Annotated in this window: 59 protein-coding genes and 1 tRNA gene (2 of these 60 cut by a window edge); 28 read left to right on the top strand and 32 right to left on the bottom strand. The window is 60.3% G+C overall.

The window, feature by feature from the left end:
• The 4 genes in view from Q3Y53_RS09310 to Q3Y53_RS09295 are tightly spaced (at most 29 nt apart) and all read right to left on the bottom strand, a layout consistent with a single transcriptional unit that may run on beyond the window.
• Positions 1–7, bottom strand: the 5' end (the start) of a protein-coding gene (locus Q3Y53_RS09310; RefSeq protein WP_226425059.1) for a TrkH family potassium uptake protein. The gene continues 1,409 nt to the left of window position 1, outside the view; the window shows 7 of its 1,416 coding nt (coding positions 1–7); it begins with the start codon at positions 5–7; its stop codon lies off the left edge, out of view.
• Positions 8–36: 29 nt separating this feature from the next.
• A complete protein-coding gene (locus Q3Y53_RS09305) occupies positions 37–1,854 on the bottom strand; it encodes an SLC13 family permease (RefSeq protein ID WP_303535304.1) in 1,818 nt (605 codons plus the stop codon).
• Entirely contained in the window at positions 1,842–3,518 is a 1,677-nt protein-coding gene (hflX, locus tag Q3Y53_RS09300; RefSeq protein ID WP_303535297.1) for a GTPase HflX, read from the bottom strand. The genes Q3Y53_RS09305 and hflX overlap by 13 nt, the downstream gene beginning before the upstream one ends.
• On the bottom strand, positions 3,515–4,660 hold the full coding sequence (locus Q3Y53_RS09295) for an NAD(P)/FAD-dependent oxidoreductase (RefSeq protein WP_303535295.1): 1,146 nt from the start codon (positions 4,658–4,660) through the stop codon (positions 3,515–3,517). Before Q3Y53_RS09295 ends, hflX begins: the two co-directional genes overlap by 4 nt.
• Before the next feature lie 67 nt (positions 4,661–4,727).
• On the opposite strand from Q3Y53_RS09295, the gene Q3Y53_RS09290 reads away from it, so the two are divergent.
• Both Q3Y53_RS09290 and Q3Y53_RS09285 read left to right on the top strand, forming a co-directional pair.
• The gene (locus tag Q3Y53_RS09290) at positions 4,728–5,495 is read left to right on the top strand and encodes a phosphoadenylyl-sulfate reductase (protein ID WP_303535293.1); all 768 of its coding nucleotides are present in this window, start codon (positions 4,728–4,730) and stop codon (positions 5,493–5,495) included.
• Positions 5,496–6,224, top strand: a complete 729-nt coding sequence (locus tag Q3Y53_RS09285) for a type III pantothenate kinase (protein ID WP_303535291.1) — start codon at positions 5,496–5,498, stop codon at positions 6,222–6,224.
• Here Q3Y53_RS09285 and bcp read toward each other — a convergent pair.
• On the bottom strand, positions 6,202–6,669 hold the full coding sequence (gene bcp / locus Q3Y53_RS09280) for a thioredoxin-dependent thiol peroxidase (protein ID WP_226425065.1): 468 nt from the start codon (positions 6,667–6,669) through the stop codon (positions 6,202–6,204). The genes Q3Y53_RS09285 and bcp overlap by 23 nt on opposite strands.
• A 92-nt stretch (positions 6,670–6,761) precedes the next feature.
• On the opposite strand from bcp, the gene Q3Y53_RS09275 reads away from it, so the two are divergent.
• Entirely contained in the window at positions 6,762–7,259 is a 498-nt protein-coding gene (locus tag Q3Y53_RS09275) for a thymidylate synthase (RefSeq protein ID WP_303535288.1), read from the top strand.
• Between the two features lie 305 nt (positions 7,260–7,564).
• Positions 7,565–8,206: an alpha/beta hydrolase gene (locus Q3Y53_RS09270; RefSeq protein WP_226425067.1), complete on the top strand. Its 642-nt coding sequence runs from the start codon at positions 7,565–7,567 to the stop codon at positions 8,204–8,206.
• A 48-nt stretch (positions 8,207–8,254) separates the two neighbouring features.
• On the opposite strand, the gene Q3Y53_RS09265 is transcribed toward Q3Y53_RS09270, so the two are convergent.
• Positions 8,255–10,420 carry an AAA family ATPase gene (locus tag Q3Y53_RS09265; protein WP_303535286.1) on the bottom strand — a complete coding sequence of 722 codons (2,166 nt, stop codon included), beginning with the start codon at positions 10,418–10,420 and terminating at the stop codon, positions 8,255–8,257.
• Positions 10,421–10,577: 157 nt separating this feature from the next.
• Here Q3Y53_RS09265 and Q3Y53_RS09260 point away from each other — a divergent pair, with 157 nt between their 5' ends.
• Genes Q3Y53_RS09260 through Q3Y53_RS09250 form a run of 3 tightly spaced genes read left to right on the top strand, consistent with a single transcriptional unit; the run spans position 10,578 to position 15,385 of the window.
• On the top strand, positions 10,578–11,651 hold the full coding sequence (locus Q3Y53_RS09260) for an efflux RND transporter periplasmic adaptor subunit (RefSeq protein WP_226425069.1): 1,074 nt from the start codon (positions 10,578–10,580) through the stop codon (positions 11,649–11,651).
• 9 nt (positions 11,652–11,660) lie between these two features.
• Complete coding sequence (locus Q3Y53_RS09255; RefSeq protein ID WP_303535283.1) at positions 11,661–15,092, top strand: efflux RND transporter permease subunit; 3,432 nt, start codon at positions 11,661–11,663, stop codon at positions 15,090–15,092.
• Complete coding sequence (locus Q3Y53_RS09250; protein ID WP_303535280.1) at positions 15,092–15,385, top strand: hypothetical protein; 294 nt, start codon at positions 15,092–15,094, stop codon at positions 15,383–15,385. The genes Q3Y53_RS09255 and Q3Y53_RS09250 overlap by 1 nt, the downstream gene beginning before the upstream one ends.
• Positions 15,386–15,583: 198 nt before the next feature.
• On the opposite strand, the gene Q3Y53_RS09245 is transcribed toward Q3Y53_RS09250, so the two are convergent.
• The 5 genes from Q3Y53_RS09245 to Q3Y53_RS09225 form a co-directional block, all read right to left on the bottom strand.
• On the bottom strand, positions 15,584–16,045 hold the full coding sequence (locus Q3Y53_RS09245; RefSeq protein WP_303535278.1) for a hypothetical protein: 462 nt from the start codon (positions 16,043–16,045) through the stop codon (positions 15,584–15,586).
• Positions 16,046–16,085: 40 nt separating this feature from the next.
• Entirely contained in the window at positions 16,086–16,946 is an 861-nt protein-coding gene (locus tag Q3Y53_RS09240; RefSeq protein ID WP_303535276.1) for a hypothetical protein, read from the bottom strand.
• A 122-nt stretch (positions 16,947–17,068) separates the two neighbouring features.
• Positions 17,069–17,536, bottom strand: coding sequence for a hypothetical protein (locus tag Q3Y53_RS09235; protein ID WP_303535274.1), 468 nt, complete (start codon positions 17,534–17,536; stop codon positions 17,069–17,071).
• Between the two features lie 3 nt (positions 17,537–17,539).
• Positions 17,540–18,025, bottom strand: coding sequence for a hypothetical protein (locus Q3Y53_RS09230; protein WP_303535272.1), 486 nt, complete (start codon positions 18,023–18,025; stop codon positions 17,540–17,542).
• A 90-nt stretch (positions 18,026–18,115) separates the two neighbouring features.
• The gene (locus Q3Y53_RS09225; RefSeq protein ID WP_303535270.1) at positions 18,116–19,774 is read right to left on the bottom strand and encodes an alpha-D-glucose phosphate-specific phosphoglucomutase; all 1,659 of its coding nucleotides are present in this window, start codon (positions 19,772–19,774) and stop codon (positions 18,116–18,118) included.
• A gap of 111 nt (positions 19,775–19,885) precedes the next feature.
• Between Q3Y53_RS09225 and Q3Y53_RS09220 the strand changes: the two genes are divergently transcribed.
• The gene (locus tag Q3Y53_RS09220) at positions 19,886–20,236 is read left to right on the top strand and encodes a hypothetical protein (protein ID WP_226425076.1); all 351 of its coding nucleotides are present in this window, start codon (positions 19,886–19,888) and stop codon (positions 20,234–20,236) included.
• Between the two features lie 56 nt (positions 20,237–20,292).
• Positions 20,293–20,430, top strand: a complete 138-nt coding sequence (locus Q3Y53_RS09215; protein ID WP_303535267.1) for a hypothetical protein — start codon at positions 20,293–20,295, stop codon at positions 20,428–20,430.
• Between the two features lie 6 nt (positions 20,431–20,436).
• Here the strand turns inward: Q3Y53_RS09215 and Q3Y53_RS09210 are convergent, their stop codons facing one another.
• The 9 genes from Q3Y53_RS09210 to Q3Y53_RS09170 all read right to left on the bottom strand — a co-directional run bounded on the left by Q3Y53_RS09210 (position 20,437) and on the right by Q3Y53_RS09170 (position 28,515).
• On the bottom strand, positions 20,437–20,808 hold the full coding sequence (locus tag Q3Y53_RS09210; RefSeq protein ID WP_303535265.1) for a hypothetical protein: 372 nt from the start codon (positions 20,806–20,808) through the stop codon (positions 20,437–20,439).
• A 212-nt stretch (positions 20,809–21,020) separates the two neighbouring features.
• Positions 21,021–23,057, bottom strand: a complete 2,037-nt coding sequence (locus tag Q3Y53_RS09205) for a tetratricopeptide repeat protein (protein ID WP_303535263.1) — start codon at positions 23,055–23,057, stop codon at positions 21,021–21,023.
• Between the two features lie 46 nt (positions 23,058–23,103).
• A complete protein-coding gene (locus Q3Y53_RS09200; protein ID WP_303535261.1) occupies positions 23,104–24,504 on the bottom strand; it encodes a phosphatidylserine/phosphatidylglycerophosphate/cardiolipin synthase family protein in 1,401 nt (466 codons plus the stop codon).
• A gap of 39 nt (positions 24,505–24,543) precedes the next feature.
• Positions 24,544–24,750 (bottom strand): hypothetical protein, encoded by a 207-nt coding sequence (locus Q3Y53_RS09195; RefSeq protein WP_226425082.1) that lies wholly within the window; start codon positions 24,748–24,750, stop codon positions 24,544–24,546.
• Complete coding sequence (locus tag Q3Y53_RS09190) at positions 24,741–25,814, bottom strand: DUF4912 domain-containing protein (protein ID WP_226425306.1); 1,074 nt, start codon at positions 25,812–25,814, stop codon at positions 24,741–24,743. The genes Q3Y53_RS09195 and Q3Y53_RS09190 overlap by 10 nt, the downstream gene beginning before the upstream one ends.
• A gap of 184 nt (positions 25,815–25,998) precedes the next feature.
• Positions 25,999–26,769 carry a phycobilisome rod-core linker polypeptide gene (locus Q3Y53_RS09185; protein WP_226425083.1) on the bottom strand — a complete coding sequence of 257 codons (771 nt, stop codon included), beginning with the start codon at positions 26,767–26,769 and terminating at the stop codon, positions 25,999–26,001.
• Between the two features lie 107 nt (positions 26,770–26,876).
• On the bottom strand, positions 26,877–27,470 hold the full coding sequence (locus Q3Y53_RS09180) for a phycobiliprotein lyase (protein WP_303535258.1): 594 nt from the start codon (positions 27,468–27,470) through the stop codon (positions 26,877–26,879).
• 62 nt (positions 27,471–27,532) lie between these two features.
• Positions 27,533–27,871: a hypothetical protein gene (locus tag Q3Y53_RS09175; RefSeq protein WP_226425085.1), complete on the bottom strand. Its 339-nt coding sequence runs from the start codon at positions 27,869–27,871 to the stop codon at positions 27,533–27,535.
• Positions 27,871–28,515: a metalloregulator ArsR/SmtB family transcription factor gene (locus tag Q3Y53_RS09170; protein WP_226425086.1), complete on the bottom strand. Its 645-nt coding sequence runs from the start codon at positions 28,513–28,515 to the stop codon at positions 27,871–27,873. The genes Q3Y53_RS09175 and Q3Y53_RS09170 overlap by 1 nt, the downstream gene beginning before the upstream one ends.
• 158 nt (positions 28,516–28,673) lie before the next feature.
• On the opposite strand from Q3Y53_RS09170, the gene Q3Y53_RS09165 reads away from it, so the two are divergent.
• From Q3Y53_RS09165 to Q3Y53_RS09145, 5 genes are read left to right on the top strand one after another with little or no spacing between them, the layout of a single operon-like run.
• Positions 28,674–29,030 carry a ferredoxin-thioredoxin reductase catalytic domain-containing protein gene (locus tag Q3Y53_RS09165; protein ID WP_038553034.1) on the top strand — a complete coding sequence of 119 codons (357 nt, stop codon included), beginning with the start codon at positions 28,674–28,676 and terminating at the stop codon, positions 29,028–29,030.
• Between the two features lie 5 nt (positions 29,031–29,035).
• On the top strand, positions 29,036–30,475 hold the full coding sequence (sufB, locus tag Q3Y53_RS09160; protein ID WP_226414485.1) for a Fe-S cluster assembly protein SufB: 1,440 nt from the start codon (positions 29,036–29,038) through the stop codon (positions 30,473–30,475).
• 43 nt (positions 30,476–30,518) lie between these two features.
• Positions 30,519–31,307 (top strand): Fe-S cluster assembly ATPase SufC, encoded by a 789-nt coding sequence (sufC, locus tag Q3Y53_RS09155; RefSeq protein WP_226425088.1) that lies wholly within the window; start codon positions 30,519–30,521, stop codon positions 31,305–31,307.
• A 2-nt stretch (positions 31,308–31,309) separates the two neighbouring features.
• Complete coding sequence (locus tag Q3Y53_RS09150) at positions 31,310–32,488, top strand: SufD family Fe-S cluster assembly protein (protein WP_226425089.1); 1,179 nt, start codon at positions 31,310–31,312, stop codon at positions 32,486–32,488.
• Positions 32,485–33,765: a SufS family cysteine desulfurase gene (locus tag Q3Y53_RS09145; protein ID WP_303535246.1), complete on the top strand. Its 1,281-nt coding sequence runs from the start codon at positions 32,485–32,487 to the stop codon at positions 33,763–33,765. The genes Q3Y53_RS09150 and Q3Y53_RS09145 overlap by 4 nt, the downstream gene beginning before the upstream one ends.
• Positions 33,766–33,771: 6 nt before the next feature.
• Here the strand turns inward: Q3Y53_RS09145 and Q3Y53_RS09140 are convergent, their stop codons facing one another.
• The 3 genes from Q3Y53_RS09140 to Q3Y53_RS09130 form a co-directional block, all read right to left on the bottom strand.
• A complete protein-coding gene (locus Q3Y53_RS09140; RefSeq protein ID WP_303535245.1) occupies positions 33,772–33,945 on the bottom strand; it encodes a hypothetical protein in 174 nt (57 codons plus the stop codon).
• 142 nt (positions 33,946–34,087) lie between these two features.
• Positions 34,088–34,426 (bottom strand): MscL family protein, encoded by a 339-nt coding sequence (locus Q3Y53_RS09135; protein WP_226425092.1) that lies wholly within the window; start codon positions 34,424–34,426, stop codon positions 34,088–34,090.
• 95 nt (positions 34,427–34,521) lie between these two features.
• Entirely contained in the window at positions 34,522–36,435 is a 1,914-nt protein-coding gene (locus tag Q3Y53_RS09130; protein ID WP_303535244.1) for a prolyl oligopeptidase family serine peptidase, read from the bottom strand.
• Between the two features lie 49 nt (positions 36,436–36,484).
• Between Q3Y53_RS09130 and def the strand changes: the two genes are divergently transcribed.
• Genes def through Q3Y53_RS09110 form a run of 4 tightly spaced genes read left to right on the top strand, consistent with a single transcriptional unit; the run spans position 36,485 to position 38,203 of the window.
• A complete protein-coding gene (def, locus tag Q3Y53_RS09125) occupies positions 36,485–37,090 on the top strand; it encodes a peptide deformylase (protein ID WP_006849977.1) in 606 nt (201 codons plus the stop codon).
• A 3-nt stretch (positions 37,091–37,093) separates the two neighbouring features.
• A complete protein-coding gene (locus Q3Y53_RS09120) occupies positions 37,094–37,291 on the top strand; it encodes a hypothetical protein (protein ID WP_006850702.1) in 198 nt (65 codons plus the stop codon).
• Positions 37,292–37,341: 50 nt separating this feature from the next.
• Complete coding sequence (locus tag Q3Y53_RS09115; protein ID WP_226425094.1) at positions 37,342–37,971, top strand: DUF3747 domain-containing protein; 630 nt, start codon at positions 37,342–37,344, stop codon at positions 37,969–37,971.
• Positions 37,972–37,999: 28 nt separating this feature from the next.
• Positions 38,000–38,203, top strand: coding sequence for a hypothetical protein (locus tag Q3Y53_RS09110; RefSeq protein ID WP_303535240.1), 204 nt, complete (start codon positions 38,000–38,002; stop codon positions 38,201–38,203).
• Here Q3Y53_RS09110 and Q3Y53_RS09105 read toward each other — a convergent pair.
• Entirely contained in the window at positions 38,197–39,744 is a 1,548-nt protein-coding gene (locus Q3Y53_RS09105; protein WP_303535238.1) for a YifB family Mg chelatase-like AAA ATPase, read from the bottom strand. The genes Q3Y53_RS09110 and Q3Y53_RS09105 overlap by 7 nt on opposite strands.
• A 75-nt stretch (positions 39,745–39,819) precedes the next feature.
• Between Q3Y53_RS09105 and Q3Y53_RS09100 the strand changes: the two genes are divergently transcribed.
• Genes Q3Y53_RS09100 through Q3Y53_RS09090 form a run of 3 tightly spaced genes read left to right on the top strand, consistent with a single transcriptional unit; the run spans position 39,820 to position 42,403 of the window.
• Complete coding sequence (locus Q3Y53_RS09100) at positions 39,820–40,161, top strand: histidine triad nucleotide-binding protein (RefSeq protein WP_303535237.1); 342 nt, start codon at positions 39,820–39,822, stop codon at positions 40,159–40,161.
• 55 nt (positions 40,162–40,216) lie between these two features.
• Positions 40,217–42,193, top strand: coding sequence for an ABC transporter ATP-binding protein/permease (locus Q3Y53_RS09095; RefSeq protein WP_226425098.1), 1,977 nt, complete (start codon positions 40,217–40,219; stop codon positions 42,191–42,193).
• Positions 42,194–42,202: 9 nt separating this feature from the next.
• Positions 42,203–42,403 (top strand): chlorophyll a/b-binding protein, encoded by a 201-nt coding sequence (locus tag Q3Y53_RS09090; RefSeq protein WP_226425099.1) that lies wholly within the window; start codon positions 42,203–42,205, stop codon positions 42,401–42,403.
• Here Q3Y53_RS09090 and Q3Y53_RS09085 read toward each other — a convergent pair whose 3' ends face one another.
• The 4 genes from Q3Y53_RS09085 to psbX are packed head-to-tail and all read right to left on the bottom strand — an operon-like array spanning position 42,404 to position 44,517.
• A complete protein-coding gene (locus Q3Y53_RS09085) occupies positions 42,404–42,880 on the bottom strand; it encodes a hypothetical protein (RefSeq protein WP_226425100.1) in 477 nt (158 codons plus the stop codon).
• Positions 42,877–43,407: a hypothetical protein gene (locus Q3Y53_RS09080; RefSeq protein ID WP_303535234.1), complete on the bottom strand. Its 531-nt coding sequence runs from the start codon at positions 43,405–43,407 to the stop codon at positions 42,877–42,879. The genes Q3Y53_RS09085 and Q3Y53_RS09080 overlap by 4 nt, the downstream gene beginning before the upstream one ends.
• Positions 43,408–43,412: 5 nt before the next feature.
• Positions 43,413–44,345 (bottom strand): Ycf66 family protein, encoded by a 933-nt coding sequence (locus tag Q3Y53_RS09075; protein WP_226425102.1) that lies wholly within the window; start codon positions 44,343–44,345, stop codon positions 43,413–43,415.
• A 49-nt stretch (positions 44,346–44,394) separates the two neighbouring features.
• Positions 44,395–44,517: a photosystem II reaction center X protein gene (gene psbX / locus Q3Y53_RS09070; RefSeq protein ID WP_006851281.1), complete on the bottom strand. Its 123-nt coding sequence runs from the start codon at positions 44,515–44,517 to the stop codon at positions 44,395–44,397.
• A gap of 89 nt (positions 44,518–44,606) precedes the next feature.
• Here psbX and Q3Y53_RS09065 point away from each other — a divergent pair, with 89 nt between their 5' ends.
• On the top strand, positions 44,607–44,927 hold the full coding sequence (locus Q3Y53_RS09065; RefSeq protein ID WP_303535349.1) for a YggT family protein: 321 nt from the start codon (positions 44,607–44,609) through the stop codon (positions 44,925–44,927).
• 2 nt (positions 44,928–44,929) lie between these two features.
• Here Q3Y53_RS09065 and accC read toward each other — a convergent pair whose 3' ends face one another.
• The gene (accC, locus tag Q3Y53_RS09060) at positions 44,930–46,276 is read right to left on the bottom strand and encodes an acetyl-CoA carboxylase biotin carboxylase subunit (protein WP_226425103.1); all 1,347 of its coding nucleotides are present in this window, start codon (positions 46,274–46,276) and stop codon (positions 44,930–44,932) included.
• Between the two features lie 119 nt (positions 46,277–46,395).
• Between accC and Q3Y53_RS09055 the strand changes: the two genes are divergently transcribed.
• The 3 genes from Q3Y53_RS09055 (at position 46,396) to msrB (ending at position 48,200) form a co-directional block, all read left to right on the top strand.
• Positions 46,396–46,477: transfer RNA gene (locus Q3Y53_RS09055), tRNA-Leu, on the top strand.
• Between the two features lie 9 nt (positions 46,478–46,486).
• Positions 46,487–47,770 carry a glycosyl transferase gene (locus tag Q3Y53_RS09050; protein ID WP_303535229.1) on the top strand — a complete coding sequence of 428 codons (1,284 nt, stop codon included), beginning with the start codon at positions 46,487–46,489 and terminating at the stop codon, positions 47,768–47,770.
• A 28-nt stretch (positions 47,771–47,798) separates the two neighbouring features.
• Positions 47,799–48,200, top strand: coding sequence for a peptide-methionine (R)-S-oxide reductase MsrB (gene msrB, locus Q3Y53_RS09045; protein WP_226425105.1), 402 nt, complete (start codon positions 47,799–47,801; stop codon positions 48,198–48,200).
• Between the two features lie 25 nt (positions 48,201–48,225).
• Here the strand turns inward: msrB and Q3Y53_RS09040 are convergent, their stop codons facing one another.
• The 3 genes from Q3Y53_RS09040 to Q3Y53_RS09030 form a co-directional block, all read right to left on the bottom strand.
• The gene (locus Q3Y53_RS09040) at positions 48,226–49,311 is read right to left on the bottom strand and encodes a PRC-barrel domain-containing protein (protein ID WP_303535226.1); all 1,086 of its coding nucleotides are present in this window, start codon (positions 49,309–49,311) and stop codon (positions 48,226–48,228) included.
• Between the two features lie 72 nt (positions 49,312–49,383).
• Positions 49,384–52,989 carry a chromosome segregation protein SMC gene (gene smc, locus Q3Y53_RS09035; RefSeq protein WP_303535224.1) on the bottom strand — a complete coding sequence of 1,202 codons (3,606 nt, stop codon included), beginning with the start codon at positions 52,987–52,989 and terminating at the stop codon, positions 49,384–49,386.
• Positions 52,990–53,039: 50 nt separating this feature from the next.
• Positions 53,040–53,396, bottom strand: coding sequence for a hypothetical protein (locus tag Q3Y53_RS09030; RefSeq protein ID WP_226425107.1), 357 nt, complete (start codon positions 53,394–53,396; stop codon positions 53,040–53,042).
• A 59-nt stretch (positions 53,397–53,455) separates the two neighbouring features.
• Here Q3Y53_RS09030 and Q3Y53_RS09025 point away from each other — a divergent pair, with 59 nt between their 5' ends.
• The 3 genes in view from Q3Y53_RS09025 to Q3Y53_RS09015 are tightly spaced (at most 60 nt apart) and all read left to right on the top strand, a layout consistent with a single transcriptional unit that may run on beyond the window.
• Positions 53,456–53,878 (top strand): YqjD family protein, encoded by a 423-nt coding sequence (locus tag Q3Y53_RS09025; protein ID WP_006850868.1) that lies wholly within the window; start codon positions 53,456–53,458, stop codon positions 53,876–53,878.
• Positions 53,878–54,264: a phage holin family protein gene (locus Q3Y53_RS09020; RefSeq protein ID WP_226425108.1), complete on the top strand. Its 387-nt coding sequence runs from the start codon at positions 53,878–53,880 to the stop codon at positions 54,262–54,264. The genes Q3Y53_RS09025 and Q3Y53_RS09020 overlap by 1 nt, the downstream gene beginning before the upstream one ends.
• A 60-nt stretch (positions 54,265–54,324) precedes the next feature.
• Positions 54,325–54,888: the 5' portion of a hypothetical protein gene (locus Q3Y53_RS09015; protein WP_226425109.1), read on the top strand. 303 nt of this gene lie beyond the right edge of the window; only the first 564 of its 867 coding nucleotides appear in the window; its start codon is at positions 54,325–54,327; its stop codon lies off the right edge, out of view.

Raw genomic sequence — 54,888 nt, 5'->3', positions numbered from 1 at the left:
TCGGCACAGGCGCGCGTGAGATCTGACCAGTGTTGTTCAGGATCCGCCGTAATGCCAGAGAATCAAGGCCGGCACGAGAATGGTCATGATCACCGTCAGGCCAAGTCCATAGCGGGTGACGTCAAGAAAGCGATAACGGCCTGGGCCGAACACCATCAAATTGGTCTGATACCCCACGGGGGTAAGAAAGGACTGACTGGCCCCGAACAGCACTGTGATCAGCAAGGCGGTGGGGGACAGCTGCAGGGACGGAGCCAGTTGCACTGCCACCGGCGCCAGCAGGGCGACTGAGGCCGCATTGCTCATCACCTGCGTCAACAGCGTGGTGCCGATGAAGACCACCATCAAAGCGGCATAGCTTGGCCAGCCCGCTAGCCCCTGTTGGAGCACCAGGGCGAGGGCATCGGCCAGGCCCGTGTTCTGCATGGCAACACTGAAACTGGTCAGGGATCCCAGCAGCAGGATCACGTCCAGCCGGATTGAGCGCTGCAGTTCACCAAGGCGAAGGCAGCCGGTGGCCACCACGCTCACCATGGCCAACAGCACCGCCGCCACCAGGGGGATAGGGGTGAGAGTCGGCAGCAGCAGCATCGCCAAGGCGATGCTGACGGCCACGGGCTTGCGCCGCACGGTGGGCAGGTCATCCTCCAGACGATCCAGCACCAAAAGGTCGTTGCTGGCCTGCAGGCCGCGGATGGAGTCGATTGGTGCCTGGAGTAGCAGCACATCGCCCTCCCTCAGGATCACCTGGCCGAGGCGTTCCTGAACGGTCTCCTGGCCGCGGCGCAGGGCGAGAACGGTGGCGTTGTGGCGCTGCCGGAACCGTAGTTCCCGCAAACTGGCACCAGCCAAGGTGGAGCCAGCAGGCAACAAAACCTCCACGGTTTTTTGTCCACTGGCCTCTTCGGTGTTCAGGCTGAAACCAGCGTTCTGCCCCTGGGTTGTGAGCTGAATTGTGTGATCCTGCTGGAGCCGCAGCAGATCAAGGCGGGTGACCCGCAACAGCAGATGATCGCCGGCCTCAAGACGACGGTCCGCCAGGGGTGGCAGGAGTCGCTCTCCACCGCGCTGTAGTTCCAGCACGTCAACGTCGAAACGACGTTGCAATCGACTGTTTAGGAGAGAGCTGCCCACCAGCTCCGACTCCGGTGGTATGCGGACTTCCGTGCAGTAGCTGCTGGTCTTGGGGTTGCCGCCGAGGTCATCCGTGCTGGCACCTCGGTCCGGCAACAGCACCCTTGGAGCCAAAACCAGATAAATGGCCCCTGCCAGCCAGACCGGCAGGCTGATCAGGGTGAAGCTGAACAGATCGAGGGAGCCATAGCCCAGTTGTTCACTGATATCGCTAACCAGCAGATTCACAGAGCTGCCCAGCAGGGTGAGGGTGCCCCCCAGAACGGTTGAAAACGACAACGGCAACAGCACCCGGGATGGCGAAATGCCGCGCCTTTGGCACCAGCCCTCCACCACGGGTAGCAGCGATGCCACCACGGGCGTGTTGGGTACAACTCCCGATACCGGGGCGATCACGAAAGCCATCAGCGCGATCAGACGGCGCGAGGAGCGGATCCGCTCCGAGGCGATCAGGGCCCTCAGGCGATCCAGGGCACCGCTTTTGAACAGTGCAGCGGAGACAGGGAACAGGCCCAACAGGGTGATCAGTGCAGGACTGCCGAACCCCGCTAGGGCCTCCTGGGGATTGAGCACACCGGTGGCGATCAGCAGGCTCAGGCTCAGCAACCCGGTGAGCTCCGGGGCAATCACTCCGGTGATGAACAGCACCACCGCCAGCCCCAACACGGCCAGGGTGATCAACGCTTGAGGGTTCTGAAGAGCGCTGCTCAGCTCGGCCATGGCGGCGAGTCGCCGATCGTCAATTGCGGCGATTCTGCCCCGGGATCAAAAAATTGCTCGCGCAACCACTGCTGTAGGCCCTGCAACCCATCCCCCCGCACGGCCGAGAGAAACAGGGCGTCGGGTTCCCGCTGATGAATCGTCTCGATCGCAGTCGCCTCACAGCGGTCGATCTGATTGGCGATCACCCGGCGCAAGGCTGTGCTGTCGAGGTCATCGAGCAGGCGATGCACTGTGTCGAGGTGGCCTTGCCAGTCGGGGTCGGCAAGGTCGACCACCAGCAGCAGCACATCGGCGTCCAGTGCCTCCTCCAGCGTCGCGCGGAAGGCTTCCACCAGTGGGGCGGGGAGATCGCGGATGAAGCCCACGGTGTCAGTGAGCAGAAGCCGTTGGGGTCGTGCCCCAGGGCAGGGCAGGTCGAGTTTCCGCGTGGTGGGGTCCAGGGTGGCGAACAACTTGTTCTCCGCCAGCACGCGATCACTGGCCCGTTTGCCACACAAGGCATTGAGCAGGCTGGATTTCCCCGCGTTCGTATACCCAACCAGTGCCACCCGCGGCAGACCACGCCGCTGATCCCGCAAGCGGCTGCGGTGGGATTGAAGTTGGCGTTGATCTCGAAGCAGTCGTTCGATGCGTCGGCTGATGGCCCTTCGGTCCTTTTCCAGCTGTGTTTCCCCAGGGCCGCGCGTGCCGATCCCGCCGCCCTGCCGGGAGAGGCTGCTGCCACGTCCCAGCAGGCGCGGCAGCCGGTAGCGCAGCTGAGCCAGTTCCACTTGAAGCCGTCCTGCAGCACTGCCGGCCCGCTGGGCAAAGATGTCGAGGATCAATTCGCTGCGGTCGGAGACCGGGCAGCTGAGCAGCCGTTCCAGATTGCGCGCCTGCACGGGGGTGAGCTCCCTGTCGGTGATGACCAGGGAGGCCTGGCAGCGGCGGATCTCGAGGGCGGCTTCCTGAAGTTTTCCGGAGCCCCAGAGCGTTTGGGGATTGGTTTGGCCCCGGCGCTGGCTGGTCCGGGCCACCGGTTCGGCGCCTGCACTGCGCACCAGTCCTTCCAGCTCAGCCAGATCCCGCTGGTCGCGCTGCTCATCGCCACTGGTGAGCGTGAGCAGAAGCACCCGCTCGTCTCCGGCCGCGGCGCTGATGCTTTGGGGTTGAGGTTCGTCCGGTGTGAGGGTGCAAAGGTCCCTCAGATCGCCCTGTTCAAAAGGCCTCCAGCCATCGGGTTGCGATGGGTCAGGGATCAACAGTTCGGCCGGCCGAGCTCCATCGGCCGCCGGGCACGGTGCAAATCGCAGCCAGTGCCGAGGAGCGATGTCGAGGGCGACCACGGCGTCGCGGGGATCCTGGTGCAGCCCTTTGCGGGCGAAAGGGCAGCTGATCAGTCGCCATCCCCCGCTGCTCCGCCGCGGTGTTGCCGGCAGATGTTGCAGCAGCGAATCGCTGCCGGTGAGAGGCCCCAGCCAGAGCAGGCGGCAGAGCCCACGGCCGTCCAGCACCAGATGCAGTGGCATCTCCAGATCCAGCACCAGATCGGCCAAGCGTTCCAGGCTCAGCAGATCGGCCCCGCAGTCTTCGGGATGACGGCGATGGCTTAAGCGCTCCAGCTGCCGTTGCTGGCTGGGGCGCAGACCACGACAACGCCCTCCAAGGTGGGATTGCTTCAACGGTTCAACAACCAGGCGCCAGCCGAGCGCAGACCCAGGGAGAGCCCTGGCAGGCGCGTGAGATACGTGGCCCGTCGAAGCTGAAAGGCCAAGGGGCCAGCGAGGGTGAGCCCCATGCCGGTGAGGGTGGCGTCACCGACACCGAGGCTGAGCATTTCGCCTCGGTCCTCGAAATGGAAGGGTTGGGGCTCTTCGTCCATCCTGAGCTTCGCGATGGCTGCTGCAGTGGCATCGCCCTGCTGCATCGCCACCTGGGCGCTTGAGGGCCATGGGCTGCCTGGCTGGGCTGAGACATCCCCGATGGCGAACGTGTTGGCGTTCCCCACCAGGCGCAGGTCATCATCAACGGCCAGACGGCCCCGTTCCAGCACCGGCGTGGGTGAGATGGCTGGAATGGAGGGACTGCTTCCTGCTGTCCAGACCAAGCCTGCGTGCCGGAGTACAGCGCCATCGGCAAGAACAGCAGTGCTGGACTTCACTTCGCTCACGCTGGTGTTCAGCTGAACCACCACCCCTTTGCGTTCCAGCGCGGCCTGGGCCCGCTCCCGATTGAACGCTGTACTGCCGGGAAGGATTTCATCGCCCATCTCCACCAGTCGAACGCTGGCAGCACCGTCGATCAAATCCGCCAACTTGCAGGCCAGCTCCACGCCGGTGGGTCCCGCGCCAACAATGATCAGACCGGCATCTTCATGCCGTTGCTGATCCAGGTTGTTGATCCATTGCTTGAGGCGGCTCACATCGCTGAGGTCTCGGAAGCCGGAGCCGTGTTCCTTGACGCCTGGAATGCCGAAATCGTTGGCTTTCGATCCCGTCGCCAACACCAGTTGCGCCCAGCCCAAGCGGTCTCCGGAGGCCAATTCGATGCTTTGGCTGGTTTGATCGATTCCAACAACGCTGTCTTGAATCCAGCAGACGCTGTTGTTCAGCAGTTGGTCATAGCGGGGGGCCACTTCCCAGCCTTGAAGCTCATCGCTAAGCAGTTCGTACAGCAATGGTTGAAACAGAAAGCGATCCCGCGGTTCGATCAGAACGATGGGGCAGCTGGGCTGTCGTCGCTGAAGAGCAAGTGCTGTGAACAGTCCTCCGAATCCACCGCCAACGATCACCACGGCATCCGATGGGGACGAGGGTGAACGCATGAAAGGAACTGCCGATTCTCAAACGATAGGAACCACCGCTGGTCCCACGACAGGGGAAGATGGCGTGATGACGGAGGCTCCCGAGTCCATGGTGCCCATGGCGGTGCAAAACGAGTTGCTCGAGGGGCGCAAGCTGCTGGAGTCGATGGAGCCTCAGCAGCGGTTGGCTTGGGGACTCGAGCAGTTCGGCGAGAGCTTCGTCCTCACCACGAGTTTCGGGATTCAATCGGCTGTGCTTTTGCACATGCTGAGCACCCTCCCCGGCGGTGATGCTGTGCCGGTGATCTGGATCGATACCGGTTATCTGCCTCCAGAGACGTACACCTACGCCGATCAACTCACCCAGCAGCTCAGGATTCGTCTGGTGGTGAGTCAGAGCGAGATGTCCCCAGCTCGTATGGAGGCCCTCCATGGTCGGCTCTGGGAGTCCGGTCGAGTGGAAGACATGGAGACTTATCACCGTATCCGCAAGGTAGAACCCCTGGAGCGGGCGCTCAACAACCTGGACACGCGCTGCTGGGCTAGCGGTGTGCGGCGTGGGCAGACCGATCACCGCCGCTCGATGACGGCATTGGATCCGATTCGGGATCGCTGGTCATTGCGACCCTTGCTCGAGTGGACGCAGCGCGACGTTTACTACTACATGCAAGCGAACAATCTCCCCCAGCATCCGTTGTTTGAGCAGGGTTATTCCACCGTGGGGGACTGGCATTCCAGTGGACCTGATGTGGGAGAACTGAGTGGCCGCGACACCCGATTCGGAGGACTGAAGCAGGAGTGTGGAATCCATGTACCCCAGGAGGCCAATGAAGGGCTAATGGGTGAAGGCATCTGAGTGGCGGGCTCTGAACGGGGCGGCGGTCGCGCTCTGCTGATTGGCAACAGCCGCTGGCATTGGGCTCAGCGGCATGACCACGGTGTTCGTGTTGATCACGGGGGCCCAGATCCTGCTCGCATCGGGAGCGAACCTCCGATCTGGGCGGCGGTGGGGTCGGTGCCCGAGCAGCTCATGGCCCATCAGGATCTGCGCATTCGCCTGGAGGATGTGCCCTTGCCGCAGGCGCCACCTTGGTTGGGTGTGGATCGAGCCCTCGGGGCCTGGATGGCCTGGCGCTGCAGTCAGGAGCGAAAGCTCGACTGTTCCAGGGGCTTGCTTCTGGTGGATGCCGGCACCGTCTTGAGCATCACCCGGGTGACGGCTGATGGTTGTTTTGGAGGAGGTCAGTTGATTCCCGGCTACCGGCTTCAACTCCAGGCCATGGCAGAGGGAACCGTCGGCCTTCCCTCAACTGCTGACCTCAGCGACGACGACGAGGCCTTCCAAGAGGTCTTCCCACAACAGACAGTCGCAGCCATGCGGCGCGGTGTGTTGGAGGCGATGTTGGCCACCATCACAGCGGCTCAGCAGCATGCCCAAGGGCTGCTGTGGATCTGCGGTGGCGACGCTGCCCTGGTGCAAAGGCACTGGACAGGCTCACCATCCTTGTTGCAGCTGGAGGGCGATCTTCAGTTGCAAGCGCTGCTGAATTTGGGTGCTGGGCTCAGCTCAGGTCGAGATCGCTGATCAGTGTGTCGGCCATGGTGGCCGCTTTCACCTTGAGATAAATCCGCTCGAGTTTTCCCTCTTCATCAATCAGGAAGGTGTGGCGCATCATCCCCATGTATTCGCGCCCCATGAACTTCTTCAACCCATAGCTCTCATAGAGGCTGGCGACAGCACAGGGCTCCTCATCGGTGAGCAGGGTGAACGGAAGTTCGTGCTTGTTGATGAATTTGTTGTGGGAGGTGGCCCCGTCCTTGCTGATGCCCAAGACGGTGATGTTGTGGGCCTTCAGTTCCTCCCAGCGATCGCGGAAGTTGCAGGCTTCTTTGGTGCAGCCTGGGGTGTCGTCCTTGGGATAGAAGTACAGAACAACCTTCTTTCCGCGCAGTGAAGCGAGGCTGATGGGATCGCCGTTTTGATCGGGCAGGGTGAAGTCGGGGGCGGCGTCGCCGATTTGCAGACTCACGGAAGAGGTTTTTTCTGTGGCGGCAGCGTACGGCCTTCAGGACAAGACTGTCTGTGCTGCTTACGTTGCAACCAGCCTGCAGCTTTTGGGCGATGGTGTCGCGGATCCGGGTCGAGCAAATCGCACGCTCTATGGCGGCTCTGGGCCTTTTGGCCATGGGGGTGAGTGCACTCGTTGCGCCGCGACAAGGGTTCTCGTTCGATCACGGTGCTCCTCAGCCGTCGCCGGCGGATCTCAGCCGGCGGCTGATGCAGCGTGAAATCACCCTGCATCAGCGCAGCGAAGCCGAAACCCTGCTGATGGAGTTCACCCGCGCGCAGATGACGCGCCATTACTGGGGTGAATTCGCAAGTTCTCTGCAAGATCTGGGCCTGTCCTCCGGGCCGCAGTTGCTGGCGAGGGTGGATCGTGATGCTGTTCGGACCCGGCTGTGGCTTGAGCCCCATCACGGCACGGAGGCCTACCTGGCGGAGGTGGAGCGCTCGGGCGGTCGATTGCGGATGCACCACTGTCGTGGTGATCGGGAGGGAACAGGCCAGGCTGAGGCCGGGCGTTGTCCAGATGGCTGGCAACGCATTCAGTTGAATTGACTAGCGAGTTTTAGTTTTGATCCCTCGTTGGGTTCGAGCCGATCTGAATTTTTCAGTTTTAGGTGATTCTCATGTCATGGAGAATTCTCTTGACTGGCTTGGGTTCCCTAGGCGACCTAGCTGGGTAGGTGATTCCTGATTTGGGCTTTGAGAAGGTACAAATCGGCCTGAATTTTTGAGTCTCGCGCGTCTCTTTCTTTGGAAAGCTAGTGGTATCGGCACTCTTGGATCCTTAAGGCTTTTGGTGATGCCCGCAGTTTCTATTTTCAGGGCTACGTTTTTCTTGACGTCCCTTTTTGTCGTCCGTGTTTAATCGTCTCGCTGCTGGCCTGCTGGCCGGTGCATCCCTCGCCGCCTTGGCTGTTCCTGCTGAAGCAGGCACAAAGCGTCCTGTCCGCTGGAACACCGGCGGCGCCGTGTGGACCACCACTTCTTCTGAATTCAAAACCTTCCTCAGCACCGGTGAAATCACCGACCGTGCTCTGGATGCCGGCATCAACAACTCCGGTTGGACTGCCGAAGAAATCCAGGAAGGCATGACCAAGACCTATGCCGTCGACATTATCGGCGTGCATCGCTTCCTGTACTCCGACGACGGCGTCAAGTTCCTGAAGGATCAGACCCGCTCTTACTTCCCCTACTGGAAGATGAAGTCCACCTCCGTGGTGGCCCTTCGTTCCGCGATCATCGCCGACTCCATCGACGGTGAAATCTCCTCCGCCGGCATCATGGCTGAGCTGCCCGTTGACTTCCGCCTGGCTGACACCTGCGGCACCTACGACGGCATCCAGAACGTCTGCGCTCCCGACAAGTGCGAAGGCGACGCCCAGTGCACCTCGCTGCTGTCCTGGTATGTCTTCCTGCCCGCCTGCGTTCAGGCCAACTCAGTGCTGCCTGAGCCCGCTGCACGTCCCGCCTACGTCGCTCCTGCACGTCCCCTCTGGTGATCAGGCCCTGAGCCCTTTGCCTTCACCCCGGCTTCGGCCGGGGTTTTTTTATGGCGTGCTTCGTTCGCCTTGGATCAATTGATGACGCATCGGCAGTCGCAGGCCAACCTCGCCCAGGCTGTTCAACGATCGGCGCAACTGCGTCAGCACCTCCGTGCTGATTTCTCCCATGGCCTGCCGGTAGGGCGACCCTTCGGCCAGCCATCGCTCAGCCAGCTCCGTCCCCCCCGGCAGGGTTAGATGCTCCACCCACTCCTCACAACGGAGCTGCCAGCCGGCGTTCGCCAACAACTCGTCCGGACGCAGCTGCAGCTCAAGCCACTGCTGTTCTTGAGCCACCAGATCGCTGAACAGCTCGGCCATATCTCCGTTGTGCTGGAGCGCACCGGCGGGCCCCATTTCGGCGCGGCTGACCAACAGCCGTAAGCCCGTTGTCGGTAGGGCATGCCGGTTGATCGCCTCCAGCAGCGCTGTCCAGTTCTGTCCTTGCAGGTCGGCCGCGGCGAGCCGTCCTCCGATCCAGTCGAAGGCTTGGCTCGGTGGCAGAGCGTTGAAGTCGCCGGTCAAGAGGTCTGGCCGATGCTCCGGTTCGAGCAGATCCATCTGCGCTTCCAAGCGGCTGCGGTCGGCTTCGTTGTCGCAGAGCACGGTCACGCCACCTTCCGGGGCGGCCCTCAATGGATCGAGGGCCCAGATCAGCGAGCGCATCCCTAACAACAGCACCCGATCTCGACGGGTCCAGGGAATCTCTCGCCAAAGCCGCTCGCGCAGGCGCTGCAGTCGTTCCCCCTCCTGCCCGAGTTGACGCTGCACCCAGCGATCCACGCCGGGACGGTCGGGTCCGCTGCTCAGCAGCAAGGGCTGGTCGGCTGCCAGCTCCGCGGCCGCGGCGAGTTGGGCCGCCCGGCGTTCGGCCATCCGCTCGCGCCGTTCTCCTTCCCAGCCGAGTTGGCCGGGCTGCCAGAACACTTCCCCTTGCAGGGATGTGGGGAGGTATTGCTGCTCTACCCAGTGTTCCGCGTAGGCGTGGGGGTAGCGGTAGCCCGCGCCATCGCCAAAGGCGGCTCCATCCCGGTTGGCATCGCGCAAATGACCGGGCACGTCTTGTTTCTGTGCATCGCGCACTGTTTTGAGGGCATCAAAGAAGCCCAGAACGCTGTTGCTCTTCTCTGTGCCCGCCAGGTACAACGCGGCCTGTGCCAAGGGATACAGGCCTTCGGGCAGCCCCACCCGTTCGAAGGCTGCGGCACAGGCTTCCACCACAACGATGGCCTGTGGGTCGGCCAGGCCGATGTCTTCCCCTGCTGCAATCAGCATCCGTCGAAAAATGAAGCGCGGGTTCTCACCGGCTTCCACCATTCGCGCCAGCCAGAACAGCGCCGCATCGGCATCGGAGCCCCGCAGCGATTTGATGAAGGCGCTGATGGTGTCGTAGTGGGCATCGCCGTGCTTGTCGTAAAGCACAGCCCGCTGCTGGATGGATTCCTCGGCGATAGCCAGGTTGATCTGAATCACGCCGTCGCCATCGGGCTCGGAGCTCTCCACCGCTAGTTCAAGGGCATTGAGCAGGCTGCGGGCGTCTCCTCCCGCCACATCAACGAGGTGGTCGGCGGCATCGCGGCTGATGGCGATTGAGCGGTCGCCGTAGCCCCTCTCGTCGTCCGCAAGGGCACGTTGCAGCAGCCTCTGCAAATCCTCCGCCTCCAGCGGCAGTAGACGAAACAGCCGTGAGCGGCTGACCAGCGCCTTGTTGACTTCGAAATAAGGGTTTTCCGTGGTGGCACCGATCAGGGTGACGGTCCCGTTCTCCACCCACGGCAACAGCGCATCCTGTTGGGCGCTGTTGAAGCGGTGCACTTCGTCGATGAACAGGATCGTGCGCAAGCCATGCCGTTCAAGACGCTGGCGTGCAGCATCCACCTCGATTCGCAGGTCCTTAACGCCGGCCAGCACGGCGTTAAGGCTGCTGAAGTGAGCGCGGGTGTGGTTGGCAACGATCCGCGCCAGGGTCGTTTTGCCGACCCCGGGCGGGCCATGCAGGATCAGGTTGCCGACCCGATCGGCCTTGATGGCACGGCGCAGGAGCCGTCCGTCGGCCAGGATCCCGCTCTGGCCTTCAAATTCCTCCAGCGTGCGCGGCCGCATGCGGTCGGCCAGGGGTGCCAGCCGCCGCAGTTGCTGTTCACCTTGAAAAGCGAAGAGGTCCTGAGCCAACAAACCATCGGCGATGACCCAGTGTCCCTGACGTTCTCAATCGGCGCTTGAGCTGGGCCGAATCGAATGTTTTTTGGCGTGCCTGTTTCGAAGCCTGCAGACCTTCGCAGTCAGGCCCCCAAGAACCCTGCATAATCCGGGTCAAAGCCCTATTGCCGTGCGTCATCCGCAGCGACTTCTGCTCACCCTCGCCGCTCTGATCACGGTCAGTTCCTGCAAAAGCGAGGCACCGAAGCCGCCGCCACCGAAGGTACAGGCCGTTCCCGCTCAGCTTGCTGAGTTCACCGAGGGTGTCGACACCGTCAGCACCTTGGAGGCCAGCAACCTTGTCGAGCTCGCTGCCCAGTCGGGAGGACGAATTCTTGAGTTGAAGATTCGCCAGGGTGATGAAGTTGCACCTGGTCAGCTGTTGGTGGTGCTCGATCAGGTCGAGAAAAAAGCCAAAGCCGACACCGCCAAAGCCAATTACGAGCGTTACGTCTACCTGACCGAGACGGGTGCTGCGTCGCAGAAGGAATTGGATCGCTACCGCACCCAATACATCGCAGCCCAGGCCGAGCTCGACTACAGCAATCTGAGCTCACCCTCTGCTGGCACGGTTGCTGATGTGAAGGTGAAGGTGGGCGATGTGATTCAGCAAGGCCAGGTTTTCACCAGCCTGGTGCAGAACAACGAATTGGAAGCACGTGTTGAGGTGCCCGCCGTGTTCTCGACACGTCTGGCTCTAGGACAGCCGGTGTTGCTCAGTGCTCCAGGCAGTTACGAGTTGATTGCTACTGGAGAAGTCGGCTCGATCGACCCAAGGGTCAACAAACAGACCCAAGGATTGTTGGTGAAGGCGGTCTTCCCTAACACCGATGGGCAACTGAAGGATGGGCAGCGTCTGCGCACGCGGGTGCAGATCAAGGCGGAAGAACAGCTGGCCGTTCCCTTCGCCGCTGTCACCCAGACCTCGGGCCAGAGCTTCGTGTTCCGACTCGGCAGTTTCGAGGAGCTCAAAGAGAATCCTGGCAAGGCCGATCTTGAGACCCTGGAGAAGGGGATCAAGGCCGGCAAACTTCCCGCTGATGCCAAGTTTGCCCTGCAGACGCCGGTCACGGTGGGCGAGCTGGAGAACCAGCTGTATCCGATTACCAAAGGACTGGAAGCCAATCAGATGGTGGTCACCACCAATCTGCTCAACCTGAAACACGGCATGCCTGTGCAGGTGCAACCCGCCAAGGCGAACTGAGGTTGATCGATGTCTGCTTCCAATAACTTCATCACCCGGCCGGTTCTCAGCACGGTCTGCAGCCTGCTGATCGTGATCGTCGGTTTGATCGCGATTCCGATCCTTCCGATTGAAAACCTCCCCGACATTGCTCCTCCCACGGTGAAGGTGCAGGCCACCTACGTGGGCGCTGACGCTGTTGCGGTTGAACAGGGGGTCACCTCCGTGCTCGAGCAGCAGATCAACGGGGTGGAGAACATGGACTTCATCACCTCCAACAGCTCCTCGGATGGTGTGAGTTCAATCTCGGTGTCGTTCGACAGCGGAACCGATGGCAACATCAACCAGGTGAATGTTCAGAACCGCGTCTCCCTGGCTGAACCTCAGCTGCCGGAAGAGGTGCGCAAGTCGGGTGTGACGGTGAACAAGGCCTCCAACTCGATCCTCCTGGTTTACAACTTCGTTAACGAAGACCCCTCCAAAACCGAATATTCGGTGGAGACGATCAGTGGTTATCTCGACAAGAACCTCACCGACAACGTCAAGCGGGTGAAGGGCGTCGGTGATGTCACCTACTTCGGTAACCGCAAGATCGCCTTTCGTCTCTGGCTGGATCCCGAGAAACTTACCGCCAACAATCTTTCGGCCACCGATGTGGTCAACCAGCTGCGCAGTCAGAACCGTCTGGTGCCAGCAGGCAAGATCGGCGGCTCCCCTGCGCCGGAGGGGCAGGAATACACCTTCACGGTGCAGCTTCAGGGTCGTCTAACCAGCACACAGGAATTCGAAAACATCATTCTCAGAACCACCGATGCCGGTGGCCTGGTGCGGTTCAAGGATGTGGGGCGGGTGGAGCTTGGCGGTGAGATCTACGGCATCGATGCCATGGATCTCAAAGGCACGCCTTCGGTAGGCATCGCCATCTATCAGCTCTCGGGCAGTAACGCCATCGAGGTCTCCAACGGCGTTAAGGAGGTGTTGGGTGAGTTCGAGAAAACCCTGCCGGTTGGTCTCGGCGTGCAGAAGATCTACGACACCACCGACTTCATCAACCAGTCGATCAAAGGTGTGACCAATTCCCTGCGGGACGCAGTGATCCTGGTGGTACTGATCCTGTTTCTGTTCCTGCAGAACTGGAAGGCCACGCTCGTACCCGCCATTGCTATTCCAGTGGCTTTGATCGGCACCTTTGCCCTGGTGCTGGCTTTCGGTTTCTCGCTCAACCAGCTCACCCTGTTCGGTCTTGTGCTGGCCACCGGCCTCGTGGTTGATGACGCCATCACCGTGGTGGAAGACACCTCTGCCAAGAAGGCTGAAGGGATGACGTCGGTGCAGGCCGCCATGGAAACCATGGATGAGCTGTTCGGGGCTGTGATCGCCACGTCGCTGGTGAAGATGGCGGTGTTCCTGCCGGTGCTGTTCTTCCCGGGTGCCACCGGCACGATCTACAAGCAGTTCGCCGCCACGATCCTTTTCTCGATCGGCATCTCCACCTTCAACGCACTGACGTTCTCGCCGATGCTGTCGGCTTTGCTGCTGTCCCGCGAGACCAAGGAGCTCAGCCGCAATCAGTACGCCTCGGCCGGCGTGGTTCTTGGCTTTATCTATGGCCTGCTCAGTGCTGGCAACGGAGCGGCAGCTGCTCTAATTCCAACGGTGATCGGTGCGGTGATCGGCTTCATCGCCGGCAAGATCAGCGGGCTGCCCTTGCGTCTTCCCTTCACCGCTGGTGGAGCGGCAGTGGGTGTAATCACCACAGGCGTGATCTTCTCCAATCCGATCCCGGTGGTGCTGTTTACCGCTATCGGAGGCGGCGTTGGCTACTTCATTCCGGTGATCTTCACCAACTTCAATCGCCTCTACGGCGGCTTTGAAAAGCGCTACGCCACGATCCTCGACGGCGTTCTCAAGGCTCGCCCGATGGTGATGGCAGCCCTGGCTGCGGGCATCCTGCTCACCGGATTTGCCTTCACCCGCATTCCCGGTGGTTTTGTGCCGATTGAAGACCAGGGCTACGCCATCGGTTTCGTTCAGGCTCCTGACGGGGTCTCCAACGAGAAGACCCTGGCGATCAACCGTCAGGTTGCTGAAGTGATGCGCACGGAAGAGGACATCGCATCGGCAGCCCTGTTCAGCGGCGCCAGTCTCGATGGCAACGCGCCCAACAAGGGTCTGTTCTTCATTGGCATGAAGCACTGGGATGAACGGCCCGGTAAAGACCACACCGTGGGTGCTGTGGTGAAGCGGCTCAACGCCAAGATGTACGACGCCATTGATGCCGGACGGGTGTTCGTGGTGGAACCTCCCTCCATTCCCGGCTACGGCACCGGCGGCGGTTTTGAGTTCCAGCTGCTCGACCAGAGCAGCGGTGTGTACTCGCTGAATGAGTTCTTCGGCACGGCCCAGCAGATCATGCAGGCCGGCAATGCCGATCCCATTCTCAATCGGGTCTATTCGCTGTTTTCGCCCCAGGCTCCGCAGTACAAGATCGATGTAGACCGTGAGCAGATGGCATCGCTCGGGGTCGACTTCGGTTCAGCGATGTCGGCTTTCAGCGTCAACTTCGGTGGTCAATATGTGAACGACACCTTCCAGGAGGGCAAGGTTCGTCGCGTCTATGTGCAGGCGGATGAGGTGAGCCGGGCCACCCCACAGCGCTTGTCGGCCATCTATGTCGCCAATACCAAGGGTGAGCAGATTCCTCTCTCGGAGTTCTTCACCGTGAAGCAGACGGTGGGACCCAGCGTCATTCCCCACTTCAACTTGTACCGCTCAATCAAGATTGAGGGCACCCCCAAGGAGGGCAACAGTTCCGGTCAGGCGATTGGGGCGATGAAGCAGATCTTCAACGCCGGCAGTTATCAAGGTCTTGGTTTCGACTGGACTGGCATCTCCCGCGAAGAAGTGAAGGCCGGATCCCTCGCCGTGGTGATCTTTGCTCTTGGCATCCTGGCGGTGTTTCTGGTGCTGTCGGCTCAGTACGAGAGCTATACCGATCCGATCATTATCCTGCTGACCGTGCCGACGGCTCTGCTGGGAGCCCTTGTGTTCCTTGGGGCGGCCGGCCAGGTGCTCAACATCTATGCCCAGGTGGGTCTGGTGATGTTGATCGGCTTGGCTGGCGGTAACGCGATTCTGATTGTCGATCTGGCCAATCAGAAAATGGGCGAAGGTGAGTCGGCTCTGGAAGCCGCCAAGTTTTCGGCCAAGTCGCGTCTACGACCAATCTTGATGACGGCGATCTCTTCCCTCACCGGATTCCTGCCGCTGATGCTCGCCAGCGGTGCTGGTGCGCAGAGTCAGTCATCCCTGGGTCTGGTGGTGTTCGGTGGTCTGTTGGTGGCCACCTTCCTCTCCACCCTGGTGGTGCCTGTCTTCTATGTGGTGATGAAGACCCTGCTGGGAGAGGCCGATGCCAAGCCCCCTGAGGACGGCTCAACGCCCACCCCGCAACCGAGCTGATGGCTGAGCTGAACACTGAGGTGAATCAGCGCAAGCCCTTCAGTGGCATGCGTGTGTTGATTGCTGTGGCTATCGGTGCCGGACTTGGTTTGGCGGTGGCCTATTTCCTCAAGGTGCTGATTGACAACAGCCCTGCCGAGATTGCTCTGGGTCGTTTGCGTCTCTTCTATTTGATGGTGATCACATCAGGCGGTCTGGGGGGATTTGCGATCGAGACGATGCGTCAGTTGCAGGAGCAGGCCACCGATCCTGCCTATCGGCACAGCAATTCACATCGCGGTGGTCGTCGCTGATTAAAAAAAAGATCACAAATCAGAGAAGAAGTTTCCCTGGCCGTTATGATTATTTTGTGTTCTTGTAGGCCTAATGCGTGATAATGGGCGAATGCAATAGAGCATAATTATTGGAATTAAGCCTGCCTGATTATATGCTTGTTATATAGATTTTTCTTGAGTCAGATTCTAAAGTTCTTGCTTTTCTGATTAACTTATTCAGTTAACTTCAGTCACGTCTGACAAAAGTGCTTTCATGGGCTGGACGTATTGCTTGTCGTCAAAGTCCATGATCGCAACGCGCCGATCGCCGAAGTTGTCTTCGTAAACTATGGTGAAAACGTGCATGTGCTCTACCTTCTTGAACAAAAGGCCAATTATGCCGATCCGGCGAGCTAAGTCGTAATCACGTTTGATTAAGCTTGAGTCGGAATAGTTCCAGTGAATTATATCGCGGTAAAATATTTTTTCAGATGTTCTGCCTGTTCTAGGAAAATAAAATTTAAGCCATTTACGGAAAAATTGGGCATTGCATGGAAATTTTTGATTGACATCAAACAGGCAATAAAGATCCCTGAACTCCTCGGCAGCGTGAGAGGGGTTTTGGTGAAGTGTTGGGGTTGAAAAAGCAATTGCTGCGCCTAAAAGCAATGCCTTTAGGCCTTGTTTTACTGATTTCATAGTTATGGGCGGGTACGAGTGCTGAAACTAAGTGGTTGTCTCAGACCATTTTGTATTCAAGGAATTCGACGATTTTATCCATCGTGTTGTAGAAGGCGGCTTTCATTTGATCGGAATTGGTGCCACCACCGAAAAACTGCATTCCAGTGATGCCGTCCAAGCGATTTGCGCGGTCTTTCCCCACTTGAGTGGTATTGCCGGTGAAGGTACGGGAAGCGATGATGTCTTCTTGGGAAGTGCTGATGATTTCAACTTTGATATCGACTTCGGAATTGTTTTCTACTTTTGTTCTGGTACTGCTCCCAATACCAAAGACTGCTCCCATTGGGTTGATGCTTGTTGAGGCATTCTGAGTGGATGAAGCTTTCAGGATGATCGGGCGGATGATATATCGGGCTCCCAGTGATTTGGCGACGGCAATTAGCTCAATGATGTTGCTGTCATTCACCAGGCTTTGGGCGCCGGAGTTGCCCATGGATCCATACATGCCCATATTTCTCATCTGCAGCATTTGCATTTGCTGCATCTGCATTGCATAAGGGTTGGCACTGTTTTGGATGCCAGCCACGTTGTTGACTCCACCTCCAACTCCACCGCCAGAAAGAGTATTTTGCAATTGGCGCTGGACTTTGAACCATGCAATCGTACGAACACCGCCGTTTCGGATGGTTTGGTTGAACACCTCCGTCGCGAAATCCGTCAAGGCGCCAGCTTGTCCTCCAGACTTATCTTGAACGGGCATCAGCACGACCTTACGGCGTGTGCTGAACCTGAAGCCGCTCAGGGAATCTCGAGGTCCTTCAAGCTGTGCATAGGCCTGCTGCTCGGGCAGGGTTGAAATCGAGGCTGCCGCCAGAGCCGAAATTACGCAGGTAGCAACGAACTTCTGACGGGCGCCCATAGGTCTATTGAAACTGGGGTAAGTAATATTACTACTGTTATGTAATCCCATAATGGGTGTGTGCAGGATTTCTACTTGTCACCTGAGTTGGCTTTACAGGCAGCAAGGCTCTTCGATTTCAGTTATTCGATTAATCTTGGAAGAATTGTGCTGATCTCTTCACCGAATTTGCCTGCAACTTTTAAGTTCTTGAAGCGAATCAGTGCGGTGCGTCGTCTCCCGTCATCGCCATTGAATTTGATGGCGTAATCAATAGTTCCGGAAGTTTTCGTTGCTAGAAATCCAAGCAATCCAATGGGACCAAGCAGGAGAGTGGTAACAGTGCCAATAACTAGATTAGAGGATTTGTGCAGGTCTTCGTAAACGACTAAATCCAAGAAGTTGCTTTTATCGACTAGTAAAAAATCGGTAGGTAAATTGGCCTTAATTGTGTTGCTACTTAGCTTGACATCGCAGGGATGGTAATCGGAATAGTAAGAACATATGGCGTCGTAATCGGCTGCTTTGGCATAAAATGGACAGGTGTATGCAACGAGAGGAACTGCTAGCAGCTGCGTGAGTATCTTTTTTGAAAAAAAACTTTTCCGCATGGGTTAAAACTTGTATTCGTTTATGAAGAAATCAGGAACGAAGCATGCTTTTTCGATTTGAGAATAGCTGCTGATATTTTCATTTTTTTCTATGCAGGCAAGCATTGTTTCGGAGTTCTGAAATGCTTGCATCCACCCTGCCGCTGAAGGCCCTCCGCAGTTCCCATTGATTTTGCAATCACGAGCTGCACGTCTCGAAAAATCAAACATTTGTTGTCGTAAAGCTTCAACGCGTGATTTCAGATGTGAAACCTCAGGGCCAAACTGAATTAGGAGGGCAAAGCAATGCCCCCAGCTGCTGAAGCTTCCACAATAAGTTTCCGCACGTTCCTCTAGCCATTTGCTGCATGATTCTTTTGTCGCATCTGGTTTGTAGGCACAGATTTCAACCTGTTGGTTGAATTCTTCTGGCGTGTAACTCAGGAAATCCTGTGCTTTCAAGCCTTCGGCTTGAATCATTACTCCGAAGCCAGCCAGTAGGCCGACCATCGACGCTCTGCAAGCAGTTTTGGCTTTCATAGAGGCTTGAGAAACAGAAACTTTCCTTGATGAATCAAAAATTTTTTTGAAGATTGGATATTAAGTGATCACTGTGGGCTGATCCATGCCCGTGCGTTGCTTGATCTCAGCAAGGTCGTTAATGGCGCTGATCATCTCGGCCAGGGCGCCCTGGGGATCCTGGTTGAGGTCGCCAGTGTTGGGCACATAGCTCTCCAGGTAGACGCGAATCGTTGCGCCTTTGGTGCCTGTGCCGGAGAGACGCACCACCACCCGGCTGCCATCGTCCAACAGGATTCGCAGGCCTTGGCCCTTGGTTACGGACCCATCAACCGGGTCGGTGTAGCTGAAGTTGTCGGCTGTGCTGATGACGCGTCCGGCAAAGGCTTGACCCACCAGGCTCGGCAACATGGCCTCCAGGCGGTCGTAGAGCCCATGAGCGGCGTCGCTGGCGACGGCCTCGTAGTCGTGCCGAGAGTAGTAGTGGCGTCCGAAGCGCTTCCAGTGCTCATCCATGATCTCAGCGACGCTGCAGCGCCGCACCGCCAGGATCTGCAGCCAGAACAGCACAGCCCAGAGACCGTCTTTTTCACGCACGTGGTTGCTGCCGGTGCCGAAGCTCTCTTCCCCGCAGAGGGTGATCTTGCCGGCGTCCAGCAGGTTGCCGAAGAATTTCCAGCCCGTGGGCGTTTCGAAGCAGTCAATCCCCAGTTCCTTGGCCACCACATCCACCGCAGCGCTGGTGGGCATGGAGCGGGCCACACCTGCCAAGCCGTTGGCATAGGCCGGAGCTGACGTGGCGTTGGCCGTGAGTACGGCGAGGCTGTCGCTGGGATTCACGAAGCAGCGCTGGCCGAGGATCATGTTTCGATCGCCATCGCCGTCGCAGGCGGCGCCGAAGCGGTAGTCGTCACTTTCAAGCAGCAGCTCGGCCAGCTCGTGGGCGTAGGTGAGGTTGGGGTCGGGGTGACCGTTGCCGAAGTCTTCCAGGGGGGTACCGTTGCGCACGCTCCCCGCTGGTGCACCCAGCAGCCCTTCGAACAAGCGGGTGGCGTAGGTGCCGGTGACGGCATGCATGGCGTCGAAAGCCAGCGGGAAGTCGCTGCGAATCAGTTCGCGGATCTGTTCGAAGTTGAACAGCTCCTGCATCAGAGCAACGAAATCATCGACGCCGTCGATCACCTCCACCTGCATCGCGCCGATGCTGTGCAGACCAGGGGCATCCAGCGGGATCGCTGCCGCATCAACAATCGTGTAGTGCTCAAGGGTCTTGGTGCACTCATACACCGCATCGGTGAAGGAGGCGGGGGTGGGCCCTCCGTTGGCGCCGTTGACCTTGACGCCGAAGTCGCCATTCGGTCCGCCGGGGTTGTGGCTGGCGGAAAGGATGATGCCGCCGATGGCCTGGCGCTGCCGAATCAGATTGGAGGCGGCAGGAGTGGACAGGATGCCGCCGGTGGTGACGATCACCTTGCTAAGGCCATGGGCCGCGCCCATCCGCAAGATCACATCGATGGCGCGACGGTTGCCGTAACGGCCGTCGCCTCCCAGCACAAGGGTTCCGCCTTGCACGCCCGGCAGCGTGCGAAGCGACGCTTCGATGAAGCTCTCGAGGTAATGGGGCTCCTCGAACTGGCGACTGCTCTTGCGTAGGCCGGAGGTCCCTGGCTTCTGGTCGGTGAAAGGGGTGGCCAGGGGCACCTGGCGTTGGGTCGGTTCCGCAGGGGCCGAGGTGGTCATCACAACGGATGGGGGCTATATGCGGAACCTAAACATGGAAATCCTCTTGCAATGCGTCGGGCGCGACCAGTTGACGCCGCTACCCTTTGGCCCGCACCAATCCCGTCGACCATGCATCGCTTTCTGCTGCTGTTGATCGTCGGTATGGCTGGCATGGCTTCGTCAGTTGGTGCATCTCAGAGTTGGAAACGGGCCCTTCCTTTGACTGTGGCTTCCCAGGAGGCAGTCAATGCCGCCAATGCTGTGATCACTCAGTCTGGCTCGGAAGAATGCCTGCGCGGCAAGCTTTCCAATGCCATCGTGCGGTTGTCCAACAGTTGCGATGTGTCTGGCCACTCGTCTACAGCGTGTGAGTTGGCCTCTGAAATTGCTGGTCAGGAAAGCGAACTCAGCATGGGTGAGATGCTTGCCACATCCGAGACCCTGCTCGATCTTCTCGGCGATCAAGCGACATCCCACTGATCAACTCAGTCTTCTGGAGACGTTCGGCGGGACAGTTGATTTAAGAATCACCAGCCATGGATTCACGGCTGCAGATGTTTGTGGACACGATCAAGGAGCACCCTGACGTGACCGTGGCGGTGTTGGATGCCGTTCGCGGAGAGGTCGCCACCCTGCTGATGCAGGGCCAGCGATTCAGCTTCGGCTTTGATTGAGGCAGCTCAGGCCTGACGCGCTTTGGGCTTTTCTTTTTTGATCGCAGGCTCGGCGCAAACCCTCGGGATGCGTCGGGCTGTGGTGGTGATGGTGTCCTTACGCCGGAAGTCGTTGGTGTTGGCGACTTTGGCTTCATCCATCAAGGACCACAGCACGTCTTTGCAGAGACCGGGCAACCTGGAGTGATCCATAAGAGGATCGGCGAGCTCGCGAACCTTCGCGCATGCCTCCGTTGAGTTGTCGCGTGAACACGCGTAGGCGGCCTGTTCAATGCTGCGCAATTGATCCTTGCTAGGCCATGGCTCGAAGGGCTCAGCCGCGATTGCGGGACTGGCGATGGCGAGGAGCAGCAGAACGCGTGTGAGCTTGGAAGTCATGGGTACAGTTTGGCGTGATTTGCGCAGTTGAAGCCAATCAATATTTTGAAAGATAGGTCGGCAAAGTATTTGATGATGACTTGATCGCGTCAGCTTTCGCTCGATCTGCTTTCATTAGAGGGGAAAGATCATTTTCTTTCGCTTCTCGATGATGATGGAGTATGTTTTCTCGTTCATTGCATTGATATCCCTTGGTGAAGGTGTCTAGGTGTCTACAACGGTTTGTAGGCCCAGAATTGATACATACTTTGAAAGGTCGATGGATTGTTGTTCTCGAATTCTCCCCAGTTGCTCAGTGAGGTTCCATTGCTGTCCTCTGGAAAATGGTGCTGGTAAGCAGTCTTGATGGATTTCGGAAGCATGAATCCACAAAACACTAATTTCTCGGCTGCTAAAAGTTCTTCCAGGGTCCTGGTGGTGAATTGATGCTCCTGAACGTGAAAGCAAAGGTCGCGGCACTCGGAGAGCGAATAGAAGTCATTCGCAAGGATTGATAGATCTTTTAGTTTATGCTGATTATCGTCAAAGACTTGCTTGCGAAAATCTCTGATGCCTGCCGGCGTGCTTTGAATGCTCAGGTTTTGGATCAGCTCTCGTGCTGCTGAGACTTTCTGTCTGGCAAGTTTGCTGTAGAGGCCGATCTTGAAATAGCCGCCGGGCTTCAGTTTGCTGTTGAGTGTTGCCAGCCCCTTGGCGGGATTTTGCATGTGATGCAGGACGCCGCTGCACTCAATCACGTCATAGACATTCTTGAGTTGATTGGCATCCAGAATGTCGAGTTGCTGGAGCAGAACATTATTCATGTTGTACTCCTGAGATTTTCTTGCTGCGTAGGCCAGGCTATTTTTGCTGATGTCAATGGCAGTGATTTGCGCATTTTTATAGCGACTGGCGTTGATCACTTGGTTTCCCGTTCCGCATCCGGCAATTAGGATCTTTGGGCTTGAGTTGAGTGAGAGTTCATTCTTGAACGCAAGATTTGCAATGGTTGTTTCTAAGGAGATGAACTCAGCTGTTGGTTTTGCGAAATGGGGATGAGTGTGGTCTGCATGTTTGTATCGAGGGTATGGATTTTCTTCGTACATTTGCTGGACTGCGATTGAGACATCGTCGGTTACTTCCTCGCTGAGGCTGAGGTTCGCTTTGATGCTCTTCTCTGCTTCGATCTCGTTGTATTGGGTGTCGATGAAGGCTTTGCTCTCATCGCTGTTGATGGGGTATTTGCTGATTTCTTCTTGAGTTGTAAGGTCATGGATGGGTGCATAGCAGCCAATCATGGGTAAATATCGATTGAAAAGCTTTTCGCTTTTCTTCGCTTCTGTGATCAGATCGTTGATCCATTGTTTTTCCTCGTCTGATTGCCAATAGACATATTCATTGAGGAAGCATTGTGTGGCCAGTGCTTCTAGGAGGAGTTGGAGTTGTGGTGTTATTGAGCTGTCGGTTCTGATGTGTACCAAGAATTCCTGCCTTAGGCGTGTGAGGAATTCCTCGATCTTTTGATGAGGCGGTATAAGTAACGTCAGTGATTTTCTAAAGATCCAGTCTGAGGCAAGGCGATGAAGGGCCTGATTCTGGTCTGTGATGATGGGGTTTGATTTGGCTGCTGTTTGAATGTCTTCAAGGTAGTCTTGAACGAAGAGTGTGCAGAGTTTGCGATGGGAGAAGTCTTCGCGATTGAGCAGTATTTCGTAGGCTTTTCTGGCGTGCTCTCTATTTAGTGGGTTGATCTTGATGTCGCTGGCAAGGCTTTTCAAGTTTTGCAGTGCTTCGATGTTGCTTTCATCGAGCTCGATGGCCTTGATGGTGGCTGTTAGGGCTTCATCTGTTTTTCCAAGGTCTCGATAAATGCTGCCCAGATTCATCTGAACAGTTGACGATCGATCGTCAAGATCGAGTGACTTTAATGTGAATTGAAGTGCTTGATCAAGCTTTCCGATGTCCCGATATAGATTCCCAATATTGCTGTAGATCTGCGGGTCGTTCGGCTCGAACTCTATGGCCTGTTCGTAGTTTTCAAGGGCTTCTTGGATTCTGCCACTGTTCTTGCATATGATCCCGAGATTGCAAAAGACTGCGGGATCAGACGTTCCCGCAGTGATCATTTTTTTGTAAAGCGACTCGGCTTCCCTGAGTCGACCTGTCTGGTGTGAATAAATGGCTTGGTTAAACCATTTTTGAAAGTTCAGTTGCGGCTTTTTTGTTGATTTACTTGCTTTTCCATTTGCTGCTTCTCCAAATCCAGCCACTTCATTTCTCTGTGCTTGTTTGAGTTTAGAGCTGAGCCAGTGGTCTTCATCTCCTCTCTACCCCATCCCCGCATCGAATCTTTTGACGATTCAGTTTGCGGCGCATCCTTGCAGTGATTCCGAGTTCTGCTCCATCCCAGAGGCGATCCATTTCGCGCGTGAAGTGTTGGGCGAGTTGGGGTGAGTGGATCACCAGCAGGGTTTCGTCGTTGGTGTGGGCAGCAGAGGGCGACCAATTGAAGGATCCAGTGATCACTTTGCGGTTGTCGATCACGGCGAACTTGTGATGGAGCTTGTCGCCACGGGCGAGGCGTGGGGTGCCGATGCCCTTCAGGCCTTGATCCAGGGGGAGGTTGCCAGCTTCCACCTTGCAGGCGTGATCCGGAAGGCTGACCCCCAGTAGATCGAGCACTTCCGAGAAGGGGCGGCTCGCAAATCCTGGATCGGCGACCAGCCTGATTTCAACGCCTTCTTTGATTTGTTCCCGCAGCACATTGGTGAGTTGCTGTGCCGAGAACACAAACAGGGCCATGTCGATGTGTTGCCTTGTGGCTTTCAACTGCTTTGCCAACAGGTTCAGCCCGTGATTTGCATCTCTTTTCGGATGGGGGGAGAACAGCGCATCCACTCGGGTGCCACCGATCTGCACGGTTTGCACGCCTTCTTTTGCTTTCTGCAGGCCAAAGCGACTGTCCTGCTTGCCACCGGGGCCATCCCCCCACATCTGGGTGAATTCCTTGCGGAACACCAGTGCGAGCTCAGGGCTGTGGAACCGCAGCAGGTGATTCACGTTGCCGCGGCTGGATGGCCGGCCAGAATCACCGTGAAGGCCGGAACTGGTGAGATTGGCGCTGCCCGTAATCACCGTTGTTTGATCGATCACCAGAAATTTGTGGTGCATCAAGCCGCTGCCGCTGCTCCCGTCTTCGGTGTCGTCAATCAGTGGAATCTGCGCGGCTTGAAGGAGCGCCACGGCATCAGCGTGGAAGGCTTCTTCCGGACTCGTGCTGCCATCCCCATTGCTGTCGGCCAGGCGGTTCAACTGATCCCAGCGCTGCCTGCCTCGCTGGTTCAATCGGCTGGGTCGTTGTTCGCTCCAGGCTTGGCTGTAGCTGTTCTCCAGGATGACGGCAATGCGAACACCACGGTTCTCGGCTGCGATGAGGGCCTGGGCAATCCTTGGAAGACTGAGCTCTTGCACGGCCACCAGCACCTCGTCGTTGGCGGCATCAATGGCTTCAATCAGCCATGCCTCCATGTCGTCACCATTGCGCCAGTCGCCTGTGAGGGGTGAGCGGTAGCGCGATCTGGCGTTGTGGTTGAAGACCACATCGATCTGCTTGGGTATCGCTAGATCTGCCGGAGCCGTGCCCACCACCGATCCCGCCTGGCTGCAGCCACTGCAGAGAAGAGCCGCTGCCATCAATCCCAGCTTGCTCTTCAGCATCGAGACCAAGACCTTGCCTTGATCAAAGTTCCCCCGTCTTCAGTGGGGCATCTCCGATGTCTTCAGCATCGCAATAAACCAGAGTCCGCTCAACACGAGGGCGACGCCCACACCAGCTCCGATGCTGACCCGTGCCATCACCAAAGGCACCACCAATGGAAAAACCATCGCCCCCGCGAGGGGGGTGATGGCCACGAACCAGCGCAAGGACGCCGGTGCTTTGGGATCGGAAGGGTTCAGAACCACTCGGCGCGGGCTTCGCTGGCGGGGTTGCTGTTGTCTTCCGGGGTCTCACGTTTGAAGTTGAGCGTGATGTTGCGCTTCTGTTCCCCATCCGAGGCGGTCGCCTCAATGGCGTACATCTGCTCGCCATCCCGGAAGGGCACCTGGATTCGGAATGTTCCGTCGGTGGAGAGAGGCACTTCTTCGCCGCCGATGGTGAGGCGAGCTGAAGGGTCGGTGGCGCCGTAGACGATCAGTTCGGCGTCAGCCACCAGCCAGAAGGAGCGTTGGCGAGGAGCCACACCACCAAGACCAGATTCGTTGCGACCGCTTGCCCAGAGACCAGCTCCCGAATCGTTCAAGCCGCTGCTGTCACCGGAGACGTCAAAACCTTCTTGGAATTCTTCAGAGCCAACCCGACGGCGGCTGAAGTGGACCGTGGCAGTTTGGTACAGCCGTTCATGCAAGCCACTGTTGCTTGACTCGATCGGCGCGACGGGAGCTGCAGCGGATTCGGCCGGGGCCGCATCGAGGCTGAAGGGCACGAACTGATCAAGAATCTGCTCGCTGGGGTGCAGAGCGGGCACGCGGGCCACTGAGGAGAAGGCCAGAGACATCCAAGTGGCGCCGATGCGATAGCCCAACTCAACCCGGTAATCCCGGTCGCAGAGAGGAACAGGCAAGTACCACTCTGTGCTGTGGCTATCGACGGGCACTTCCTGCAAGGTGTGCGGATGGGCATTGCCGTCCTGCATGCCGGTCACGTCCGCTAGGCGCAGGCAAAGTCGGCTGGCTCCATCTTTTTGGGCCACCTTGCGGTCTGCGTCCGAGATCTCCCAGAACACGTAGGCCCACTGGGGATCACGGGGCAGGAACACCACGCGGGTATCGCTGCTGCCCATGGCCGGTGCGTTGAGTTCCGCCTCGATGGCCTTCAGGTCTCCACCACGCTTCTGCTGACGCTGGGCAACCTCGTCGACCAGGGTCTCCTTGCTCTTGCGGCTGTAGAGCGGCACCCCTAGGTCGCTGGCGATCTGACGTAGTTGACGAAGGGTGAGACGTGCCAGTGATGACAGGGTTGGGGACACGTCCAAAAACTCCATGTTTCGTTTGGGATCATTGTGATCCGAAAAATTCCTTTTCGAAGCGTGAAGGGGCCAAGGGTCAGTGGATCCTGACTACTGGTTGAGCGCTGACCTCGGGGATCACAGTCAGTGACACAAAAAAAGCGGAGCCGAAGCCCCGCTTTTTTGAAGTTGCTTGGGGCCGGGATCAGCGGCCGATGCTGCGGTAGGGCACTTTCGACATGTAGTCCATGTCGGCGCCGCCGCTGGGGGAGACCCCGCGGGGGCCAGACATTTCGGCAGCCCAGGCCATGTAGTCCTGAGGGGAGCCACCTTTGCGGATCTTGGCGCGGGCGGGAACCTTCTTGGCGGGGCCGCCGGTGAAGACGATCTGGGGGAAGCCCAGGATTCCCCGGTAGTACTCGTCGTAGCGGGGGGTCGTGATGTTGAACGGCGTGTCGCCCAGCTCGCGGCCGGGAAGCACGCGGTTGCGTTGGTAGGGAACGGTGTCGTAACCGAAGGAGTCGAGGTACTCGGCGCTGTCGAGCAGAACATCGACTAGGCCTTCCAGGCCTTTGGTCGCAATCACGATGGACCAGGAGAGTTCTTCCCCCTTGCCATTCACCTTGCGTCCCAGGATCCGCTCGCACAGGTGACGGACAACTTTGTAGTTGCTGTTGAAGCCGTAGAAGGTGCGCTTGAAGGTGTCGGAGAGCACCAGGCCGCGAATGAAGTCGCGAACGGTGATCTGGCCATCCTTCAGCTGGGACTCAAGGTTGACGTCCCGATCTGTTTTGAAGGCGTGGAAGAAGATCTGCCGGTAGGCGGCTTCCACGACGGTGTCGAGATTGTCCCGATCGTCTGCGATCTCAAGGGAGTAGGCCCGGGATCCCTCATCGGAGCCGACACGGAGATTCGGAACACCAGTCCTCAAAGAGTTCTGGGTGATCGGTGCGTACTCCAGGAGAGGAATGGCCACGCGACTACAACATCCACTGTCGGCGATCGTAGAAGTGCTGGGTCTTGCCCCCTTCAGCAGCTGTTGCAGCGATTACATGCCGTAATACTTGCTCTAAGTATTTCTGCTTACCAGCCGAAGGGGGCGAGGGCGGCTCCGTTCGAAGCAATCGCTGGGCTGGTCTGATCAACATCGTCCAGCTGCCGGGTCTCGATGCAGAAGGAGGCGTTGTTGGAGAGCCCTTGCACCGTGCTGGTGCGCAGTCGTACGTTCTCGCTGGCGAACCAAAAGCGCTCGAGCGAACTCATCATTTCGTAGTCCGTGGTGAGGATCAGGCCGTTTTCGTCGTCCATGCGGAACTGGCCCGCCACCGGTGCTTTTTCGGCGTAACCGCGATCCCGCAGCAGCAGTCCGCGTCGCCCCGTTTCGTCTTCGGGGATCAGTCCGAACATGGTCTGGTCTTCATGGGATTCGCCGGCGCGATCCCAGGCCATCGATCCGCTCCAGCGCACCCAGCAACCGCCAACGATCTGCTCGACGCTGGCGTTGTTGCGCTCGGCGATCTCCGCGAGCCGCTCGTCCCCCTTCAGCAGTTCCTCCACCACGATGAACGAGGCTCCAGCTTCGGCGCGGCGATGCAGTAGGTGGTGTTGGCTGCGCTGCGAGGTCCAGCGGCCACAGCTCAGGCGAAAGAAGCTGAGGGCGTCCGAGATCTCAAGCATCGCCGGCGTTGAGGAACTGGATTGATGATGGCAGCCCGACCGCGTCAGTCACGAGAGCCATGTCAGCCACGGCAGCGGGCTTCGGAGGCGCTGATCAGATCGTCGAGGGTTAGTGCCAGGGGAGGCTTGCCCAGCTCAAGCGCCAGTTGATCCAGTTGCTCGGCGGCAGCATTGAGCTGCAGCAGCAGGGTATCGAGGAACATTTGATCTTCAGCGACAACGGGTTGTTGCTGGCACCAAAGGCGTCGTTGGCTTTCGTCTGGGATCGCGCCAGTGTTCTCTGGAGCAGCCATGGCCTGAAAGCTGTCCAGGCAGTGGCTCAATACCCGCAGGTGATGGCGATCCAGCTGGGGCAGCAGGGTGGCGTCGATGCGTTCAATCGTGGCCCTGTCGATGGCCATCAGCCCTGCGCCAACGGGGTGATGCGGAAGCCGCAGGCGTGGCCGCCCTCGAGTCGCCAATGCACCCGTTCGACCCGGCAGTCCGGCACGGTGCGTCGGATCAGCAGTAATTCCTGGTCGCACACCGCGGGGAATTCTTCGGCAATGCGCTGCACAGAGCAGTGGGCTTCCTCGAGCCTCCAGCTGATGCCGTCGTCATCCCGGCTGCAGACGGTGACGTAGCCCTCGTCGCGCCGCAACAGTGCCAGATGTTCGAGTCGAGCCTCCAGGGAGGCTTCGCCGAGGCTTTGCCGGTACTGGCTGGCCTTCGACTCCGCCTGCTGATCCAGCAGTTGGCGCACGGTCGCTTCGGGGAGATGGCTGCGCATCGAATCCAGCAGGCCGAGGGCGAAGCGGCCGCTGCCATCAGGGAACTGGGCCCGTCCTTCGTCGGTGAGGCACCAGCGGTTGCTGGGACGACCCGGGCCGCTGGCATTGCTGCTGGCGCAGACCAGGCCGCTGTCGGCGAGGGAGCGCAGGTGACGCCGCATGGCCTGAACGGAAATGCCCACAGCTCCGGCCAGGGCGCCAGCGTCCTCCTCTCCCCGCTCCAGTAGCAGGGAGAGCACGGCGTCGCGGGTGCTGTCGGGGGCCGAGGCGCTCATGACGAGGCGAAACCTCCCCACACGATGCCATCGAATTGCCTCGGCATGTCGGCCGAGTTGAGGGTCACAATGGAGAGCCCGCTGACCGGAGGCCTGTTGGCCTAGGCTTCCAGTAAGGAAACCGCGGGGTTTCGTAATTCGCCGCTCCCTCCACCTCCATGTCCGACGCCCCTCAAGAGCCGACAGCAGAAAGCCTGGAGGTCATCCGCAAGTTCGCTGAAACCTACGCGCAGCGCACCGGCACCTATTTCTGTGCGGACCCCAGCGTTACCGCTGTTGTTCTGAAGGGTCTGGCGCGTCATAAGGACGATCTGGGCGGAGCGCTTTGCCCCTGCCGCCATTACGAAGATAAGGAGGCCGAGGTCTCCCAAGCCTTCTGGAACTGCCCATGTGTCCCTATGCGCGAGCGCAAGGAATGCCACTGCATGCTCTTCCTCACCGAGGACAATCCCTTCGCTTGTCCTGAGAAGACGCAGACCATCACTACAGAAACGATCAACGCCACCGCCGGCTGAGCCGAATGACCAGTACCTCCACACGGGATCTCGTCAGCCAGCCGTACAAGTACGGCTTCGTCACCGAGATCGAGACCGACAAGATCGCCAAAGGTCTCAGTGAAGAGGTCGTTCGCCTGATCTCGGCCAAGAAAGAAGAGCCGGACTTTCTGCTGCAGTTCCGGCTCAAGGCCTTTCGCCACTGGCTCACCCTCGAGGAGCCCGATTGGGCTGCCCTTGGTTATTCCGAGATCGATTATCAAGACATCGTTTATTACGCAGCTCCCAAGCAGCAGGAGAAGAAGGCCAGCCTCGATGAGGTGGATCCCAAGCTGCTGGAAACCTTCGACAAGCTCGGCATTCCGCTGAGCGAGCAGAAGCGTCTCAGCAACGTTGCGGTGGATGCTGTTTTCGACAGCGTTTCGATTGCCACCACCTACAAGGAGAAGTTGGCGGAACACGGGGTGGTGTTCTGCTCCTTCAGTGAGGCGGTTAAGGAGCACCCCGAGCTGATCGAGCGCTACCTCGGAACGGTTGTCTCCAGCAACGACAACTATTTCGCCACCCTGAACTCAGCGGTGTTCAGCGACGGATCCTTCGTCTTCATCCCAAAGGGCGTCGAGTGCCCGATGGAGCTGTCCACTTACTTCCGAATCAATTCTGGTGACACCGGACAGTTCGAGCGCACCTTGATCGTTGCCGAAGAAGGTGCCTCGGTGAGTTATCTCGAGGGCTGCACGGCACCGATGTTCGACACCAACCAGCTGCATGCGGCGGTGGTGGAACTGGTGGCCCTTGACGACGCCTCCATCAAATACTCCACGGTTCAGAACTGGTATGCCGGTGATGAAAACGGCGTCGGTGGCATCTACAACTTCGTGACCAAGCGAGGCCAGTGCCGCGGTGATCGCAGCCGCATCAGCTGGACTCAGGTGGAGACCGGTTCAGCTATTACCTGGAAATACCCCAGTTGCGTGTTGCAGGGTGCTGATTCGGTGGGTGAGTTCTATTCAGTGGCCCTCACCAACAACTGCCAGCAGGCCGACACCGGTACCAAGATGGTTCACGTCGGACCGCGCACCCGCTCCACGATTGTGAGCAAGGGCATCAGCGCCGGCCGCTCCAGCAACAGCTATCGCGGTCTCGTGCAAATGGGGCCCAATGCCAAAGGCGCTCGCAACTACAGCCAGTGCGATTCGATGCTGATCGGTGATCAAGCCGCTGCGAACACGTACCCCTACATCCGTTCGCAGCAGCCGCAGGCGGCCATCGAGCATGAGGCCAGCACCTGCCGCATCTCCGAAGACCAGCTCTTTTATCTGCAGAGCCGTGGCATCGGGTTTGAAGAGGCCGTCTCGATGATGGTCAGCGGCTTCTGTCGCGACGTCTTCAACCAGCTGCCGATGGAGTTTGCCGCTGAGGCTGACAAATTGCTGGCCCTCAAACTCGAGGGGTCCGTGGGCTGATCCCCTCCCCCGCTTTGTCTCTGTTTTTTCAACGACGCCTTCCGTGATTCGCCCTGACGCTGAGCTGCTGCTCGATATCCAAGACCTGCATGCCTCCGTCGAGGACAAGCCCATTCTCAAGGGTGTGAACCTGCAGGTGAGGGCGGGTGAGGTGCATGCCGTGATGGGCCGCAACGGCAGTGGCAAGAGCACGCTCTCCAAGGTGCTGGCTGGACATCCCGCCTATCGGGTTACGGGTGGCACCGTCCGCTATCGCGGCCAGGATCTGTTTGAGCTGGAGCCTGAAGAGCGGGCCCGTCTGGGGGTGTTCCTCGGATTTCAGTACCCCGTTGAAATTCCTGGCGTCAGCAACCTGGAATTCCTGCGGGTGTCCACCAATGCCCGGCGGGAAAAGCAGGGGGAGGAGGAGCTCGACACCTTTGCCTTCGAGGACCACGTGCACGAGAAGCTCAAGGTGGTTCAGATGGATCCTGCTTTCCTCGAGCGCAGTGTGAATGAAGGCTTTTCCGGGGGAGAGAAAAAGCGCAACGAGATTCTGCAGATGGCGTTACTGGAGCCTGTGGTGGCGATCTTGGATGAAACCGACTCCGGCCTGGATATCGATGCTCTACGCATCGTGGCCGGAGGTGTGAACCAGCTGGCGACGGAAGACAACGCCACGCTGCTGATCACCCACTACCAGCGTCTGCTCGATGAGATCACTCCGGACTATGTGCATGTGATGGCGTCAGGCCGGATCCTGCGCACCGGAGGCCGGGAGCTGGCGCTTGAGCTGGAGCAGACCGGATACGACTGGGTGGATCAGGAGCTGGCCGCTCAAGGAGCTGCTTGACCATGGCGAGCAGTGTGCTGGCGCCAGTGCAGGAGCGCGGTCGAGCCGCCCTGGAACAGCTTGGTTTGCCCAACCGCCGCCAGGAGCCCTGGCGTCTCACCGACCTCAAACGTCTTGCTGCTGTATCGGCATTGCCGGCCAGTGCTTCGCCGCTGTCCACATCCCTGCCGGCCAGCCTGGAAGGGGTGACCCGGCTGGTGATTAATGGGTTTGATGATCCCTTGGCTGGGCAGGTTCTTCCGGACGGAATCACGGCGCTGAATGCCGAAGAGCTTGAGCAGGCCCTCGGCCACACCCTGGACCGCTGCGGTTGTGCCCAGGTCTGGCCCGTGGAGTTCAACCACGCCAAAGCCCAGCAAATCCTTGCCCTCAGGGTGCGGGGACGGGTCGGCCCGTTGGAGCTGGTCCTTGCGGCGGGTGCCGGGTTGAACGCCACGCGGGTTTTACTGCTGTTGGAGGAAAAGGCAGAGCTGGAGCTGATGCAGGTGCTGCTGGCTGAGGGGGCGTCGGCTCACAGTCATGTGTTGGAAGTGCATCTGGGGCAGGAGGCCAAGCTGCGCCATGGCGTTCTGGCCACGGCGGATGGCGCGTCATCGCTGATGGCCCATTTGGCTGTCGAGCAGGAGCCTCGCAGCTCCTATGCCCTTACCTCGGTGGTTCAGGGCTGGAACCTGGGACGGGTTGAGCCTCGGGTGGTGCAAGTGGATGGCCAGGCGCAGACCGTGCTCAAAGGTTTGGCTGTGGCCGGCGCCGATCAGCAGCTGGCCACCCACTCCGCGGTGCGCTTCGACGGGCCGGAGGGAGAGCTGGATCAGTTGCAGAAATGCCTGGCCGGTGGTCAATCCCATGCAATTTTCAACGGTGCCATCAGTGTTCCCCGCGATGCTCAGCGCACCAATGCTGCGCAGTTGAGCCGCAACCTGCTGCTGTCTGAACGTGCCCGGGTGGATACCAAGCCCGAGCTGGAGATCGTGGCGGACGATGTGCGCTGCGCCCACGGCGCCACCGTGTCGCAGCTTCAGGACGATGAGCTGTTTTATCTCCAGAGCCGGGGTATCGCTGCGTCGGATGCAACGGCGCTGCTTCTGCGTGGTGCCTGCCAGGAGGTGATTGCCCAGCTTCCTGCTGCGGCTCAGGCTTGGCGCCCCCTGGAGCGCGTGATGGAGAGCCTCGCCTCATGACGATCGCCGCCGAAGCACGATCTAGTGCTGATTTTGTTGATTTATCGTCGCGATATCGTGCCGATTTTCCGATTCTTGAGCAGTGTGCTCCCGATGGTCGGCCGCTGATTTATCTCGATCACGCTGCCACAAGCCAGAAGCCTCGTCAGGTGCTCGAGGCGCTGCAGCAGTACTACAGCTGCGACAACGCCAACGTGCATCGCGGTGCTCACCAGCTGAGTGCCCGCGCCACCGATGCCTTTGAAGCAGCCCGCAGCACGACGGCGGCCTTCGTGGGCGCCGCCAGTGCCCGAGAGATTGTCTTCACCCGCAATGCCAGCGAAGCGATCAATCTGGTGGCGCGCACCTGGGGTGACGCCAACCTCAAGCAAGGGGATGAAATCCTCCTCACGGTGATGGAGCACCACAGCAACCTGGTGCCCTGGCAGCTGTTGGCTCAGCGCACCGGTTGCGTGCTGCGCCATGTGGGTATCACCGAATCTGGTGAGCTGGATCTGCAGGATTTTCGGGCCCAGCTCAATGAGCGCACCCGACTGGTGAGCCTGGTGCATATCAGTAATTCCCTGGGCTGCTGCAATCCTCTTGATCAGGTGATCCCCGCAGCCCATGCCGTTGGCGCCAGCGTGCTCGTGGATGCCTGCCAGAGCCTGGCTCACAAGCCGATTGATGTTGCGGCTCTCGATGCCGATTTTCTGGTGGGCTCCTCCCACAAGCTCTGTGGCCCCACCGGCATGGGTTTTCTCTGGGCGCGGGAGTCGCTGCTGGAGGCGATGCCTCCTTTCCTGGGCGGCGGGGAAATGATCCAAGACGTTTTCCTCGACCACAGCACCTGGGCGGTGTTGCCCCACAAGTTCGAAGCGGGTACGCCTGCCATTGGTGAAGCGGTGGGCATGGGGGCCGCGATTCGTTATTTGCAGGCGGTGGGTCTGGAGGCGATTCAGGCCTGGGAGGCGCAGCTCACCCGGCATTTGTTCAACCGGCTGCAGGCCATTGATGGTGTGAGGGTCTTGGGCCCCACGCCTGAGCAACAGCCCGAGCGCGGTGCTCTGGCCACATTCCTGGTGGATGGGGTGCATGCCAACGACATTGCCGCTCTGATCGATGCATCCGGGATCTGCATCCGCAGTGGTCACCATTGCTGTCAGCCCTTGCACCGTCTCTATGACGTGACGGCTTCAGCGCGAGCCAGCTTGAGCTTCACAAGCACCTTTGAAGAGATCGACCGCTTCAGCGAGGAGCTCGCCTCCACGGTTGCCTTCCTGCGCGAACACAGCTGAGCTAGCTCAGGCGGCCAGCTGATCGTTGCTTGCTGCTGATTCGCGTTGCTGTAGGGGGACAACCTTGTTGGTCTCAATGGCGTACTTCACCCAGCGGTAAGAGCGTGCGCCGGGACGGGGTGCCGCGTTGATCGGCTCAGGGCTGGCGTAGCTGTTGCCGCGGTAACGCAGGATCCGCATTAATACTCAGGAGGCTGGCGCCACCCTCTCAGGTTCAACGCTTTTTGTTGGGTTCCGTGGGGCACAGGTTGAAGTTTCCTGCTGGTTGCTGGCTCAACCCATCACATCTGCTGAACGGGGTTGTGTGGGTTGTAACCATCTGCTAGCTCAGCTCTGGTTCTTCGGTGGATGCAGAGGTTTGCCGCTCAATCCGTTTGATCGCCTTGAGGATGAGAAACAGCATCCAGGCCACAAGGAGGGCTTCGATGATGGTGTCAAATAACTTTCCAATCTCAATGGCGCCGCCGAAATAGTCGATTTTGAGATCTTCGAAACTGCCTTTGGGAACCAATGGGTTCAGGAGTGGCATCAACAGGTCTTTGGTGACTGAATCGACGATTCTTGTGAATTGCTGCCCCACAATGAATGCAATCGCGACCGTCAAAGCACTGCCCTTGGTGAAGAAGAACTCGACAAATTCGCGGCGCCAACGTTGAAGCATCAATACGAAACCAAGCTTTTTTTATCGTATATGGACTTTAGATTTGGTCTATTTATTGTCTCGATCTGTCGTGATTTGATGATGCCCTCTGGCCTTCACTTTCGCTGCTCAGACAGGCCCAATTGACGCCGAAAAAAGGCTTCTGTCTCTTCCAGAACCTGGATTTGGGTGGCTTGGTTGCGGAAGCCATGGCCTTCGTCGTCGAAGAGCCGCACCTCCACCGGGATGCCATTGCTGCGCAGGGCTTCGGCCATGCGTTCGGTTTGTTCCGGAGGCACCACCTTGTCTTTCAACCCCTGGAAGAACAGCACCGGACAGCGAATCCGATCGGCATGAAACAGTGGCGACCGTTGCTCATACAAAGGACGCGCTGCGGGCCATTCCCCCACCAGGCGATCCACATAGCGCGCTTCAAACCGGTGCGTGTCTTCAGCCATGGCTGTGAGATCACAGACCGCATAGCGGCAGGCTCCGGCCCGGAACACCTTGGTGAAGCAGAGGGCCGCCAGGGTGGTGAAGCCGCCGGCACTGCCGCCTTCGATGGCGATCTTGCCGGGATCGGCGCGACCGGCCTCGATCAGGGCCTGGGCTGCGGCGGCGCAGTCGGCCACATCCACCACGCCCCAGCCCCCGTTGAGGCGCTCCCGATAGTCCCGGCCGAATCCTGTTGAGCCGCCGTAATTCACGTCCACAACGCCCCAGCCTCGAGAGGTCCAGTACTGAATCGCGAGGCTGAGGCCGCGGCGGGCCATGGCCGTTGGTCCGCTGTGGCTTTTCACCAGCAGTGGGGCGGCCCCTGGTGGGTTGCCGCTGGGGGGGTAATACCAGGCATGGGTGCGTTCCCCTTGATGGCCGTCGAACCACAGCGGTTCGGCCACGCTGATTGCCTCAACCGGTAACGGTGCCGTGATGGCGGGGCTGTGGCTCCAGAGCTGGGTGGCCGGTCGCAGGTCGAGTTCCAGTAGGCCGGCCACGCTGGTGCTGTTGCTGGCCACGGCTACGGCGCGGCCGTGGCATGCGCTCAAGCCCGCGAGGTCATCAAACGGTTGCGACAACGGCTGCACCGTTCCATCCAGACCGAGCCGTTGCAATGACCAGGCCCCGCGGCTGCAGACGGCAGCGATCAGCCGTTCCCCATCCCAGGCCGTGGTGCTCATCCTGTAGATCCACTGGGGCATGGCCGTTTCGGCCGCCATCGGCCAGGGCCTCTCCCAGGCGGCGTCGGCGCTGGACTGGAGCATCAGGTTCCACCAACCCGTGCTGTCCTCCGCCACAAGCAACTGCCCTTCGGGCAGCCATTGGGGTTGAAACACCGAGACGCCGTCGCCTCCGGCCAGCTGACGAGGTCTGAGTAGCCCGCCTGTGTCGCTGAACTCCGCGCACCAGAGACTGCTGCTGTCCCAGGGCATGGCGGGTTGCTGCCACTCCACCCAGGCGAAGCGCTGGCCATCGGCGCTCAAGCAGCCATAGCCGGCAAAGTCCGTCGGTTGGTGCAGCAGCAGCGGCGTCTGATCCGTTGCGTTCAGCTCCAGGGTCACCAGCTCGTCATGGCCGTTGATTTCACGGATTCCGATCCAGCGCTGCCTCGGCAGATCGAGGACGCCATCCGCAAGCTCCCAGTCGCCCTCCCGGCTGAGCCGTTGAGCTGTTGCCAGGGGGGTGGGGTGATTTGTGTTGGTCTGCGGCAGGCGCCAGTCCTGACGCCAGAGGCAGCCGCGCTCGATCCAGGTCAGGATCAACCTGTCCTGCTCCGCAGCAGTGGCGAGCACGCCGCCGCCGTAGTCATGCACGCGACTGCGCAGATTGCTGGGGGCCGGCGTCAGCTCCTGGGGCGTTGCCTCGGAATCGCCGAAACGGCGGATCAAGGCTGTGGTGCGGCCGCGCTCCTGGGGGCGCTGTTCCAGCCAGATCAGCCATAACGTTGCATCGGGTCCACTGACCAGGGACGGTTCCTTGAGTCCCGGCAAACGGCCAACGGCATGTTGCGCGGATAACGGAACGGCTCCCATAACGGCTGATTCAGGCCAATTACCATGCTGAATCAACGCGGCATTGGTCTTGGCAGGAAGCTTTGCAGAGTTGGCCCGTCAGGCCGATAAGTCGCGGGACACGATGCTGGTGCCCAAGACGGCCCTCGAAACTCCTCCGCTGGAGATTCACACCCTGGGCGATGAGGTGTTGAGGCAATCCGCGCGCCGCATCGGCAAGGTGAATGAGCAGGTGCGGGAGCTGGCCCGCGACATGCTGCGCAGCATGTACACCGCGAAGGGCATCGGCCTGGCGGCTCCTCAGGTGGGGATCCACCAGCAGCTGCTGGTGATTGATCTCGATCTTGAAAATGCAGCCACGCCGCCCCTGGTGCTGATCAATCCGGAAATCACGGCGGCCAGCGCCGGGCTCGACACCTACGAAGAGGGATGTCTCAGCATCCCTGGGGTTTACCTCGATGTCGTCCGCCCTACTGCGATTGAACTGAGCTTCCGCGATGAGATGGGTCGGCCCCGGAAGATGAAGGCCGATGGCCTGATGGCCCGCTGCATTCAGCACGAGATGGACCATCTCAATGGCGTGTTGTTTGTTGATCGCGTCACCGATGAAGACGGTCTGCAAAAGGAGCTCAAGGAGAAGGGTTTCGAGCGCCAAGATGTGCGGAGCGTCGCCTGAGTTATGCCGATGAAACCCCTGGCCGGCGTTTTCCTGGCCCTCGCCTGTGTTCTGGGTATCGCCAGCACAGGCTGTGTGTTTGAACTGGCCTACGGCGATCCCGATCTCGGGGTCAAAACCACCAGTTGGATCCTGGCCCTGGCGGCCCCTGGAACCGTGGGGACTCTTCTGTTCGCGATTCGCCTGAACAAACCGGCCTGATCGGGGGCGACCGATCCAGGCATCACTTTTACGATCCGCTCAGTTCCTCCATGGACGTGATGGCACGCTTTCGAATCGTGGCCGCTGCCGGCCTCGCTCTCGCAGCGACCTCTGCACCGGTGGCCCTGGCCCAGGGTTCGCTGTTCACGGCGGTGCCCGTGGAGTTAGGCAATTTCGTTTTGGTATCGGCCCCGATCGGTCAGGGCGAGCGTTCGCAGCTGAACATCTACGAGCAGCGCACCACGAAACGTCCCTGTTTTGCTGTGGCCGCAGGATCACCCGCCATGGTGGATCCCTTGTTGTCCAAGTTTGATTTCACTGGGGTTTGCAACCGCTACATCGATGGCAACGGTTATTCCCTGCGCATCGGGGGTGATGACCTCGGCACCCGATACCGGCTCAGCGTGGTGAACACCGGTAGAGATATCGAGTTGCTGGCCACTCCGACCAAGAATCCCTCCCAGCCGACCATGCTTGTGGCTCGGGCTGGTGGTGCCGCAAGTGGCTTTGTTCAGCTCAAGCTTGAGCCGGGCTGGACCTTGAAGCGACGGGCCTATGGCAAGAAGAGCCTGGGCCATCTCTACGTCTATCGGGACAGCGCACCAGTGGCTGGTTCCAGCCCAAACAAGGCGCCTGCTGAGACTGAACAGATCGAGAGCTCTACTGCTCCGTCTTACTGAGCCAGTACACAACCGGTGTAAACACCTGTTGTTCTTCTTTGTCAGTGATTTCACACTGAAGGAAGACCCCCCGGAGGCTGTGATGAAAACAACGGTTGTGCAATGGTTCCACTGGTTCGGTGAAGCGATGACCCATGCGCTGGGGTCGTTCGACGACCGCCATCTCCAGCCCCCACCGATCGGCACCCAGCCCTACCGGGACACGCCTGAGAAGCGAGCTCGCGATTACTGAGATCCAGGCTGCTTGAGCAGATCTGTGCAGCGGAAGCAACTCGCTTCCGCTACGGCGTTTCGATCGACGCTGGTCCGGTCGTTGAGGTCGGCAATGGTGCGCGCCACGCGCAACAGTTGAAGGCTGCTGCGTGTGCTCAGGCCGCGCTGGTTGATCAGCTGTTGCCAAAGGTCGAGTGCCGTTGCCTCGATGGTTCCGCTTTGCCGCAGCGCTGCAGCCGACAGCCGCCCGTTGCTCTCTCCACCAGGATTGCGCCTCTGCATCCGCTGCCGGGCCCTTTCAATCCGTGCGGGGGTGCACCAGGACGCTGAGGCTTGTGTTGGGCTCGGCTGCTTCAGCACCGCTGCCATCTCCTTGGCGGAGCGCCGTTCCAGCCGCAGTTGGAGATCGAGCCGATCCAGAAGCGGGCCGGAGAGCCGCTGCCAGTACCGCTGGCGCTGGCTGATGCTGCAGCGACAGCCATGGTCGCGGTCGCCATGCCAGCCGCAGGGGCAGGGATTGGTGGCCGCTACCAAGGTGATCAGGGCCGGGAACACTGTGCTCTGCTGGGCACGGCTGATCTGCACGGCGCCGTCCTCCAGGGGCTGCCGCAATTGATCCAGCACCGTTCGCGAAAATTCCGCCAGCTCATCGAGGAAGAGCACGCCACCGTGGGCCAGGCTCACTTCCCCGGGACGGGGTGAGCGTCCGCCGCCCAGCAAGGCGGCAGCGGTGCAACTGTGGTGTGGCGATCGAAAGGGGCGCTGCTGTTGCAGTTGATCGATGCCATGCAGATGGCCGGCGACGGAATGGATGCGCGTGATGGTGAGCGCTTCCTTGCGGTTCAGGCCTGGCAGCAGCCGCGGCAGTTGATGGGCCAGACGGGTCTTGCCGCAGCCAGGGGGACCCACGAGAAGCAGATGATGGCCGCCGGCCGCTGAAAGAGCCAGGGCGCGGGAGGCCAGGCTGCTATCGAGGCAGGGCCAGGGATCAGGACCGGTGTTTGCCGCTGAGGTGCGTGAGCGACTGCAACCGATCCCCGGCCAGGGTTGTTCTCCTTTGAGGTGCTGAACCAGCGCGTGCAGGTTGGGCGCGGTGTGGATCGCTAGCCCTTCAATCAGGCTGGCTTCATGGGCATTCTCAGGAGGAACCACCAGGGCCCGGGCCCTTTGCTGATGGGCTTTTTCGGCGAGGGCAATCACCCCTCGACAGGGCCTGAGGCTGCCATCGAGTCCCAATTCTCCGGCACACCAGAGGCCCTCCAGCTGAGGGCGGGCGAGCTGCCCGCTGGCCACCAACAGGGCCAGGGCGATGGGCAGATCAAAGGAGGGGCCTTCCTTGCGCAGATCGGCAGGTGCCAGGTTGATCACCACGCGCACCAGGGGGCCGCGGAAGCCGCTGTTGCGCAGGGCGGAGCGGACCCGCTCCCGTGATTCTTGAATCGCTTTGTCCGGCAGACCCACCAGCTGGATGCCTGGCAGCCCCGGGGCGAGATCCACCTCCACCACCACCGGTCTGGCCTCCAGGCCTTGCAGGGATGCACTGAGACAACGTGCCAGCATTCTTTGGAAGGTGACGCAGGAGATTCATGCCCCTGCTGTCACACCGGTCCCGCTGTTCCTTCCTTTTCGAGGCCCATGGCAGACGACACGATCTTCGGGAAGATCCTTCGTGGCGAGATCCCTTGCGATGAGGTCTACAGCGATGCGCAGTGCCTGGCCTTTCGCGATGTCGCCCCCCAAGCTCCGGTGCATGTGCTGGTGATTCCCCGCAAGCCGATCGAGAGCCTGCGTTCCGCTGCTGTCGAGGATGAGGCTCTGCTGGGTCACCTGTTGCTGGTGGCTGCGCGCGTGGCCAAACAGGAGGGGCTGGACGACTTCCGCACGGTGATCAATAGCGGAGCCGGTGCTGGACAGACGGTGTTTCACCTTCACGTTCACGTGATCGGTGGGCGTCCTCTGGAGTGGCCCCCCGGTTGATGTCAGCGGCGAAGTGGCGCGGTGACAGCCAGACTGAGCACAGTTCAGCAGTGGCATGACCCACCAGCTTCAGAACCTGCGCAATCAGGCCGCCAAGCTGCGTCGGCTTTCGCAGCCCTACTTCTTCCCCTACACCGAAGACAACGGTTGGCAGTTCTTTGGACTGCTGGTGAGCCTGCTCTTCTGTGTGGCAGGGATCGTGCTGTTCCTGGTCACCGGGTTGATGAACGGCCTGTCGTGGCTGTTGCCGGAGTTGACCGGCCAGTACCTCGGTGGTGTCCAGTCCTCCCTGGCCATGCTCTGGTCCCGTGGATGGGGGGCGGGGATTAGTGCCCTGTTCGTTCTGGGGGCTGTGGTCTTCGCTTCTGTGCGGGGCCAACTCAGGCATCGCCGCTGGCTGCCTTGGCTGTTTCTCGGCCTAATCATCCTGATGCTGTTGAGTGTGAACGGCATCAATGCCGGTATCACATTCATCGCCAGGGATCTGACCAATGCGTTGATCTCCAAAGACGGAGATGCGTCTTATCGCAACCTCTGGATCTACGGCGCCTGTTTTGCGGTCGCGCTGCCGATTCGCAGCCTGCAGTTTTATTTCACCCAGAAACTGGGGCTGTTCTGGCGGGAATGGTTGTCGCTGAGCCTGGTGGACGACTATCTGCGGGATAGGGCCTATTACGTGCTCAATCCCAATGATGAAGCGGCCACCAATGTTGATAACCCAGATCAGCGTATTTCCGAGGATGTTCGTGATTTCACAGCTCAAGCACTTGGTTTCGCGCTCAATATCTTTGATTCAATTCTCACGTTTTCCCTCAATATTCTCATCCTTTATTCGGTGAGTGAGGGTTTGACGTTCGCTCTCTTGGCCTATGCCGCGGCGATTTCGGTCTTGATGATTGTTGCCGGTCGCAAGCTGGTGCGGCTGAACAATTTCCAGTTGCGTTTTGAAGCGGATTACCGCTATGGCCTCGTGCGGGTGCGGGACAACGCCGAATCGATTGCTTTCTATGCCGGAGAGCAGCAGGAAGCCAAGGAGGTGACGCGTCGTCTGGCCACTGTCGTTGAGAACTTTAATCTGCTGATTGTCTGGGAGGTGCTGCTGCGGGTGCTGCAGCGCTCAAGCATCTACGCCAGCAATTTCATCCCTTATCTGATCCTTGCGGCACCAATTCTTGCTGGGGAAATGGATTATGGCGGCTTCGCTCAGGCGAACGTTGCTTACAACCTAGTTGAGGGATCGTTGTTTTTCATCATCTACAACATCGAAGCCTTGGCTCGTTTTTCGGCATCGATCAACCGGCTTGAAGGTTTTCAATCAAACATCTCCAACCTGGATCGCGAGGAGTGGAGTGATTACGTGCCGCGAATTGTGCCGTCCGAGCACCTGGCGCTTCAGGGGGTGACGGTCAAAACACCTCGCACTGACAACGTGCTGGTTCGTGACCTCAGTTTTTCCCTTGACAGCGCCGAGGGGCTGCTAGTGGTGGGCCCCTCAGGCTGTGGCAAAACCTCACTGCTGCGGGTGGTGAGTGGTCTTTGGGGTTCGCCGACGGGCACCGTTTATTCCCCTGGGCAGGGAGACCTGTTGTTCATTCCCCAAAAGCCCTACATGGCGTTGGGATCCCTGCGTGAACAGCTTTGTTATCCCCTCGATCAGGCCCGTTTCAGCGATGAGCAGCTTCGGGCTGTTTTGGATCAAGTGATGCTGGGCAAATTGCTGCAGCGTTATCCCGACCTCGACATCAAGCAGGACTGGCCGCGGCTGCTCTCTCTGGGTGAACAGCAGAGGCTGGCCTTTGCGCGGCTGCTGCTCAATTCGCCCAAGGTCGTGGTGCTGGATGAAGCCACCAGTGCCCTGGATGTCGAGACCGAATCCCGCCTTTATTCCCTGTTGCGAGACCGGGAGGTGGCTTTCATCAGCGTGGGCCACCGGCCAACCCTGAAGGACTTCCATGACACTGTTCTGGAGCTCAGCGGTGATCGCGACTGGCGGCTGATCCCGGCGACCAGCTATGACTTCGGGCGTTCCTGAAGCGGCCGGATGACCTCCACCAGCGAGCCCCCTGACACCACGTCCGTTCCGGAGACGTCCGCTACCACCAACGATGTGCCTGCCTTCGGCTGGAGTGGCTATGCGGAGCGGGTGAATGGCCGCTTCGCCATGGTGGGTTTTGTGGCTGTGCTGCTGATCGAGGTGCTCAGCGGCGACACGTTCCTGCATTGGGCGGGCCTGCTTCCCTGATCAGGGCAGGCGGATTAGATCCACATCCCAGCGGCCGTTTCGGCTTACCTGCACCGCCAAGCGCCGGCCTGAGCCGTCCAGGCTGACGCTGCGGGGTACACCCGGTGGATCCAGGGGAAGCCGTTGCGTCGCCCCAACGTTGCGCCGGTAGAGCACCAGTTCGGTGCGGTCTTCCCGCTGTTGGACCACGGCCAAGCGTTGCCCATCGGCACTGATGCTGACGCTGATTGGTTGGGCATCCGCACGGTTGAGGCCAGGCAGTGGGACAGGGTTGCGAGTGCGCAGGTCGATCAGTTCGACCCGCTCCCGTCCATTGCGTTGGCCCAGGCTGGCCAGCCAGCGTCCCCCTAGGGATGGATCCCGCCGGCTGTTCACCGATTGACGCAGCAGGCCGTTGAGGTCGGGCCGAGGGGTGGGCCTGGGGCTGCTGCACCCGGTCATCAGCATCAGGCTGAAAAGCAGAGCGACGCGGATCATGGCTCTGACGACAACGCCGGTGTGGAGAGGCTCTGCCCAGGAGGACGGTCCGGTTCGAGCAGATCACTTAGATCCAGCAGTTCCACGCGCCACCGGCCCTGATCCGTCACCTGGAGGGCGATTTGCTGTGCATCAGGCGCCAGGCTGAGCTGCACCGGGTCTCGGCCTCCCGGCAGCGGCAGGGGATGCATCCGGCCGTTTAAACGGTCGGTCACCACCGCGAGTCGGCGGCGCCCCCGCTGGGTGATCGCTGCAAGGTAGCGGCCGTTCCAGCTCAAAGAGGGGGAGCTGTGGGGTTGATGGCGGCTCAGCTGAGGAACAGACACAACTGATCTGTCGCTGAGACGGCGCAGCTGCACCGTGGGTCTGCCGCCGCGATCGCTGATGACCGCCAGCCACTCACCACTGCCACTCAGGGCTGGTGCTTGCTGACTGGTTGCGAGTAAGGCACCAGCGGCCCGTTCACTGCGACCGTTGCAGCCCGCCAGCACCAGACTGGCGAGCAGGATCAGCAGCGGGCGAGACAACTGGCTCAGTCGTCGAAGCGGGAGCTGTTGTCCCGCGGTCTGCCGGAGGAGGGCCGTGAGCTGCGGGGGGGTTGGCGGTTGCTGCTGGGCCGGTTCGAGGCCAGTGGCTGTTCCGCGGATCGCCTGGAGTCGCTCGCGGCACTGGAATTGGCGCTGGGGCGTCCCCGGTTCGGTGCCGCACTACTCGGCGCTGAACTGCGGCTGGGGGTGAAGGCGGCATCCTCTGCTCCTGAGGGAGCGGGTTCGCCGGAAGGACGCTCAGGCCGCCCCATCGGACGGCTGCCGCGGCGTTGTTCGTCTCGATCCGTCCGTCTGGAGCCGAAGTCGGGACGGCGTTCATCCCGGGCTTCTCCGGCACGGAAGCGAGCCATGCGACGGGAGCGTTCGTCGTTTTGTCCCCAGCCGGAATCGCCTTGATCAGGTCCTGAGGAGCGACGACTGGCGGCTTCCTCAGGAATGGCGGCACGGCTGGAGCGGCGCGGCCGGTAGAACTCCTCTTCGGGCCGGTCTTCGGCCTCATCGTCTCGGCCGGAGAAGCGGCGTCGCACCGGCTGGGGTTCATCAAAACGGTCGTAACCGCCGTCCTCCCAGCCGCCCCGGAGACCGCCTTGGCCTCCGCCCCGGGCTGGCGCGGGTTCGTCGTCGAAATAGGCGGAGCGCCGCGCCTGCTCGGTGGCGACGCCACGCAGGCGCACGCTTTCGTAGGCGAAGAAAACGGTTGTCCCTGCTAACAGGAACTGGCCGAACTGAAGAATCGGGTCGAGGCGCCAGCCCTGGAAGAACAGGATGCCGCCGCAGAGCAGCCCGATGGCTGCAAAGAACACGTCGTAGTCCCGGGCCAGGGCGGGCTTGAACGACCGCATGAAATAGAGCAGAGCGCCGCCGACGGCCAAAACGATGCCGACGATGCTGGCCCAATTGAGACTGGCGTTAACCAAAGCTCTGCTCCCGCTTAGGAGTCAGTCTACGAGGGGCGCCAGGGGAAGATCAGAGCTTGCGATCGACTTGGTCGGTCTGGCTCAGCAGAAACAGGGCAATGGAGGCAGGAATCACGACGATCACACCTCCCCAAAGGAGGCTGCTCAGAAAGTTGGAGAGGGAGGGGGTCATGGGGTTACTGCCGTCTGCATCAAAGCCGCGGTGATCTTAAGAAGCGATGCCGTCTTTCTACGATGACGAGACGATTTGCTTTGAGCTTTGTGATGCCGCTGCTGCTCCAGGCCCTGCCAGTTCTCCACCTGTTGCTCGGCCTGCTGTTGGCTGCCTGGACCCTGGCATTCCTGCTGCGCATCGTGCTCACCTGGTACCCCCAGGTCGACCTGAATCAGGGGGCCTGGCCTGTAGTGGCGTGGCCGACGGAGCCGGTGCTGGCGGTCAGCCGCCGCGTGATCGCCCCGATCGGTGGGGTCGATGTCACCCCGGTGATTTGGGTGGGTTTGATCAGTCTCGTGCGCGAGTTATTGGTCGGTCAGCAGGGGCTGCTCTCACAGATCCTGATGAACGCCCAGGCGGCTGCCTGAGCTCAGGGGAGCATCTCCTGCTCTACGAATTTGGTGTGCACATCGCCGTTGATGAACTCCGGCCGATCCAGCATCTCCAGGTGGAATTCCACAGTTGTTGGGATCCCGGTGACGGCACATTCGTTCAGGGCCCGCTTCATCCGGGCCATGGCGTGGTCGCGATCCTTGCCCCAAACGATCAGCTTTCCGATCAGGGAGTCGTAGAAGGGTGGGATGTCGTAGCCGGTATAGACGTGGCTGTCGACGCGCACACCCGGCCCGCCGGGGGGCAGCCATCCGGTGATGCGTCCGGGGGCGGGACGGAAGTTATGGCGCGCATCCTCAGCATTGATCCGGCATTCGATGGCATGGCCGGTGAGTTGGATTTCCTCCTGGCGCACGCTGATGGGTTCGCCACCGGCGATGCGCAACTGCTCGGCGATCAGATCCACACCCGTGACCATTTCGGTCACCGGGTGCTCCACCTGGATCCGGGTGTTCATCTCCATGAAATAAAAGCCCCCGCTGCGGTCAAGCAGGAATTCCACCGTTCCGGCGCCCTCGTAATTGATGCTTTGGGCAGCAGCTACGGCTGCTTCGCCCATGCGGCGGCGCAACTCGGGATCCAGGGCTGGGCTTGGGGCCTCCTCAAGCAGTTTTTGGTGACGGCGCTGAATCGAGCAGTCCCGCTCGCCAAGGTGCACCACATTGCCGTGGCGGTCGGCCAACACCTGCACTTCCACGTGGCGCGGCCGATCGATGAATTTCTCCATGTACAGGCCGGGGTTACCGAAGGCGGCTTCCGCTTCCCCCTGGGCTGCTTTGTAGAGGCTTTCCAGCTGACTGGCGTCTGGAACAAGGCGCATGCCGCGACCGCCGCCGCCGGCGGTGGCCTTGATCATTACGGGATAGCCCATCTCTTCGGCCAGGACGGCCGCCTGCTTTGTGCTGCTGAGCAGACCTGCACTGCCGGGCACCGTGGGAACTCCCACCGACTGCATGGTCGACTTCGCGGTCGACTTGTCCCCCATCGAGCGAATCGCGTGAGGGGACGGTCCAACGAAGGTGAGGCCGTGATCACGGCACATCTCGGCAAACTTGTCGTTCTCCGCCAAGAACCCGTAACCGGGGTGGATGGCGTCAGCACCGCGGGAGGTTGCGGCCGCCAGGATGTTGGGAATGTTGAGGTAGCTCTTGCTGCTCAGGGCTTCGCCCACGCAGACCGCTTCATCAGCGAGCTGGACATGAAGTGCGTCTTTATCCACTGAGCTGTAAACAGCAACGGTGGCGATGCCGAGCTCTCGGCAGCTTCGAATGATTCTGAGGGCAATCTCGCCGCGGTTGGCGATCAGCACTTTGCCGATGGGCATCCCGCAGCATGTTCAGGCCTGACGCCGGATCGTATCAGCGCAGACCGAAGATGCAGAGAGCGAAGACCCTGCCCGGTATGATCTGTCCTCGACAACACCCGAGCGGTGAAGTCGACCACGCGGATGTGGTGGAATTGGTAGACACGCACGTTTGAGGGGCGTGTGGCTTCGGCCTTGCGAGTTCAAGTCTCGCCATCCGCATTTTTTTCTTTGGCCCGTCCCCGCCCAGCAGAACCAGGACCGGCCGTAGTTCTTGTTTCGAACGGTCCCGGTGAGTTGACCACCTGGGTCCGCCCACTGGCCGAGCGGCTGCACGCCAGCCTTCGCCTGCGTCCCCGGTCTTCGAATGCACCGGCATCCCTGCATTTGGTGTTGGTGCCCTGCCCCAATGCCACCGGCCAGGAGCGCGCGGCAGCTGAGCCCTGGGGCTTGTTTGATCGCATCGTGCCGGCATGGCGCTTTTGGTCGCTGCTGTTGCGTCCCCAGCGCTACGGCCCATGGCCGCAGAAGGGTGTGGTGGTCTTCTTGGGCGGTGATCAGTTCTGGACTGTTTTGCTCTCGGCTCGTCTCGGCTACCGCCACATCACCTATGCCGAGTGGGTGGCGCGTTGGCCGGGCTGGAACGACCGGATTGCGGCGATGTCGGACGCGGTGCGGCTCCAGCTGCCGGTCCGTTACCAGCCCCGATGCCGCGTGGTTGGCGATCTGATGGCGGATCTGTCGTCCTTCGCTCGCCGCGAGGATCCCCTCCCTGAGGGCCGGTGGGTGGCCCTGCTGCCGGGATCCAAGCCGGCCAAGCTGAGCGTTGGTATGCCCTTTCTGCTCGACACCGCGGATCGTCTGGCTCGGTTGCAACCCGGATGCCGCTTTCTGCTGCCGCTGGCTCCCACCACAAGCGTTGATGAGCTGCTGCGTTTCGCCGGCGCATCCAACCCGATTGCTTCCCGCTACAGCGCCTCCGTGGCGTCGCTTGACCGGAGTGGTTCTGCAACAGAGATCGTGACCGCGGCTGGGACGCGGATTCTTCTGCTGGAGCAGCATCCGGCCCATGGCCCCTTGAGCCAGTGCGCCCTGGCCCTGACCACGGTCGGTGCCAACACGGCCGAACTCGGCGCCCTTGCGGTGCCGATGATCGTGATTGTTCCCACTCAGCACCTGGAGGTGATGCAGGCCTGGGACGGCGGGCTGGGGCTGCTAGCGCGACTGCCGGGTCTGCGGCGTCTGATCGGAGTTCTGTTGACTTTCTGGCGTCTGCGTAACAACGGGTTTATGGCCTGGCCCAACATCAGTGCGGGTCGCGCCGTGGTGCCGGAGCGGGTGGGGGCGATCACCCCCGAGGCGATTGCGCTGGAGGCCTGCGATTGGTTGAACGCGCCCGAGCGGTTGGAGGGTCAGCGCCAGGACCTCCAGGCCTTGCGCGGAGAGCCTGGGGCGGTGGCGGCATTGGCCTCCGAGGTGAGGGGGTTGCTTCCTCGAGAGCTCAACGCTTCCTAGGCTGCGCTGGACTCTGGTTTCGACGACCATGACTCCGTCCAATCCGGTCGAACGCAGCGCCGAGGAGTGGAAACAATCACTCACCCCGGAGCAGTTCCAGGTGGCCCGCTGCGGCGGCACCGAGCGAGCGTTCACCGGGGCTTACTGGAACAACAAAGCCACCGGGATGTACCACTGCGTCTGCTGTGGCGCACCCCTGTTCAGTTCCGATACCAAGTTCGATTCGGGAACGGGTTGGCCGAGCTTCTGGGACGGAGTGAATTCTGAGGCAATCACCATCAAGGAGGATCTGACCCACGGGATGGTGCGCACCGAAATCAATTGCGCTCAATGTGACGCTCACCTCGGGCACGTCTTTCCTGATGGCCCCGCGCCCACGGGCCAGCGCTATTGCGTCAACAGTGCATCGTTGGACTTCAAGGCGTCCTGAACGACTATCGGCGCCTTCGGCCCGTTCACCAGGGATCGTCGAGATCCTGGCTTCGGCGCTGGGGTGCTCTGTCTTCCATCGGTTCCACATCCAGGGGCTCGCCGGACTGCTGAACCGCTCGGCGGGAGGCTGGCATCGCTCGCCGTGGGGGCTGTTCTTCGTAAGCAGCCTGTTCTTTGTAGGCAGGCTCCTGTTCGTAGGGCGCGGGCTCGTTGAAGGTCCGAGCTCGCTCAGCCGGCCGCTCGTCGTAGCGGGGTGGTTCCGCGTAGCTCTGCTCGTCGTACCGCTGGGGCTCATCGAGGTAGCGGCGTTGCTGCATGGACTCCTGCCGCCGGTCCTCCAGTTCCACGTATTCCAGTTCTGCATCAGCTTCAAGCCGCTCGGCTTCTGAAGCCTTGAGCCGTCGTTGCTCCTGCTCCTGCGGTTGGCCGGAGGTGAGCTGATTTTCGACGGGTACCAGGTTGACCCGGTAGCGCTCCCGCTCCTGCTCTTCCCAGCTGGGGCCACCGACCCCCAGCTTCTCCAGCACGCCGCTGTTCAGCTGTTTGAGCTTGTCTTCGGCACCCTCATAAACAATGATCCGATCCGGGCCACTGCTGACGATCTCCTCCACCGGCATTTCCCAGGTGCTCAGCACTCCTTCCCCCAACAGGGGCACGCCAAGGGCTCCCATCACCAGGGTGGTGAGTTCTCCGGTTTCGATGTCGAAGGCGAAGCCGAGTACGCGCCCGAGCTGCTCGCCGGACTCGGTGATCACCTGGCAGTTGATCACCCGGCTGTAGCGCTCGGGGTTGAAGTTCTCACTCAGGGAGTCGGCGGAATCCACCAGGATCACGTCGCCCACCTGACGGATCCGGTCCAGCGGCATCCAGCGCGGCAGGCCGGGCAGAAAACGGGTCAGTGGGTTGTCCCGCAGTCCGACGGCGACCACTTCACGGCGGTCGATATCGACGATCACTTCACCCACCACCCCTAGGCGGCGGCCGGTGTCACGGGTGATCACCTGGGTGCCCATCAGTTCGGAGCGCAACCAGAGGCGATCGCTGGGCACGCCAGTGGTGATGGCGTCAGTTGGGGTAGGGGTCGGGGTCAAGCGCGGGCCCTCGGCCATGGACAGTCAGATCATTGTGGCGCAGGGGTTCCGCCTGTCACGTTCAGATTGCACAGCGAAAACTCAGTTCGTTTAGGCGGCATCCGGTAAACCCACCACCTGGGTGTGGGCGCCGCGGGCCTGGGTCACGCCGATGGTGCGCTGGGCTGCGCCGATCATTGGGCGGCGGTGGCTGACCACCATGAACTGGGCTGCCTCGGCTTGACGGGCGATCAGAGCAGCCAAGCGCTCCACATTGACGCCGTCGAGGAAGCTGTCCACCTCGTCGAGGGCATAGAACGGCGACGGCCTGAAGCGCTGCAGGGCAAACAGGAAGCTCAGGGCGGTGAGTGATTTCTCCCCACCCGACATCGAGGCCAGGCGCCGCACGGTCTTGCCTTTGGGATGGGCCACCAGGGTGAGGCCTCCTTCTAGGGGCTCCTCCGGGTTCTCCAGTTGAAGGTGGCCATCACCATCGGAGAGCGAGGCGAAGATCTCGCGGAAATGTCCGTCCACGGCCGTGAAGGCCTCCATGAAGGCGTCCTGGCGCAGGGTGGCCACCGTTTCGATCCGTAGCAGCAGTTCCTCCCGCTCGCTGTTGAGCACCTCGAGCCGTTCGTTCAGTTCGTTGAGCCGCTGTTCCAGGGCCTCCAGTTCCTCCAGCGCCAGCATGTTTACGGGCTCCAAGGCTTCCATGCGTTGCTGGATCGCCTGCAGATCGGCCTGCAACGCCTCCAGGCCCGCCAGGCGCAGGGCCTCCGGGATCTCCGGTCTCGGGTCCGGCAGGGCCTGCTCCATCTCCTGCAGGCGCACCGCTCCGCTGCGCTGCTCTTCGATTAGTCCTTCGCGGTCTTCCTTGAGTCGCTCCAGATTCCATTCGGCCTGCTGCAGGGCCTGACGCTGCCGGCCCACCTCGGCTTCCGCGGCATCCCGGGCCCGGCGTTGGCTGCCGAAGCGCTCCTGCAGGTCGCTCTGCTGCTGCTCGAGCTGTTTGCGCTTGTCTTGGAGGTCGCTCTGTTGCTGGCGCCAGGCCCCATGGGCGGTAGCCAGGACCTTCACCGCCTCCTGCAACCGGGCTTCTTCGGCGGCCAGGGCCTTCTCCTGATCCCCCAGTCGTTCAATCGCCAGCCGCCGCTCGCGGCGGGCATTCAGCAGCTGGTCACGTTCGCTGCGGGCCGTTTCCAGCCGTTGGTCGGCGGCTTCCTGTTCCGTCTGCAGTTGGGCCCAGGCGGCGGCATCGTCGTTGTTACCGCTGTTGCGCTCTGCCTCATCCAAGGCCTGGAGCTCTGCGGTGAGTGGGGTGAGTGCAGCGCTGATGGCTTCGAGCCGTTGCTGTTGCTCGGTCTGATCCTGCTGCAGCTTGCTGAGCCGTTCGGCCCGCTGGCGGCTGCGCTCGAGCAGGGGGCCGTGATTGCGCCGGGCCGCATTGCGCTCGGCGATCAGGGCTGCTTGTTGCTTTTCCAGTTCGCGCAGCTGGGGTTTTTGTTGCTCGATCAGTTGCGCCAGCTTCGACTCCTCCCGCCGGCAGGCCACCAGAGATTCCCCCAGTTCCAGCAGGCGCCGCCGCAGGGGTTCGGCTTCGTCCTGATCGCTGCTGCGGCCAAAGCTGAGGCTGCTGCTTCGCTGGGAGAAGCTGCCGCCGGTCATGGCGCCGCTCTTCTCCAGCAGCTCGCCATCCAGGGTCACCGCCCTGGAGCGGCCCAGCTGTTGGCGGGCACTGGCCAGGTCGGAGAACACCAAGGTGTCACCGAAGACGTAAGCGAACACCTGGTCGTAGACCGGCTCGAACCGCACCAGTTCCACGGCCCGGCCGATCAATCCAGCGCCGCTGTCCCCACCGGGGCGTGCCCCCCGGGCAAAAGCGGCTGATCCACCTCCACCAGGAGCGCGGATCTTGTTCAGGGGCAGGAAGGTGAGCCGGCCGGCACGGCGGCTCTTGAGCAGTTCGATGGCGCGGGCGGCGATGCGGTCGTCGTCGACCACCACCTGGCCGAGACGGGCTCCGGCGGCCACCTCCAAGGCAAGGCGATGGCGATCCTCCACCTCCCCCAGTTGGGCCACAGGACCATGGATGCCATCGAGGCCGGCCTCCAGCAGCAGGCGCAGGGCTCCGGTGCCGCGGCTTTCCTGAAGGGCATCCCGCCTGCTCTCCAGGCGAGCGATCTCCCGTTCCAAGCGGGTCTGCTCCTGTTCCAGTCGGCTGCGGGTGCGCTGTTGGATGGCCAGGGATTCGGCGGTCTGCTGGAGCTCCTGTTTGCCGTCGGCAATGGATTGCAGCAGGGTTTGCCAGGTCTCCTCCAGGGTTGCGAGCTGTTGCTGCACGGCGTCACCGTCGGCGCCGTCCTGGTGCTGCTCCTGGGTGAGCTCCTCCAGCCGTTCCCGTTCCTGGCGCAGCCGTTCCTGCAACTGCTGCTGTTCCTCCAACAAAGGAGCGACGCTGGATTGCAATTCCTGACGCCGACCACTGCGGCGCTTCTGTTCCTCCACCCAGGCGCCGGAGCGGCCCGCCACATCCGCCAGCCTGCGGCGGGACATCTCCACCGCCGCTTCAGCGGCTTTGCAGTGGTCTTCTGCAGCGTTCAAGGCGTCCTGATGGGGATCGCGTTCAAGCTCCCGTGATTGGAGCTGCCACTGCTGGCGACGGGTGGCGAGGTCTTGGCGCTGCGCCTGCAGTTTCTGCCCTTCCTCTTGATGGAGGCTGGCCTGGCGATCCAGTTCGCGGTTGCTGGTGTCGAGGCCAGCCAGTTCCGCCTGAACCGCCAGCAGCTGGTCCTCGCCCAGGGCCTTCACCTGCTCCTGCAGCAGGTCCAGTTCGGCCACAGCCTTGTTGAGCTGCTCCCGGCCGTTGGCAATGGCCGCGGCGTCTCTCTGTTCCTGAGCTTCCAGCGCCTGTTGACGCGTGGCCAGATCTTTGAGGGCCTGCTGGGCTGCCTCATAGGCCAGCACCATTTCCTGGCGGCGTCCCAGTTGCAGCCGTTCCCTGAGCTCCTGGTACTGCCGGGCCTTGGCGCAGTCCTTTTCCAGCCGTTGGCGGCTGGCCAGCAGTTCCTGCTCAATGATCCGGCAGCGCTCCTGGCGCTCCTGAACGTCATCGAGCTTGCGGCGGGTCTGTTCGATCCGGGTGTCGAACAAGGCAACACCGGCCAGTTCATCGATCAGGCCGCGGCGGTCGCGGTTGCTCATCGAGACGATGCGGGTGACGTCCCCCTGCATCACCACGTTGCTGCCCTCGGGATCAATCCGGAGGCGGCGCAGCTGGGTCTGCAGCTGCTGCAGGTTGCAGGGCACCCCGTCGGCGCTGTAGCTGGAGCTGTAGGAGCCCCCCGGCATCACCCGCAGTTTGCGGGTGACCGTCCATTCCGTCTGTCCCGGTTGAATCCACGGTCCCTCTGCCGGTGCCTCCAAGCCTTCCTCGGCGGCATCGGGTGTCCAGTCGCTCAGATCAAAGCGCACACTGACTGTTGTTTCAGCGGCCTTGCCGGCCTTGAGCATGCCGCTGTTGACCAGGTCTGGCAGGCGGTCTGCCCGCATGCCACGACTGGTGGCCAGGCCCAAGCAGAACAGAACGCCATCAAGAATGTTGCTTTTGCCGGAGCCATTGGGTCCGGTCACGACGGTGAATCCCTCCTCAAGAGGGATGCTCATCGCTCCGCCGAACGACTTGAAGTGCGTCAGCCCAACCTGATTGATATGAACCAACAGGAACAGGGGCTTTCAGCAGGCTGAAACTAGCGGAACCCACAAAAAGCTCAAGGGTTCGATAAGGAACAGTGCCCAGCTGTGATGCGCAGGCAGCCCTGAAGGTCGCCCTCGAGCTGCAGGGTGACGTCTGCATCTGTTGCCTTGGGGATCACGCCGCTGTAGCTGCCGGCATGGATTCGTTCGGCCCAGCCCCGATCGCCCGAAACTGCAGCACTGCGTGGTTCCAGCCACACCTTTCGATGCGCAGGCAGGGGGACCGCCGGTTGAGCTGCTTCGTTGGGTTGCGGCACTGTGGATAGTCGCCAAGTTCGGCAGCTGTCCCCATCCTCAAGCAGCAGATCGAAATGGCATCCAGAGGGGTCGTCCGGTGCTCCGGTGTGGCGCAGGAGGGCGTATCGCGGCAAAGACTTTCCCTCAGCCTTCAGTCTCCCTACCCTTCTAAAGGTTTCTGCCAACGGTCTTTATGGCCTCGCCATCGCCGCAGTCCAACGGCAGATTCGAGCACCACTTCCGCGAGCGGTTCGAAAGCCTGCTGCCGACAATCCAGGAGCGCTGGCCGGATCTGGCTGAGCACACCCTCGAGGCCACCCGGGGGAGTGTGGATGAGTTGGTTCGGTTGATCGAACAGAACACAGGCCTTACCCCTCAAGGGGTTCGCGAGCAGCTGGAAGAGCTCCTCCATAGCGCCGGTGACCGAAGCCGCGACTGGGCCGACAGCCTGGATCCCCTCGAAGAGCAACTCGAACAGTTGCTGGATGAGTTGAACAGCACCCTGAGGCCGAAGATCGAGGCGCCTGTGCGCCAGAGACCGCTGCTGGCTGTGGGTGTTGCCCTTGGTGTTGGGTTGCTGCTGGGCAGCATGCTTCGCGGGGGCCGGCGTTCCTGATGGCTGATAAGAACTCTCCCCGCGGATTTGGAGCGGCAGCTCGGGTGACCGCACTGGCGGCGTCAGTGATGGACCTGCATGTGCGGATTGCGCTGCAGGAGGTGGATCGGGAAAAACGCCGACTTATCAGCGGTGGCTTGTTCCTCGCCATCGGCGGCACCGCCATGTTTCTGGCTTTGCTGGCGGGGGAGGCGTCGTTGCTGCTGTGGATTCAGGCCCAGTGGGAGCTGGATTGGATGCGCGCACTGTTGACCCTCGCCGTGGCCAATCTGGTGCTGGCGGGCATCAGCTTGCGCATCGGTGGCCAGGTGCTGAAGGGGCCGTTCCTGCCTCAAACACTGGAGGGACTGATGAAAACGGTACGGGCGGTGATCGGACGGGCTTGAACGTTTAAAAAAAGGATTAAAGCTGGGTTAAGATTGGAATAATGTCCAAGGAGAAGAAATTTGGGTTGGCCCGATGCCCTGAATTTCTTTGGCGTAAATCCACCTCGTTCTTGCACAGATTTTTCGAATCAAGATGCTCCTGATTCGAATACATTGATGATTGTTGCTGGTCCTTGTGGATCGGGTAAGTCGACTCTTTTACAGGCTGCTTATAGAGAGAAACTGCCTTTGTTTGGTCCTGAGTTTGCCCAGTGTTTCAGTAAGTCGTGCAGGGATCGTAGCTATCGAGAGCATGATGATTACAAGGTTGCTTGGCATAAGAAATCTTTTTTTCAGGCCAGTCATGTGAAGTTGCTGGCTCGTGAGCCTTCATTGCCTCAGTTTGTGTTGCTGCATGTGGATCTTTACCAGGTGTTGCGCGGAATCGACTCCTCCTATTGGCCCCGTTCTCTTCGAAAACGTGAGCTGCTGAAAGGGGTACGGGACGAGAAGGGAAATGGCCAACACCGCGTAAGCACAAAGCTCGCCAAGCGTTCCATGGGCCGTTTGCAGTTGCCCTCTGAAAATGATCAGATGATGCGTGCTTATCTCCAGCACCCATTTTTCAAGCGTTTCAAGCGCATT

It is taken from the genome of Synechococcus sp. YX-04-1 (assembly GCF_030546365.1).
GTDB lineage: Bacteria > Cyanobacteriota > Cyanobacteriia > PCC-6307 > Cyanobiaceae > Parasynechococcus.
The sequence above is the reverse complement of the archived record's forward strand: the minus strand, read 5'-3'. Positions and strand labels throughout refer to the sequence as shown.

What these genes read in the sequence shown, in the direction of transcription:
- Q3Y53_RS09210 (WP_303535265.1), bottom strand. Translation starts at nt 20,808, where the DNA reads ATGACTTCCAAGCTCACACGCGTTCTGCTGCTCCTCGCCATCGCCAGT.
- Q3Y53_RS09180 (WP_303535258.1), bottom strand. Translation starts at nt 27,470, where the DNA reads ATGCTTGAGATCTCGGACGCCCTCAGCTTCTTTCGCCTGAGCTGTGGC.
- Q3Y53_RS09085 (WP_226425100.1), bottom strand. Translation starts at nt 42,880, where the DNA reads ATGATCCGCGTCGCTCTGCTTTTCAGCCTGATGCTGATGACCGGGTGC.
- Q3Y53_RS09130 (WP_303535244.1), bottom strand. Translation starts at nt 36,435, where the DNA reads ATGGGAGCCGTTCCGTTATCCGCGCAACATGCCGTTGGCCGTTTGCCG.
- Q3Y53_RS09105 (WP_303535238.1), bottom strand. Translation starts at nt 39,744, where the DNA reads ATGCTGGCACGTTGTCTCAGTGCATCCCTGCAAGGCCTGGAGGCCAGA.
- Q3Y53_RS09170 (WP_226425086.1), bottom strand. Translation starts at nt 28,515, where the DNA reads ATGAGCGCCTCGGCCCCCGACAGCACCCGCGACGCCGTGCTCTCCCTG.
- msrB (WP_226425105.1), top strand. Translation starts at nt 47,799, where the DNA reads ATGACTCCGTCCAATCCGGTCGAACGCAGCGCCGAGGAGTGGAAACAA.
- Q3Y53_RS09295 (WP_303535295.1), bottom strand. Translation starts at nt 4,660, where the DNA reads ATGCGTTCACCCTCGTCCCCATCGGATGCCGTGGTGATCGTTGGCGGT.
- Q3Y53_RS09165 (WP_038553034.1), top strand. Translation starts at nt 28,674, where the DNA reads ATGTCCGACGCCCCTCAAGAGCCGACAGCAGAAAGCCTGGAGGTCATC.
- Q3Y53_RS09040 (WP_303535226.1), bottom strand. Translation starts at nt 49,311, where the DNA reads ATGGCCGAGGGCCCGCGCTTGACCCCGACCCCTACCCCAACTGACGCC.
- Q3Y53_RS09095 (WP_226425098.1), top strand. Translation starts at nt 40,217, where the DNA reads ATGACCCACCAGCTTCAGAACCTGCGCAATCAGGCCGCCAAGCTGCGT.
- Q3Y53_RS09145 (WP_303535246.1), top strand. Translation starts at nt 32,485, where the DNA reads ATGACGATCGCCGCCGAAGCACGATCTAGTGCTGATTTTGTTGATTTA.
- Q3Y53_RS09100 (WP_303535237.1), top strand. Translation starts at nt 39,820, where the DNA reads ATGGCAGACGACACGATCTTCGGGAAGATCCTTCGTGGCGAGATCCCT.
- Q3Y53_RS09255 (WP_303535283.1), top strand. Translation starts at nt 11,661, where the DNA reads ATGTCTGCTTCCAATAACTTCATCACCCGGCCGGTTCTCAGCACGGTC.
- Q3Y53_RS09135 (WP_226425092.1), bottom strand. Translation starts at nt 34,426, where the DNA reads ATGCTTCAACGTTGGCGCCGCGAATTTGTCGAGTTCTTCTTCACCAAG.
- Q3Y53_RS09245 (WP_303535278.1), bottom strand. Translation starts at nt 16,045, where the DNA reads ATGAAATCAGTAAAACAAGGCCTAAAGGCATTGCTTTTAGGCGCAGCA.
- Q3Y53_RS09225 (WP_303535270.1), bottom strand. Translation starts at nt 19,774, where the DNA reads ATGACCACCTCGGCCCCTGCGGAACCGACCCAACGCCAGGTGCCCCTG.
- Q3Y53_RS09090 (WP_226425099.1), top strand. Translation starts at nt 42,203, where the DNA reads ATGACCTCCACCAGCGAGCCCCCTGACACCACGTCCGTTCCGGAGACG.
- Q3Y53_RS09220 (WP_226425076.1), top strand. Translation starts at nt 19,886, where the DNA reads ATGCATCGCTTTCTGCTGCTGTTGATCGTCGGTATGGCTGGCATGGCT.
- Q3Y53_RS09235 (WP_303535274.1), bottom strand. Translation starts at nt 17,536, where the DNA reads ATGCGGAAAAGTTTTTTTTCAAAAAAGATACTCACGCAGCTGCTAGCA.
- Q3Y53_RS09230 (WP_303535272.1), bottom strand. Translation starts at nt 18,025, where the DNA reads ATGGTCGGCCTACTGGCTGGCTTCGGAGTAATGATTCAAGCCGAAGGC.
- Q3Y53_RS09175 (WP_226425085.1), bottom strand. Translation starts at nt 27,871, where the DNA reads ATGGCCATCGACAGGGCCACGATTGAACGCATCGACGCCACCCTGCTG.
- Q3Y53_RS09115 (WP_226425094.1), top strand. Translation starts at nt 37,342, where the DNA reads ATGGACGTGATGGCACGCTTTCGAATCGTGGCCGCTGCCGGCCTCGCT.
- Q3Y53_RS09305 (WP_303535304.1), bottom strand. Translation starts at nt 1,854, where the DNA reads ATGGCCGAGCTGAGCAGCGCTCTTCAGAACCCTCAAGCGTTGATCACC.
- Q3Y53_RS09250 (WP_303535280.1), top strand. Translation starts at nt 15,092, where the DNA reads ATGGCTGAGCTGAACACTGAGGTGAATCAGCGCAAGCCCTTCAGTGGC.
- Q3Y53_RS09215 (WP_303535267.1), top strand. Translation starts at nt 20,293, where the DNA reads ATGGATTCACGGCTGCAGATGTTTGTGGACACGATCAAGGAGCACCCT.
- Q3Y53_RS09150 (WP_226425089.1), top strand. Translation starts at nt 31,310, where the DNA reads ATGGCGAGCAGTGTGCTGGCGCCAGTGCAGGAGCGCGGTCGAGCCGCC.
- Q3Y53_RS09200 (WP_303535261.1), bottom strand. Translation starts at nt 24,504, where the DNA reads ATGCTGAAGAGCAAGCTGGGATTGATGGCAGCGGCTCTTCTCTGCAGT.
- Q3Y53_RS09120 (WP_006850702.1), top strand. Translation starts at nt 37,094, where the DNA reads ATGCCGATGAAACCCCTGGCCGGCGTTTTCCTGGCCCTCGCCTGTGTT.
- Q3Y53_RS09140 (WP_303535245.1), bottom strand. Translation starts at nt 33,945, where the DNA reads ATGCGGATCCTGCGTTACCGCGGCAACAGCTACGCCAGCCCTGAGCCG.
- sufB (WP_226414485.1), top strand. Translation starts at nt 29,036, where the DNA reads ATGACCAGTACCTCCACACGGGATCTCGTCAGCCAGCCGTACAAGTAC.
- Q3Y53_RS09275 (WP_303535288.1), top strand. Translation starts at nt 6,762, where the DNA reads ATGGTGTCGCGGATCCGGGTCGAGCAAATCGCACGCTCTATGGCGGCT.
- Q3Y53_RS09290 (WP_303535293.1), top strand. Translation starts at nt 4,728, where the DNA reads ATGACGGAGGCTCCCGAGTCCATGGTGCCCATGGCGGTGCAAAACGAG.
- Q3Y53_RS09025 (WP_006850868.1), top strand. Translation starts at nt 53,456, where the DNA reads ATGGCCTCGCCATCGCCGCAGTCCAACGGCAGATTCGAGCACCACTTC.
- accC (WP_226425103.1), bottom strand. Translation starts at nt 46,276, where the DNA reads ATGCCCATCGGCAAAGTGCTGATCGCCAACCGCGGCGAGATTGCCCTC.
- Q3Y53_RS09240 (WP_303535276.1), bottom strand. Translation starts at nt 16,946, where the DNA reads ATGGGCGCCCGTCAGAAGTTCGTTGCTACCTGCGTAATTTCGGCTCTG.
- Q3Y53_RS09020 (WP_226425108.1), top strand. Translation starts at nt 53,878, where the DNA reads ATGGCTGATAAGAACTCTCCCCGCGGATTTGGAGCGGCAGCTCGGGTG.
- psbX (WP_006851281.1), bottom strand. Translation starts at nt 44,517, where the DNA reads ATGACCCCCTCCCTCTCCAACTTTCTGAGCAGCCTCCTTTGGGGAGGT.